This is a genomic window from Vibrio sp. 10N.261.51.F12 (assembly GCF_041471725.1).
In the GTDB taxonomy this organism is placed as follows: Bacteria; Pseudomonadota; Gammaproteobacteria; order Enterobacterales; family Vibrionaceae; genus Vibrio.
Genome location: NZ_JBFROV010000038.1, coordinates 1 through 56,395, shown reverse-complemented (window position 1 = coordinate 56,395; position 56,395 = coordinate 1). Strand labels below are relative to the sequence as shown.

General features: G+C 43.1%; 50 protein-coding genes and 1 pseudogene. 22 read left to right on the top strand and 29 right to left on the bottom strand.

Going from position 1 to position 56,395, the window contains the following annotated elements:
• Positions 1–93 precede the first annotated feature (93 nt).
• The 5 genes from AB4405_RS20125 to AB4405_RS20105 form a co-directional block, all read right to left on the bottom strand.
• Positions 94–573, bottom strand: coding sequence for a hypothetical protein (locus AB4405_RS20125; protein ID WP_372062559.1), 480 nt, complete (start codon positions 571–573; stop codon positions 94–96).
• A 6-nt stretch (positions 574–579) separates the two neighbouring features.
• On the bottom strand, positions 580–1,047 hold the full coding sequence (locus AB4405_RS20120; protein ID WP_372062558.1) for a hypothetical protein: 468 nt from the start codon (positions 1,045–1,047) through the stop codon (positions 580–582).
• 11 nt (positions 1,048–1,058) lie between these two features.
• The gene (locus AB4405_RS20115; protein ID WP_372062557.1) at positions 1,059–1,559 is read right to left on the bottom strand and encodes a hypothetical protein; all 501 of its coding nucleotides are present in this window, start codon (positions 1,557–1,559) and stop codon (positions 1,059–1,061) included.
• A 3-nt stretch (positions 1,560–1,562) separates the two neighbouring features.
• Positions 1,563–2,018 (bottom strand): hypothetical protein, encoded by a 456-nt coding sequence (locus tag AB4405_RS20110; RefSeq protein WP_372062556.1) that lies wholly within the window; start codon positions 2,016–2,018, stop codon positions 1,563–1,565.
• Positions 2,019–2,576: 558 nt separating this feature from the next.
• Positions 2,577–3,599, bottom strand: a complete 1,023-nt coding sequence (locus AB4405_RS20105; protein WP_372062555.1) for a helix-turn-helix domain-containing protein — start codon at positions 3,597–3,599, stop codon at positions 2,577–2,579.
• Between the two features lie 283 nt (positions 3,600–3,882).
• Here AB4405_RS20105 and AB4405_RS20100 point away from each other — a divergent pair, with 283 nt between their 5' ends.
• The 4 genes from AB4405_RS20100 (at position 3,883) to AB4405_RS20085 (ending at position 8,576) form a co-directional block, all read left to right on the top strand.
• Positions 3,883–5,031, top strand: coding sequence for an HlyD family secretion protein (locus tag AB4405_RS20100; protein WP_372062554.1), 1,149 nt, complete (start codon positions 3,883–3,885; stop codon positions 5,029–5,031).
• Positions 5,021–6,085 carry a DUF2955 domain-containing protein gene (locus tag AB4405_RS20095; RefSeq protein WP_372062553.1) on the top strand — a complete coding sequence of 355 codons (1,065 nt, stop codon included), beginning with the start codon at positions 5,021–5,023 and terminating at the stop codon, positions 6,083–6,085. Before AB4405_RS20100 ends, AB4405_RS20095 begins: the two co-directional genes overlap by 11 nt.
• Before the next feature lie 76 nt (positions 6,086–6,161).
• A complete protein-coding gene (locus tag AB4405_RS20090) occupies positions 6,162–7,925 on the top strand; it encodes a phospholipase D family protein (RefSeq protein ID WP_372062552.1) in 1,764 nt (587 codons plus the stop codon).
• A gap of 156 nt (positions 7,926–8,081) precedes the next feature.
• Complete coding sequence (locus AB4405_RS20085) at positions 8,082–8,576, top strand: hypothetical protein (protein WP_372062551.1); 495 nt, start codon at positions 8,082–8,084, stop codon at positions 8,574–8,576.
• Between the two features lie 124 nt (positions 8,577–8,700).
• Here AB4405_RS20085 and AB4405_RS20080 read toward each other — a convergent pair whose 3' ends face one another.
• The 3 genes from AB4405_RS20080 to AB4405_RS20070 all read right to left on the bottom strand — a co-directional run bounded on the left by AB4405_RS20080 (position 8,701) and on the right by AB4405_RS20070 (position 12,857).
• The gene (locus AB4405_RS20080) at positions 8,701–9,474 is read right to left on the bottom strand and encodes a hypothetical protein (protein ID WP_372062550.1); all 774 of its coding nucleotides are present in this window, start codon (positions 9,472–9,474) and stop codon (positions 8,701–8,703) included.
• Positions 9,475–9,586: 112 nt separating this feature from the next.
• Entirely contained in the window at positions 9,587–10,480 is an 894-nt protein-coding gene (locus AB4405_RS20075; protein ID WP_372062549.1) for a mechanosensitive ion channel family protein, read from the bottom strand.
• Positions 10,481–10,493: 13 nt separating this feature from the next.
• Positions 10,494–12,857, bottom strand: coding sequence for an ATP-binding protein (locus AB4405_RS20070; RefSeq protein WP_372062548.1), 2,364 nt, complete (start codon positions 12,855–12,857; stop codon positions 10,494–10,496).
• 250 nt (positions 12,858–13,107) lie between these two features.
• Between AB4405_RS20070 and AB4405_RS20065 the strand changes: the two genes are divergently transcribed.
• Positions 13,108–14,700: an ABC-F family ATPase gene (locus tag AB4405_RS20065; RefSeq protein WP_372062547.1), complete on the top strand. Its 1,593-nt coding sequence runs from the start codon at positions 13,108–13,110 to the stop codon at positions 14,698–14,700.
• A 101-nt stretch (positions 14,701–14,801) separates the two neighbouring features.
• Here the strand turns inward: AB4405_RS20065 and AB4405_RS20060 are convergent, their stop codons facing one another.
• On the bottom strand, positions 14,802–15,626 hold the full coding sequence (locus tag AB4405_RS20060) for a formate dehydrogenase accessory sulfurtransferase FdhD (RefSeq protein WP_372062546.1): 825 nt from the start codon (positions 15,624–15,626) through the stop codon (positions 14,802–14,804).
• A 154-nt stretch (positions 15,627–15,780) separates the two neighbouring features.
• Here AB4405_RS20060 and AB4405_RS20055 point away from each other — a divergent pair, with 154 nt between their 5' ends.
• From AB4405_RS20055 to cobB, 11 genes are all read left to right on the top strand, one after another.
• The gene (locus AB4405_RS20055; protein WP_102470120.1) at positions 15,781–16,290 is read left to right on the top strand and encodes a DUF3305 domain-containing protein; all 510 of its coding nucleotides are present in this window, start codon (positions 15,781–15,783) and stop codon (positions 16,288–16,290) included.
• Positions 16,280–16,990, top strand: coding sequence for a DUF3306 domain-containing protein (locus tag AB4405_RS20050; protein ID WP_372062545.1), 711 nt, complete (start codon positions 16,280–16,282; stop codon positions 16,988–16,990). Before AB4405_RS20055 ends, AB4405_RS20050 begins: the two co-directional genes overlap by 11 nt.
• A gap of 293 nt (positions 16,991–17,283) precedes the next feature.
• On the top strand, positions 17,284–18,948 hold the full coding sequence (locus AB4405_RS20045) for a 4Fe-4S dicluster domain-containing protein (protein ID WP_372062544.1): 1,665 nt from the start codon (positions 17,284–17,286) through the stop codon (positions 18,946–18,948).
• Positions 18,949–18,959: 11 nt separating this feature from the next.
• Positions 18,960–19,583, top strand: a complete 624-nt coding sequence (locus tag AB4405_RS20040) for a molecular chaperone (RefSeq protein WP_102470123.1) — start codon at positions 18,960–18,962, stop codon at positions 19,581–19,583.
• A gap of 91 nt (positions 19,584–19,674) precedes the next feature.
• Complete coding sequence (locus tag AB4405_RS20035; protein ID WP_102470124.1) at positions 19,675–19,890, top strand: twin-arginine translocation signal domain-containing protein; 216 nt, start codon at positions 19,675–19,677, stop codon at positions 19,888–19,890.
• Between the two features lie 10 nt (positions 19,891–19,900).
• Positions 19,901–22,756 carry a formate dehydrogenase subunit alpha gene (locus AB4405_RS20030; RefSeq protein WP_372062543.1) on the top strand — a complete coding sequence of 952 codons (2,856 nt, stop codon included), beginning with the start codon at positions 19,901–19,903 and terminating at the stop codon, positions 22,754–22,756.
• Positions 22,757–22,767: 11 nt separating this feature from the next.
• Positions 22,768–23,376, top strand: coding sequence for a formate dehydrogenase FDH3 subunit beta (fdh3B, locus tag AB4405_RS20025; protein ID WP_102470126.1), 609 nt, complete (start codon positions 22,768–22,770; stop codon positions 23,374–23,376).
• 12 nt (positions 23,377–23,388) lie between these two features.
• Complete coding sequence (locus AB4405_RS20020) at positions 23,389–24,447, top strand: formate dehydrogenase subunit gamma (RefSeq protein WP_372062542.1); 1,059 nt, start codon at positions 23,389–23,391, stop codon at positions 24,445–24,447.
• 16 nt (positions 24,448–24,463) lie between these two features.
• Entirely contained in the window at positions 24,464–24,895 is a 432-nt protein-coding gene (locus AB4405_RS20015) for a hypothetical protein (RefSeq protein WP_102470128.1), read from the top strand.
• A gap of 464 nt (positions 24,896–25,359) precedes the next feature.
• Positions 25,360–26,580 carry an ammonium transporter gene (locus tag AB4405_RS20010; protein WP_372062541.1) on the top strand — a complete coding sequence of 407 codons (1,221 nt, stop codon included), beginning with the start codon at positions 25,360–25,362 and terminating at the stop codon, positions 26,578–26,580.
• A 244-nt stretch (positions 26,581–26,824) separates the two neighbouring features.
• Positions 26,825–27,565: a Sir2 family NAD+-dependent deacetylase gene (gene cobB / locus AB4405_RS20005; RefSeq protein ID WP_102470131.1), complete on the top strand. Its 741-nt coding sequence runs from the start codon at positions 26,825–26,827 to the stop codon at positions 27,563–27,565.
• A 122-nt stretch (positions 27,566–27,687) separates the two neighbouring features.
• Here cobB and AB4405_RS20000 read toward each other — a convergent pair whose 3' ends face one another.
• From AB4405_RS20000 to potA, 5 genes are all read right to left on the bottom strand, one after another.
• Positions 27,688–28,725: an extracellular solute-binding protein gene (locus AB4405_RS20000; protein ID WP_372062540.1), complete on the bottom strand. Its 1,038-nt coding sequence runs from the start codon at positions 28,723–28,725 to the stop codon at positions 27,688–27,690.
• A gap of 248 nt (positions 28,726–28,973) precedes the next feature.
• Entirely contained in the window at positions 28,974–30,005 is a 1,032-nt protein-coding gene (locus tag AB4405_RS19995; RefSeq protein ID WP_372062539.1) for an extracellular solute-binding protein, read from the bottom strand.
• Between the two features lie 93 nt (positions 30,006–30,098).
• Positions 30,099–30,869 (bottom strand): spermidine/putrescine ABC transporter permease PotC, encoded by a 771-nt coding sequence (gene potC / locus AB4405_RS19990; RefSeq protein WP_372062538.1) that lies wholly within the window; start codon positions 30,867–30,869, stop codon positions 30,099–30,101.
• A complete protein-coding gene (gene potB / locus AB4405_RS19985; protein ID WP_372062537.1) occupies positions 30,869–31,726 on the bottom strand; it encodes a spermidine/putrescine ABC transporter permease PotB in 858 nt (285 codons plus the stop codon). The genes potC and potB overlap by 1 nt, the downstream gene beginning before the upstream one ends.
• A complete protein-coding gene (potA, locus tag AB4405_RS19980) occupies positions 31,710–32,825 on the bottom strand; it encodes a spermidine/putrescine ABC transporter ATP-binding protein PotA (protein WP_372062536.1) in 1,116 nt (371 codons plus the stop codon). The genes potB and potA overlap by 17 nt, the downstream gene beginning before the upstream one ends.
• Before the next feature lie 335 nt (positions 32,826–33,160).
• Here potA and AB4405_RS19975 point away from each other — a divergent pair, with 335 nt between their 5' ends.
• The 4 genes from AB4405_RS19975 (at position 33,161) to ttcA (ending at position 36,652) form a co-directional block, all read left to right on the top strand.
• Entirely contained in the window at positions 33,161–33,997 is an 837-nt protein-coding gene (locus tag AB4405_RS19975) for a hypothetical protein (protein WP_372062535.1), read from the top strand.
• Positions 33,990–34,790 carry a glucosaminidase domain-containing protein gene (locus AB4405_RS19970; protein WP_372062534.1) on the top strand — a complete coding sequence of 267 codons (801 nt, stop codon included), beginning with the start codon at positions 33,990–33,992 and terminating at the stop codon, positions 34,788–34,790. The genes AB4405_RS19975 and AB4405_RS19970 overlap by 8 nt, the downstream gene beginning before the upstream one ends.
• Before the next feature lie 5 nt (positions 34,791–34,795).
• A complete protein-coding gene (locus AB4405_RS19965; protein WP_372062533.1) occupies positions 34,796–35,455 on the top strand; it encodes a DUF2987 domain-containing protein in 660 nt (219 codons plus the stop codon).
• A 303-nt stretch (positions 35,456–35,758) separates the two neighbouring features.
• Positions 35,759–36,652: a tRNA 2-thiocytidine(32) synthetase TtcA gene (ttcA, locus tag AB4405_RS19960; protein ID WP_102470718.1), complete on the top strand. Its 894-nt coding sequence runs from the start codon at positions 35,759–35,761 to the stop codon at positions 36,650–36,652.
• Positions 36,653–36,776: 124 nt separating this feature from the next.
• On the opposite strand, the gene uspE is transcribed toward ttcA, so the two are convergent.
• The 10 genes from uspE to ccoN all read right to left on the bottom strand — a co-directional run bounded on the left by uspE (position 36,777) and on the right by ccoN (position 45,728).
• Entirely contained in the window at positions 36,777–37,721 is a 945-nt protein-coding gene (gene uspE / locus AB4405_RS19955) for a universal stress protein UspE (protein ID WP_372062532.1), read from the bottom strand.
• Positions 37,722–37,868: 147 nt separating this feature from the next.
• Positions 37,869–38,615, bottom strand: coding sequence for an FNR family transcription factor (locus AB4405_RS19950; protein ID WP_102470720.1), 747 nt, complete (start codon positions 38,613–38,615; stop codon positions 37,869–37,871).
• Between the two features lie 91 nt (positions 38,616–38,706).
• Positions 38,707–39,381, bottom strand: coding sequence for a sulfite exporter TauE/SafE family protein (locus tag AB4405_RS19945; protein WP_372062531.1), 675 nt, complete (start codon positions 39,379–39,381; stop codon positions 38,707–38,709).
• Complete coding sequence (ccoS, locus tag AB4405_RS19940) at positions 39,371–39,571, bottom strand: cbb3-type cytochrome oxidase assembly protein CcoS (RefSeq protein WP_102470722.1); 201 nt, start codon at positions 39,569–39,571, stop codon at positions 39,371–39,373. Before ccoS ends, AB4405_RS19945 begins: the two co-directional genes overlap by 11 nt.
• Position 39,572: 1 nt before the next feature.
• Positions 39,573–41,939, bottom strand: coding sequence for a heavy metal translocating P-type ATPase (locus AB4405_RS19935; protein WP_372062530.1), 2,367 nt, complete (start codon positions 41,937–41,939; stop codon positions 39,573–39,575).
• A 2-nt stretch (positions 41,940–41,941) separates the two neighbouring features.
• Positions 41,942–42,418 (bottom strand): FixH family protein, encoded by a 477-nt coding sequence (locus AB4405_RS19930; RefSeq protein ID WP_372062529.1) that lies wholly within the window; start codon positions 42,416–42,418, stop codon positions 41,942–41,944.
• Positions 42,419–42,508: 90 nt separating this feature from the next.
• Positions 42,509–43,483 carry a cytochrome-c oxidase, cbb3-type subunit III gene (ccoP, locus tag AB4405_RS19925; protein ID WP_102470725.1) on the bottom strand — a complete coding sequence of 325 codons (975 nt, stop codon included), beginning with the start codon at positions 43,481–43,483 and terminating at the stop codon, positions 42,509–42,511.
• A complete protein-coding gene (locus AB4405_RS19920; protein WP_102470726.1) occupies positions 43,483–43,656 on the bottom strand; it encodes a CcoQ/FixQ family Cbb3-type cytochrome c oxidase assembly chaperone in 174 nt (57 codons plus the stop codon). The genes ccoP and AB4405_RS19920 overlap by 1 nt, the downstream gene beginning before the upstream one ends.
• A gap of 11 nt (positions 43,657–43,667) precedes the next feature.
• On the bottom strand, positions 43,668–44,288 hold the full coding sequence (gene ccoO, locus AB4405_RS19915) for a cytochrome-c oxidase, cbb3-type subunit II (protein WP_102470727.1): 621 nt from the start codon (positions 44,286–44,288) through the stop codon (positions 43,668–43,670).
• A 12-nt stretch (positions 44,289–44,300) separates the two neighbouring features.
• The gene (gene ccoN / locus AB4405_RS19910) at positions 44,301–45,728 is read right to left on the bottom strand and encodes a cytochrome-c oxidase, cbb3-type subunit I (protein WP_198593088.1); all 1,428 of its coding nucleotides are present in this window, start codon (positions 45,726–45,728) and stop codon (positions 44,301–44,303) included.
• A gap of 258 nt (positions 45,729–45,986) precedes the next feature.
• Between ccoN and AB4405_RS19905 the strand changes: the two genes are divergently transcribed.
• A complete protein-coding gene (locus AB4405_RS19905; RefSeq protein ID WP_372062528.1) occupies positions 45,987–46,343 on the top strand; it encodes a hypothetical protein in 357 nt (118 codons plus the stop codon).
• A 91-nt stretch (positions 46,344–46,434) separates the two neighbouring features.
• Here the strand turns inward: AB4405_RS19905 and AB4405_RS19900 are convergent, their stop codons facing one another.
• Genes AB4405_RS19900 through AB4405_RS19880 form a run of 5 tightly spaced genes read right to left on the bottom strand, consistent with a single transcriptional unit; the run spans position 46,435 to position 55,324 of the window.
• A complete protein-coding gene (locus tag AB4405_RS19900; RefSeq protein ID WP_372062527.1) occupies positions 46,435–48,582 on the bottom strand; it encodes an ATP-binding cassette domain-containing protein in 2,148 nt (715 codons plus the stop codon).
• Positions 48,582–50,318, bottom strand: coding sequence for an ATP-binding cassette domain-containing protein (locus AB4405_RS19895; protein WP_372062526.1), 1,737 nt, complete (start codon positions 50,316–50,318; stop codon positions 48,582–48,584). The genes AB4405_RS19900 and AB4405_RS19895 overlap by 1 nt, the downstream gene beginning before the upstream one ends.
• A 48-nt stretch (positions 50,319–50,366) precedes the next feature.
• Positions 50,367–51,749 (bottom strand): TolC family protein, encoded by a 1,383-nt coding sequence (locus AB4405_RS19890; RefSeq protein WP_372062525.1) that lies wholly within the window; start codon positions 51,747–51,749, stop codon positions 50,367–50,369.
• On the bottom strand, positions 51,724–53,958 hold the full coding sequence (locus tag AB4405_RS19885; RefSeq protein ID WP_372062524.1) for a response regulator: 2,235 nt from the start codon (positions 53,956–53,958) through the stop codon (positions 51,724–51,726). Before AB4405_RS19885 ends, AB4405_RS19890 begins: the two co-directional genes overlap by 26 nt.
• A gap of 19 nt (positions 53,959–53,977) precedes the next feature.
• Entirely contained in the window at positions 53,978–55,324 is a 1,347-nt protein-coding gene (locus tag AB4405_RS19880) for an HlyD family type I secretion periplasmic adaptor subunit (protein WP_372062523.1), read from the bottom strand.
• Between the two features lie 883 nt (positions 55,325–56,207).
• On the opposite strand from AB4405_RS19880, the pseudogene AB4405_RS24415 reads away from it, so the two are divergent.
• Positions 56,208–56,395 (top strand): annotated as a pseudogene (locus AB4405_RS24415) (cadherin-like domain-containing protein); the annotation flags it as partial.

The window sequence follows — 56,395 nt, the reverse complement described above, 5'->3', positions numbered from 1 at the left end:
AGTGGTTAGTGGTTAGTGGTGGTTAATAGCGACGACAACCATCCGTGATACACCTCAATAGAGTCACACCGATAGCGCCACCGGACAACGTCGCTATCGGACACACTCTGTACTCCATTCCAGACGCATAACCAACTCGCCAGCAGGTATTAGCGACTCATCTATGTTAATACGCGCTTTGATGCGGACGATTTGGTCTTCATTTAGTTGTTGTTTTTCGATAACAACGCCGTCGCGCCAGTAGTCAATATCACCTTCTATGACCTGAGGAAATTCGACTTGAAATCGAATACGTGACGAGGGAATGCGAGAAGAAATGTCACCAAAGTCCGCATGCTTTAATTTCAAACGAATACGGCCTTGTTTGAGGTTGTTTTCGAGTCTCAATAGGCTCTCTTGTCCGGTATAATCTTGACCAAATGCCAACTCACCGCCACTCTCTAATACCTCGACACCACAATGCTCTCTAACGTGACCGCTAAAGCGCAAATCCCCGGATGGTGCGTTAGCATAGCTCAATGACGAGTAGGCCCACATCAGTGCAGTAAACAACATTATTATTGTGTCTCTCATTGTGTGTTACACCATAAGTTGAATAATGAAATCTCGAATCGCTCGATTAAGCGCATTAGTGTCACTCATGACTTGTTCATATTGAGGGGCAACGGTATAACCAGTTTTTATCGCGACTTGTTTACTGTCGTAGGTATATTCTATAACAGCGTCGCAGTGTACGATGTCCGCAGGAACCCCGTTTGCAGTGCGCGTATAATTGATCCGACTCGTTCTTGGCCCTGCTTCTATTAATGTCCAATCAATTACATCACTATGAGCTAGTGCATCAAACAGTCGTCGTTCATGTGAATAAAGGCCGCCTTCACAAATCAATTGGTAGTGAGCCACTTGCTCAGGAGGTAAAGCCTGAGTAAGTGTATTCGTCTGAGCAAGGGAATTAGCTGGAACGTAATCGTTGCTTTGAGCATTCGCATCTACTTGAGCGCAAACGGTGAAGGCAAGTGATGGGATGACAATATGTGAGATTTTCATCGTTCCATTCCTTACGAAATACAGAACGCTGTCCATTGTGTTTCAAGCACAATGTCATTCTTCGCTACAGCATCTGATTCATCAAGTGATACTTTGGCTCTGATATCAAGCTTATGACCACCACCCAAGTCGTCATGGTCAAACGTTTGTCCTATAAACCAGGTATCGGCGGAGCCTTCTTTTTCGGTCTTTCCAGATACTTTGAAATAGAATTGTTCATTACTCATGGTCGATAGGAAGTCATCATTGTCATAATCAAGATCAGTGAGTTGTAGGACGACTTGGCCGTCATGACTGTTGTTTATTATTTTTATTTTTGCTGCATCTTGGCCATAATCACCAAACCCTAACGTACCAGTATCTTCTTCTACTTCGATGCCACATTGAGATTCAACATTGGCTCTAAAAAAGACCTCACCCGTTTCGTCGTCGGCAGAAAAACAAGCACTGCTGGCAAATAATGAAGTTATTAATACAGTACTTTTTACATTAAATAGGTTGTTTCGTTTCATGTTCTACTCCGAGAATGATGTATTGGTTTGTTTCATTTTTAGCAATCGGTGCTTTTCCGCTTCAATTTGAAGAAGCTTGAGTTCGTGTTCTGCTTGAGCGAGTTGTTCTTCTCTTTTGCGTTGCAACATTTCATACTGATATAACTTGGTACAATCAATTCGATCCTCGCCACCAAATTGAATGGTAACGGCGGCATAAACGCCGCGATCATCTTCGTTGTAATAATTGTGGTAAGGATCATAGCCACTGCCGTCGTTATACTGATCGTCTACACCACTGCTGCCGTAAGTCCCAACTTGAAAGGTTTTTCCTGTTGAGACGGCTTGCTCGCACGTTGCTCCGCCCGTCGTCCTAATTCGGTCCGTTCCAGATGGGTTGGATACCGAAGGGATAGGGTTTGAAAACGCACTGTGTGAAAATATCAGCAGGCCCGCGCTAATTATGCGTCGAGTATTCATAATCAATACCTTTTAAAGGTGAGCTGAGTGCATACTTCATAGGTATTTGGCGAGTCCGATACCATTTTCGTGCACACGTATTTTCGTGATGTTTTACCCGCGGGAGTATTGACAGTGATATCCAGATCAATTTCTTCATTAGCTCTTAATGGAATCTTGCTTGGGAACTGTTTGTCGTCAATGCGCAAAAAATAATTGGCATTCTTACTTGAGCGATTAAGTAATGTGAACTTGACTTGTGTTTTATCCGAATATGATTCGAATGATGTATTTTTCCATTTATGTACATTTGCACTGGCTGCGAAGGATGCAGTTAAAACAAGCAAATAGAAAAATTTTAGGATTAAGCGCATTTTCATCACTCCCGTGGATAATAAAGAGGACGAATGTTAAAGCGATTGAATGGATTTTAATTACCATTTTATGCCAACGAAAGAGATTAGCGCTTTTGATCTAAGCTCGATACAAGGTGTTGAGACATTAAGTATTTCGATAGGCGTTAAGAGTAGAGTTGTGTCGACGACATACTGAGTGAAGAAATATATCGCCGCTACAAGGCTAAGGAGTACGATTAACTTTATTTAAACTAAGGATGGTTTTTTGATACATTTTTGGCGTTAAGCCACTGATTCGCTTGAACGAGCGAGAGAAATGAGAGATATCTGAATACCCTAATTGGCTGGAAACATGGGTGAGTGATAATTCTTCGCCCATCATCTCGACAGCAACGGTAAACAAAAGGTTGTCTTTTATTCGTCGAAAGCTTGTGCGCTCTTCATTTAACCTACGTTGCAGTGTTCGCGGACTCATTCCTAATAAAGCTGCAGATTGCTCAAGCGTGAGATTATGTTCGCGCACGTACGGGAGTAACGACGTGAACACTTTATCCGTAAAATTGGCGTGCCAAGTAATTAGCGGTTCTTGGCGTTTAATATCTTGGCTTGATATTACGACGGGTTTGGCGAGAATCTCGTCTTCTAACAACAAAGCCATTTTATCGTTACCAACAAAATATTGAATGTTGTCACCAATTGTTGCGTTAAATACATCGACGTTTGTCGACTGAAGTTTAACTTGTGATGGTGTCCAGTCTGTTTTTGTTAACGCTCGAATGAATTCGATGCCATACATCAATGCAAACACTTCTGACCAAGCATAAATGTCATCATCTTGAAACGGTTTGTGACGCCAATACCATGTACGTCCATAGGACGTCTCAATGCCTGTCTTAGTACCAATGGAGTCGTATTGATAGATTGCTTCTGATGATACTAGCGCATCATTCACGGTTGAAAAGTCTTTAAAGGCACCTAAGAGTTTTGGGATCAGCTTTTGCCTAATTGCAACCCGAAGGAGTTCGCCAAAATTTACCGTTCCCAACTGATTTGCCGATAGAAAAAGTAAACGACGTAAAGGCTCAACAGGTAAGAATTCATTGTCTAAGTCATGTAGATCGGGTGGTAACCCTGATTCTTTAATGAGCTGGTGGGGGTCATAATCGTGTTCGGCGAGCAGTTCAATGATAATTCTGGCATAACCAGATTTGATCATAGGGACCTGCTCGTCAGTCGAATCGTTCATATCAAATCCTTTACGAAAATATAATCTAATAATCGGCCGAGTGGCGGAAAATGGCAAATTTTTCATGTTAGTTCTTTTTAAAATTAAGCCATTAAGGTTTTTTTCGCTTTGTACGAACTAAAAAACAAAGCCTAATAAAAAGTCCCATTATTCAATCGATTAACTATCTAAGTTTCGTGTTTTGGTCTATATCTAATCTTAAATAGACAAACGATAACTGAGCAGTGAATGTGCTCACTGCACTATAGAGTGTTGTCTTTGATAGTGGTGACAAGGAAGGAAAATGAACGATAAAATCGATTCTGATAAAGAGACTCAAGCAAAGTCTATTGAAAATACAAATGATGGCGCTGGCCCAACCAAGGATAACAGCCAACAACGAGTCAAAAAGATCACCAATGTATTAGTGGTCGTCATTGTTTCGTCAGTGATTTTCAGTATTGTGTCAGATCGCATTATCCCATCGACAGACAATGCCCGAGTGAAAGGTTATGTTGTTCCGATAAAGCCTCAGGTGTCTGGTCAAGTGACGGATATCCTGGTAAGGCCAAACCAGCTCGTATCACAAGGTGATGTATTAATTACACTTAATCCCGTGGACTACGACATTGCCGTAAAAAAGGCAGAGCAAGAACTTGAGATTGCTGGACAGAACGTCGGTGCTCAGACTGCGTCGATTGCTTCTGCACAAGCAAGGCTAACCAGCGCCATTGTTGAAAAAGATAACGTTGAGTTGCAAACACGTCGAGTGCTAGCGATGGCGGAAAAAGGGGTGATATCCATCGCTGAAGCGGATAAGTCACGAGCAACCTTGGCCAGAGCACGCGCAAATGTCCAAAATGCGAAGGCAGACCTAGACAAGGAAAACAAACAACTGGGTACTTCGGGACAGGAAAATAGCCAAATAAAAGCAGCGTTATTAGCGCTTGAAACCGCGCAGTTAAACAGGGAGCGAACAGTCGTTCGAGCGCCCACTGATGGTGGCGTATCAAACTTTAGCCTATCTCAAGGATTTTATGCATCAGCGGGCCAACCTGTGATGACATTTGTCTCAACAGAGTCTATCTGGATAGAAGCGTATTTTAGAGAAAACAGCTTAGGCAATATTAACGCCGGTGATGAGGTAGAAATTGCGTTGGATTTTGCGCCTGGAAAAGTGATAAAGGGCACCATATCGAGTGTGGACTGGGGCATCGACTGGGGACAAGATAACCAAGCTGGAAAACTAGCACAAGCCAATAACCAAACTGGCTGGCTACGTCAGACTCAAATGTTACCGGTGATGATTGAATTCAATACCAACGATACGACCGGTCAGCTTCGGATTGGCGGGCAAGCTGATGTTATTGTGTACACGGGTGACAATACGATATTCAACACGTTGGGTCGATTGTGGATCCGGTTTGTTAGTTGGATGTCTTATGTCAGATAGTGAATCACTCTCCAAGCAACCTTGCGTATCAAAATATGATGCGCGAGAGGTTCGCATTATTCGATTCACATTGGGGGTGGGTATCGCCACTTTTTTAGCGGCGTGGATTGATTGGCCACTCGCGTTTATTGCACCAATATTTACGGCAAAATTCTTATTTGAAAAGAAGACCATGAACAGTGGCATTGTTTATGAGTTGTTGCTGGCTATGGTAGCAACTGTGGCTATTGGTATTACGTTAAGTTTGGGTTTTTCTCAATATCCTATTCCACTTTTAATAGGGGTAGGGGCGTTGATGATTGTTGGGTATTTTTTATTTCTCGATCCTAAGTGGAATTTATTTGCGACTATTTTATTAATGGCTATTTTAATGTTGCCATTTATGGCAATAGAGAACCCACCAGTGGCCATTTTTCTCGCTTTAGGTTTGAGCCTTTCAGGCGCAGTTTCCGTTGGGATTTTTGCTGTTATGCATATCTACTTACCTGAGCATAACGGTGAAGTAAAGGCGGATCCTAGCGTATCTATGACCGATCATTTTCGATGGTTTTCCGCACTTAGAGCCGCATTAATAGCGTTTCCTGTCGTGTCCATCTTCTTTGTTTTTCAGATATCAGAGGCCTTATTGTCGATGATTTTCATCGCGTTACTTTCGCTAATGATTACTGGAGAGAAATCGGTCAAACTTAGCGCTTTTTTACTAATGAGCAACGCGATTGGCGGCGTAATTGCACTCGTTGCATTTAGTGTGATGGCACTGGTACCAAATATTGTGTTTTATACTTTATTCATCACCTTATTGGCGGTTTTGGTCGGTAGCAAGATGATAAACGAACCCACAAAAGCACCCATTTATTCAACAGCGTTTAACACAGCATTAGTTCTTATCGGAACCACAATGATGAGTTCAGGTGTGATAGACGAAAAAATGTGGATTCGACTGACGTTGCTGGCGGTGGTCGCGGTTTATATGGTAATAGCGGCTTTCTTTGTAGAAACGAGACAGTGGCAATGGCTGAAGTTTAAAGGCGAAATGATGAAAGCAGCAAACTAAAAGCGATTACCAGAAGGGCATCGTGAACCAACGCTGTTGCTGGTGAGTGAACATAATCTAGTTGATAGGAACTAACATGTGGAAAGGAATCTCAGTCGTACTATTGTCAGGTGTCGTTCTTGGGTGCACCTCTAATGCGCACTTACCAACATCGTCTGGTGACAACTGGACGACTGAACATATGGAATCTAGACGTTGGCGAGAACCAAACGAACTTAATAGCGATTACCTCAAGTTAGCTTCTGATAAACTTTTACCCGTACAAAATGCCAATGTAAAAGTGGTCGGAACACAACCATCAGACGCGATTAATAGCCTAGCAAGCAAGATATATTTGATTGAACAAGCTAAACATACCATCGATTTAACCTATTACATTTTTTCGGATGATTTAGTAGGAAAAGCGACATTAGGGGCTTTGTGTGAAGCGGTCCAACGTGGGGTGGATGTTAGAGTGATGGTCGACAGTTTAGGCTCTTACAGCATGAACAATGGCCATTTAAAAGGCTTGATGCAATGTGAGAAAGAGGCGGGGTTTGTCACTGATCAACAAGGTGCACCAACGACACAAAAGGCACGTGTACAAGCGGTGGTGTTTAATGCGTTAACAAAAGGCGATTCTAAATGGAACCATCGTTCACATGACAAACTGTTTGTTGTCGATGGTGCATACAATGAAGAAGCGTATGCGATAACAGGTGGACGCAATATGTCCGTTCACTACTATGGCATTGATGAAAAAGGAGAACCTGATCCTACGGCGTTTCGTGACATTGAAATTATTGTTCGCCCAATGAGTAACGCCACTGAGCATCAATCGCCAACACTATTAAGTGAATACTACTTTACGGTGTTGTTTACCAAACCTGGCAATAAAAAACTCAATACCTGGACAAGTTATAATCGTGACAAGCAGATCATCTTAGAAGCGTTGGCCACGATAAAACAACTCCCTGATTTTAATAGAGCCTATCAAAATATTGACGCCTATCTTGCACACGGTTACTACCCTACGGAAACCAAATTTGCGCATGAACTTGATAACCTCAATGCCACCGACGTTGTAAGCAAATACTCGACAAATAAGAAAGCAAACGCAAATTCAATTAGTGGGATCTTAGCGAAAGTTGCGCACACTAAAGACGACGTCAAAACGGTCAAAATTGTGTCGCCGTATCTTTTCTTACAATCGGATTTGTTTAAAGACGAAGGAGTGATGGCACGAGATTTAAACACCACGATGGCTTGGTTGGATCAAGATCCTGAGCGGAATATTGAGGTGATTACTAACTCAGTTTTGACGAGTGATAATTTCTTTACACAAGCTGTTATTGATATGCATACGGCGCCAACAATGTTAATGATGGATGATGCGGCACAAGCAATTTGGCTTGATAGTGATATCAAAAAAAATGAACAAAGCCCCGCGTTTTTGGAATCAGAGGCATGGAAAACCATGATTTCTCACCCCCAAGTTACGTTTTATCAATTGGGTAAGCAAGACTCGGAGCTTCTTGGTGGCGAACAACATTATGGTAAGTTACATGCAAAATTTCTTATTGTCGATGAGAGTGCGTTTGTTGGCACCACGAATCTGGATTTCCGCTCACTCTTATATAACAACGAAATGGGGTTCTTTTTGAAAGGAGATGGCGTTGTCAAAGAGCTCAATCATCAGTTTGAACTTATCAAGGCAGACTCGCTAGAATGGGGCAGTGCTGAATGGCTTGAAATGAGGCGTAAGTTGCGAGAAACAAGCGGCGCCAAGGCCAATACATCAAGCAGTCAACGCGAAATTTATTCTTTGTTAGAGGCCACCGGGTTAACCTACCAATTTTAAAGTTTAAAGTTTAAAGTTTAAAGTTTATTTGCTAGTGCGGAGTGTAATAGAAAAACAATCCGTGTCGTAAAATGATAAGTAACAAGGATTGCCAACGAATAAGATACACCAAGCTTTTAATTAAGCTTGGTGTATTACTATTTAGAGGCAATAAATTTGAAAACCAAATTACTTTTTTTGACGACCGTATTAGCGTCGGGCACTGTTTTGGCAGCTGTTGACGGAAATAACAAGGTATATTTTGATACACAAATTGCTCGTCAATGTGGCGTATCGGTAACGGATGAATCTGGAACGATTGGCGACTACAATCAAGCAACAGGGTATAGCGCAGAAGATGATCCGGCCAGCGCCGATATCATCAATAACGCCAGAAAATCGGTGACAGTATCGACAACGGTTGATTACCAAGAGGGAAGTCTTACTGATGAAGATAAAAACCCATTGTTCAATTGGACGGTTGTGGATACCAAAAGTGGCCAAATGATCGATAGCGGTATTTTAGAAAGTGAACGCTTTGCTTTTGATGTTCCAAGAGTTAAGAACGCAACGAATATTGAAATCTATGTCAATCAAAATGGTGAAGACAAGCTAACCGCCGGTACTCATATTGTTCAGTTTTCAATGAATGTTGTCTGTGCAGGCTCATAAGCTAACGCTAAATTGTGAGGCATGATTATGATTATTAATTATCGAATACAAGATATCGAAGAGCTTTGGCTCCATATCGATCTGGCGACGTATCTCCAAACTAAATTAAGGTATATTTCGTCGGTTAAAAACTGAATGCCCAGCCTAGCATAGGGCCCTTTTGAGTCACATCGACCTCAACCGGGCCTTTATTACTATCGGTCGTATTTTGGATATTTAGGTAACGATAGCCAAACCAAATATTGTTCAATTTACTTAACCGGTAGGTACCCGCTAAGTTGATACCACGATTGACATCATTGTCACCAACAACACTGGTGTCTACCGTCAAACTAATCCCCCAATCTTCGTTGAAGCGATGCTGATATTTGAGACCAATCAGCCAATCAAATTGATGCCCTTTAGCGACAATCGTACCACTTTTGTCATTCCAAAACGGGCGATCGCTATTGGGGGCCACATCGACCTTGATATTGCTGTAGGTGTGGCGAACACCGGATAACAATACAAGTCCTTTGGTTACCTCATACCCACCGAACGCATCATTGAGCGACATCTGAGCATCTAACGCTATATTGAAGCTTGGTACAAGGATACCTGCTTGTGTAGATGAATCGTTTTTTACATGCAAATAGTTCGCCCTAATGCCAAACAACCATTTATTCTTTTGAGCGTAAAAGTCACCCATTAAACCAAAATGGAGATTATCCACGATATTATCAAAGGGAATATCAATATTGACCTTGTCACCTGCGGGCCCAGTTGTACCCGTAATGCTCGGTGCCCAAATCATCGGGAAAACTAACAAATACTGCCATTCGTCACTTTTGCTGTTAGAAAGAGCCATCTGGGACGTAAATAATAATGGCAAAATCAGGCCCCATTGAAGTATGCGCATGGTTAATCCTTTAATTATGCGTGATGTGAATACCGAATTTATGTCATATAGACATTAACCTCAGCGATAGCGTCCAGTTTCAACAACGTGAGTAATTCGTCGACGTTGCCCATTAATCTTGTATTCGATTGGTGCTATGCACGGCGATTTGTGGCGCATTAATGTTATGTTTACGAAACTCGTCAATCACTCTTAAGGTAATATCTGTTTCGAATAGCTTTTCATAGGCAGTATCAACAACATAGGCTTTGCAGGTTAGTTGAACCGCAAGGTAATTGTCCGTGATGGTTTGTTTCACTAGCACTGTCACTGGCTTGGGTAGGTGAATATAACGGCTTGAAGACGCCGCTTCTTGAATCAGGTTTCGAGCCTTTACGATGTCTTCATTCATTCCAACATAAAATGGAATCACCACTTGCATGTCGAGTGCACCATAGTTACCACTGACCGTCACCTCATTTAAAAACTTGTTGTTTGGGATCGTAATGATGTCATCATTCAGCGTTCGCATCCTCACTGAGCGCAATCCGATGGTGGTAATGTCACCGTAATTACCCTCAAACGTGACGCGGTCACCTACTTGAAAAGGGCGGTCAATCATTACGGTTAGCCCTGCGATAAACGAAGCCGCTAAGTCCTTCAAGGCAAACCCCACGGAGACCGCGAGCGTGCCGCCGATAAGCGCAAGAATGTGGTCATTAATGCGGAAACTGAGCATGAAGACTAATAAACCTGCAGTCATGTAGATAAAAAACTGCAGGAACGATTGGAATTTTTGCAACAGCATTCGATATTGAACAAACTGTCCACCAATGCTATCCACCATGGAGTTCATGAATTTTATTAAGATCCAAGTTCCCATCATGATGAGCACACTAAAAATCACACCGGACCAACGAATCAAATTGGTAAATTGTGTAATGTTTTCAACCGAGGCCATCGTATCTTCGCCGTATACGACACTTGGCGCTAACAGAAGGGCGATGACAGGAATACACTTTTTCATAAATATAACCCTTTTATTTAACCAGTAAGTGTTGACGATCAAGGACGTTGGTAATGTGTCTGAACCAATGGTCGGACACTCTCGCTTTGTCTTCCGTCCACTCAATGTATCCTCGGCTTTGAAAGTAACGCAGCGTCCCAATAACCTCAGAGAGGGTTAATTGGGTGCAGTCTGAAAGATCATCAGGCGACGCCGCTTCGAGTTGCACAATTGAACGTAATATTGCGAGCATAGGCTTCGGCATTTTTTCGAGCTCTTCTGATTCAGGGGCATGGAAGAGACGAACGACCACGCTGTTGTCCGTTTTATTTCTTCGAAGTGATAAGCGAAAGAAGCGTAGAGCAACGGTTGGGTTACCATCTGAATAGTGCCAAAGAATACGGTAGAAGCCTTGTCGAGCGCGTTCTTCTTCTGTCTCACTGTCGTTATCCCATTGCTTTGGGACGACCAGCCCGTCAAAGCTTAATGGATTGTTAATTTCTCGATTAATCCGCGTATCAAGTAATTGCTGAACTTGGGTTTCAGTCCAGCGAGGCAAAAATGCGACCCAATCAAAGAGCAAGCGCTCGCCACGAGCGCGATCGACAAATCGCCAACTGGCTTTTTCGATAGCAAACACAGCGCGATGATTTTTCTTTGAACGACGCAGTAAATTAGTAAACCTGATTAAATCATTCAATCCACCAACCTTGGGTTTAACAAGCCTTTGGCAATTATCAATCGCGATGAGGTAGGGGATCTCACTTTTGCGTAAGAGCGTCAGGATTTTCACCTCACTGGTATCAGGTTCTAAACCTAAGCTAACGGCGAGCTCGGTCAATAAATCGTTATATCCGGCGAGTGGGCAATTAATATAAATCGGTTCAGCGTTTTTCGTTCGATGAAGAAGTTGTTTCAGCAGACTTGTTGCGCCAACCCCTCGTTCTCCAGTGACAACGCAGATTGCTGGATTATCGGTGAGCAGGTATTGAGAGAGCTGTTTTATTTCGCTTTGGGCATAATCAATCAACGGGCTTGTTTCATTACCTGGCAAGATAAATTCGAACGCCTCATTACCTTTAATACGTACTAGATTTTGGTCACCGTTGGTACCTGTTTGCTTCGCGACTTCTATCTTAAATAAATAAGTAAGCGCCTGATTGAAAAACGCATTGCGCGATAGCAATCCTATCGTTCGATTCTTAAGGTTATGAAAAGTAAGCCAGACTGTCGCAATGGCTGTGGCGATGATTCCCAGTAAGAAAGCATCTTTTTTTCGAGATGCCCAAACGATGATCAATGGCTTCTCGGTGACTCGTTCAAGTGAACGGAATACGGTGGGTTTCCACATTGCTATGACGGTTAGCGTTATAAATGCGAACCAGAAAGAAAACGCGCTAACAATCCAATAGTAAATGGTACCTTTGCCGAGTGTTTCTGATGATATTTGCAGCACGACACCAGCTAAGATAAAGCTCCAAATATAACGACGAATGGTAGACAGACGCAAGGCAACAATTTCTGGACTCGACGCCAGGCTATTACGGTGAGCAAACTCAAGAATGAAGCTGATGGCAATCGATCCTCCTAACACCCACCACGTAAATATCTCTAAATAAATTAGGTGTTCTAAAGCCTCAATAGTGGTTAAAACTCGCAGTGACAGCGTGATTGCTATTAACCATGCGATGGCTCGGCTTGCACGGCCAATGTACCAAATAAGTCGGATCCAAATAAGTCGGATCCAAATAGGAGGATTCGAGATGTTAGAAGTGACATGATTTTTGAACTGCTCAAATAAACGTTTTTGATTGGCAAGCCACCACATCAATAATGAATAGATAAAAAAGACTTTTATCCCAGCCCAAATGACTGGGATAGGGGAAATAAAAATCTCTTTTATCAGCGTCTTTAAGCTGATGAATTGCAAAAATGCAAAATATTCAACATTGAGGGTGGTAAGTTTAAGCTCTTGTTTAAACTGAGTGACACCATCTGGACCAAAGCCGGTGAGTTGTTCTCGAGTTCGCTCGGACGCCAAATCAAGTAAACGTTGTTTGCTATGGCTGAGGCTTACTAACGAGAGGTAGCGGCTTTCTACAACAAGCCATCGTTCTTCTTTATTATCGGTGCTCTCACGGTAGGCATTCAGCGCGTTATCAAATGCGACTATTTCGTCATCCTGCAAGTCGAGCGCAACAGACAACAGTTGACGAATTTTATTTCTATCATTTGCAGTTAAAAATAACGAACTCGGAAAAGAAGCCACTTCTTTATCTAAGTCGATGGCGCTTTGTGAAAGTACGGGTGTGCTTTCATCTTGGTAATCCCATTTGGCAAATGCTGAAGCGCACCCAAGGGACAGGAATAACGAGAAAAGGAGGATGAGCTTTTTCATGATTCTGCACACTGCCTGTAACTGACTGTAAAAATTAGTATTGTCTAACGCTATATAGTGTAGTTAGCCTAAACGGACTCTGCTCGTCTTGGCTGTAGAAAATTGAAAATGCGTGAATGTTGCATTGGAAATGATGAGTTAATCGCCGGTTTGTCAGTAAAAGCTTTAGTGGTCATTACTTTGCTGCTTGCAACCAAGGCAAACTTTATGTACGGTTGCGCAGTTTTGTTCATTCTCAAAGGTAACGCTTGTGCTCTCAACCGCTAATATCACTCAACAGTTCGGTGCAAAACCACTGTTTGAAAATATTTCAATCAAATTTGGTGACGGTAACCGTTATGGCCTAATCGGTGCGAACGGCTGTGGTAAATCCACATTTATGAAAATTCTAAGTGGTGAGCTCGAGCAAACCAGCGGCACGGTTTCTTGCGATCCAAATGAGCGCGTTGCTAAATTGAACCAAGACCAGTTTGCTTATGAAGAGTTCTCTGTTGTTGACACGGTTATCATGGGTCACAAAGAGCTTTGGAACATCAAGAAAGAGCGCGACCGTATTTATTCTTTGCCAGAAATGAGCGAAGAAGACGGCATGAAAGTCGCGGATCTTGAGGTTGAGTTTGCAGAACTTGACGGTTACATGGCGGAGTCGAAAGCAGGCGAATTACTGCTAGCCGTGGGTATTCCACTTGAGCAGCACTACGGTTTAATGAGTGAGGTTGCACCAGGTTGGAAACTACGTGTTCTATTAGCTCAAGTCTTGTTTGCAGACCCGCATATCATGCTTCTTGATGAACCAACGAACAACTTGGATATGGACACCATTCGCTGGTTGGAGCAAACGCTTAACCAACGTAACTGTACGATGATCATCATCTCGCATGACCGTCATTTCCTAAATAGTGTTTGTACACACATGGCTGACTTGGATTACGGCGATCTTCGCGTGTATGCGGGTAACTATGACGAATACATGTTTGCGGCGACTCAAGCTCGTGAACGTCTACTGTCTGATAATGCCAAGAAGAAAGCGCAAATTGCTGAACTTCAAACGTTTGTCTCTCGTTTCTCTGCTAATGCGTCTAAAGCTAAGCAAGCTACGTCTCGAGCGAAGCAAATTGATAAGATTCAACTCGATGAAGTGAAGGCGTCAAGCCGTCAAAACCCATTCATTCGTTTTGAGCAAGAGAAAGAACTGTTCCGTAACGCGTTAATTATTGAAGATCTTTCTAACGGCTTTGACGAAGTACTATGGTCTGACTTTAATGCTATCTTCGAAGTGGGTGAGCGTGTTGCTATAATTGGTGAGAATGGCGTGGGTAAAACCACCTTGTTGAACACATTGTCAGGCGCGGTAGAGCCAAAATCAGGAACGTTTAAATGGTCTGAGAACTCAAACATTGGTTACTACGCACAAGACCATGCTCATGATTTTGCTGAAGATCTAAACCTAACTGATTGGATGGGACAATGGCGTCAAGAAGGCGACGATGAACAGGTTGTTCGTAGCTTCCTTGGCCGTATGTTGTTTAGCCAAGATGACATCAAAAAGTCAGTGAAAGTCCTGTCTGGTGGTGAGCAAGGTCGTATGCTGCTTGGTAAATTAATGATGCATAAACCAAACATGTTGTTGATGGATGAACCTACCAACCACATGGATATGGAATCTATCGAATCACTTAATTTAGCGCTTGAAAACTACAAGGGCACGTTGTTATTTGTTTCGCATGACAGACAATTTGTATCCTCATTGGCGACGCGTATCATTGAAATCAAAGACAACAAGATCATCGATTTTAAAGGTACGTACGAAGAATACTTAAAAATGCGTGGTGTAGACGCGTAAGCGTTGGAATGGAACTTAAGCACTAAGCACTAAGCACAAATACAAAAAGAGGCCGCCAATACCATTGGCCGCCTCTTTTTTAATCGATAAAGACTTGTCTGTTATTGATTGCCCTTCACATCAAAATCGAGCTTATCGCTGCCAGTAAATACTTGGAAGCGCATGCCTTTCGCTCTCGCGATGGTCGTAATGCCAAATTGTTGAGCTAAATCTAGGCCCATCTGTGTTACCCCAGACCGAGAGAGCAGAACGGGAATGCCCATCTGTGCGACTTTAATCACCATCTCAGAGGTGAGTCGCCCGGTCGTGTAGAAGATCTTATCATTACCGTTTTCCTCATTGACCCATAATTCACCCGCCAATGTATCGACGGCGTTATGTCGGCCCACATCTTCAACAAATGACAACACTTCATTGTTGTGACAAATCGCACAGCCGTGAACGGCCCCTGCTTTTTTATAGGTGTCGTTAAAGTGAGTCAGTGCCTCTAATGTGGCATAGATCTGTGACTGCTTTAGTGGTGTTTGCGGGACTTGATAGCCATCAAGTTGCTTCATCACATTGCCATACATTGTGCCTTGGCCACAGCCAGATGTGACGGTTTTCTTCTTAAGTGCTTCTTCTAAAAAATCGGTGTTTTCATTGGTTATCACAGCGGCAGAATGTGTTTCCCAATCGATGATTAAGGACTCAACAGAGTGCGGATCGGATAAAAACCCTTGGTTTTTTAAATAACCTAGTACCAATGAATCCGGCCGCGAACCGAGGGTCATGAGCGTAACGATTTCTTTCCAATTGAGCATGACGGTAAGGGGGCGTTCGCAGGCAATTTGTTTGACGAGTTTTTCACCATATTCGTCGACGACCTCGACTTCCATCGTTTGCAGAGGGTTTTCGCTTGTTCTAATGATATTTGGCTTAACCACGCATCGTGTCCTTTTTTCTAGGGTAACTTATCTAGTGTAGCGCCTTGTAGGATGAGCTTGTTAACTTCATCCTGTTGGCTTGATTATTGCTTCGTAATTAGGAATTAGCAAATGAAATGAATTAGCAATTTAAGTGCCAATGTGGGGACGCTGAATGAATACACGCAATGATGTAGAAGTGAATACAACCGGTGCCACTCCAAATAAAAACAGAGCGTTAGAGCAAGCATCGCGAGAAAAGAATGAAAATCAATGGCCGTTACAGATCCAGGTTGTTGCGGTAGAAAAACAAGTGGGAAGGTGGACGACCACCCAGCGTGAACTGAACGGATTTGGACTAACGAATGTCGATCTGAATAGCCCTCATGGTTTACTCGAACTCCATCGTGATGAACGGACTGATTATCGCTTTAATCTCAGTTCCAATAGCCCAATGATTTTTGTTGTGTTCGACAACAATGACGAATCTGATGTCACGCCAATCGTTGTGACGGCCTCGCAAGGTGTCGCGGGCTCCTTTATGGATGGCGACTATTTAGTCTTGTCTCATGCGATGCCATTGGCCATACAGGCGTGGATGGAAGCCTTTATTGGGCGCCATGGCGAACTGCTGGAGGTACGTCGCAAGAAGCGTAAGGGAGCGGGGCGTTCTAGTGAAAAATAGTTTTATTTCGCGTTGGTCGCAACGCAAACTCGACTCAGAGCAAGAAGAGAGCCTCTCATCTCATGACGTGGCTAATGAGGTGGTTGAAGCAGACGGTAGTATGCATGATGCTCCGGAATCATCTATCGAAACACAAGGCCCGGCTTCAAGCGCGACGGGTGTGGACGAGGAGGCGCTGAATAACAACATAGATTTAGACGATAATGCAGAGTCAGCACTCGATGATGATGTGGCCGTTGAATCTTTATCTATGTCAGAATTAATGTCAAAAACGGGACTGGATAAAGCCGCCAAAAAGGCGGCCCTAAGAAAGATGTTTTTGAGCCCAGAGTTTAATGTGGTTGACCGCCTTAATGATTATGATCATGACTATGCCTCGGTGAAGCCTTTAGCTGCGGGCGTTGCTGATACATTACGTCAATGGGTTAATAAGGTCGATGAGTTGGATGTTGATGAAGTAGTGGAGGAAACCGAGACTCAAGCTCCTGAGCTTTTAGACGATTCAGACGACAAGGATAACGCTTCATTTGAAGGTGATCACGCTGACGAAAGTCGTCCGTTAAAGGGTGATAACAGCAACGATAGTAACAGTAGCAACGATAACAACAGTGATGCGCATGCTACCGATACGGAAGGCAATGAAACCTTAATATCCGATGATCGGTCACCGTCAGTTGGTGCTGTTGAGCGTGAGCGTTAAACATTCATAAAGAGATGCGCTGGCACTATTAAGTGCTTGATTGAGACAATATTTACCACACAAAAAATAGGTACATTTTGTCTCAGTCGCTAAATGATATAACTAAGACAAAATGTCTCAATCTAGTTCCTGTCTCCACGTAAAGCTGCGCAAAGCGGTGTTCTCATACGATAATTATTCAAAATCATTGTGTTTTAAACATCAATCCGAGTTGGAACAAAAATTGCAATTTCTTACGGAATGGCGAAAAACGCCAAAGCTATGGGGCAAAGATCCCTGCACTGGAAGACGCAATGATAAAACAATTATTAAAAGAATCGACAACAGCAAATGGAACCGCTCGCCTCTATGCTTTTGAAAACACCGTAGAGCTTGCCAATCTCATCCCACCGACCGTGAGCTATGAAAGCCACGGTGATACTCTTATCGTTGGACCTACGGCAATTATCACCAGCACCGCCGAACAGCTTAGTAGCATGCATTCGTTGACCCTATTGTCGACAGATGGTGTGCCAGCACCAGAGCAATCCAACCTATACTTCGCTGACAGCGTGGAAATTTCAGGCTTTCTAGGTACGTTCACCGTCAATATTCAAAGTAATCAGCAAACCCTCAATCTCGCTGAAGTCTCAGTGGGAAGAGATTGTTTTGATATCGTTCTTGATCACACCTTGAATGGATGCATGTCGGAGCAAGTACCTGTCCCGGGCTTTTATCCAGTAGGGCGTGGTTATCCAACACTAGCCGAAGCGCTTGAGGCAATTCCAGACCTGATGGGCACGTTTGATAAGCCTAAATACTTTCGCTTGGATACGGATTTATGTGCGCACAGTTCGAGAGGCGTAAAAGGCTGTGAGCGCTGTGTGGATGCTTGCCCCGCGGGTGCGTTATCAAGTGAAGGCAATGACAAAATAGGGCATAAAATTGAAATCAACCCTTATCTTTGTCAAGGCGTGGGGACATGCGCGACAGCGTGTCCAACAGAGGCAATTCACTATGCTTTGCCAACGCCACAAGAGACACAAAAATTTATTGAACGAACACTGGCGAATTATCATAAAAAAGGCGGTAAGGATGCCATCATTCTTATCTGCAGCTCCCGCCATGAAACCTACAATGTAATGGCATTGAAAGTCTTACCAGATAACGTGATCCCCATTGTCGTTGAGGAGCTGCCATCGGTAGGCATGGATACTTGGTTTGCTGCCTTGGTTAACGGGGCTACACAAGTCATTTTCGCCGCCAGTCGTCACATGCCAGAGACGATTCAAACGGTATTAAACCGCGAAGTGGGTATGGCGCAGCTGTTGCTAGAAAATTTAGGGCTTGCGAGAGAAACAATCGATGTTTTATATCTGGAGTCACTCCGAGAAGGCCTACCTACGTTAGTCACTCAACCGCTGAATTTAATGTTGGGCGACATCAAAGGTGATAAACGCGAAAGGCTGTACTTTTCGTTAGACGCGTTATCAGCGCAACATGCTCCTGTCGAAACAATACAACCCCTTCCTTCTACTGCGCCATTTGGTTCTGTTATCTGTGAGACCAGCAAATGCACCCTATGCATGGGTTGTGTTGCGGTTTGTCCTACTAAGGCATTACACAATACCGGTGATAGACCTGCGCTCGATTTTATTGAACAAGATTGTGTGCAATGTGGCATGTGTGAAAAAGCGTGTCCGGAGTCTGCACTGTCATTAACACAGCAACTTAATTGGGACATGGAACAACGCCAATCGGTTGTCGCTCTTCACGAAGAAAAAGCAGCGGAGTGCTTGCGTTGTGGGAAAGCTTTTGCACCACAGTCTATGATTACCATGCTTCAAGAGAAGTTACGCGGTCACTCACATTTTTCTGACGAGATGTCATTACGCCGTATCGCGATGTGCGAAGACTGTAGAGTCGTGGATGTATTTGAAGCGATGGCCGAAAATCCAGAACAACAATTGAAAATCTAGGAGCCGAGATGATGGAAGAGCAACATCACGAAATACGCAGCGATATCTATCTTCTGCTTTCGACGTTATGTCGTCAGGCTCCAGATCGAGATCTATTGGAATTTTTAGCCAGTCTTGAAGTAGAGACTGGCATCAACGAAATGACCACTGCTTGGCTAGCGTTATCTCAGGCTGCCAAAAATGCGGAAGTCAGTAGTGTTGAAGATGAATACCAAGACATGTTTGTGGGTATTGGTAAAGGTGAAATTGTACCATTCGCTTCTTGGCATTTAACCGGTTCGTTAATGGAAAAGCCACTCGCATTAGTTCGTCAATCTTTGGCGGACTTGGGGCTTGAACGCGAAGACACAGTAAAAGAGCCAGAGGACCATATCGCAGCGTTGTTTGAGGTGATGGCGGTATTGATTGATCAAGATGACAACACCGAAGCAAAAATATTTTTTAATCAACACATTGCGACGTGGTACGACGCACTTTGTCGCCAAATGGAATCAGCCCCAAGCGCTCAATTTTACCAAGCTGTCGCTGTTTTGATGAATGCATTTCTTAATGTGGAGCAGGTCGCGTATGCCGTGAGCCCTACCTCGACTAAGACAAAAATGAAAATCGACGTAAAGAACATCACTACCAAATAATTGAATAACGTAAACATACTGGACTAAGTAATTCAGCTTACTAGAGATACACATACTCAAAGAGTAAAAGTATCCACTAAGGGAGCAATATATGAGCAAGCAAAAGAAACAAGATGAACAGGCTCTATGTAACGAGAGTCGTCGTAATCTACTTAAAGGATTTGCGACAGCCGCAGTTGCCGGTGCAGTGATAACTGGAACCGCGCACGCTGCCACTAATGATGCTGTAGAAGCGCCGTTAGATGAGAAAAAGAAAACAGGCTATCGCGAAACTCAACACATCAAAGACTACTACGACACACTTTAGGAGCGAACCGATGAAACTGACTAAACGCTCCAAAACTGTGAGCACACAAGAAAACAAATTAGGCATCAGCCGTCGTACTTTCATGCGCACTTCAACGATTGCTGCCGGTAGTGCTGCTGCGGGTGCCTATATGTTTGCACCAGGCATGATTAAAAAAGCAGAAGCAAAGTCTGTCGATGCCGACGCGAAAACGGAAATTAAGCGCACGATATGTTCTCACTGTTCTGTGGGCTGTGGTGTCTATGCAGAAGTACAAAATGGTGTTTGGACAGGGCAAGAACCTGCGTTTGATCATCCCTTCAATGCCGGTGGACATTGCGCAAAAGGTGCAGCACTGCGCGAGCATGGTCACGGTGAGCGCCGACTTAAGTACCCAATGAAGCTAGAAGGCGGAAAATGGAAAAAACTCACCTGGGATGAAGCCATTGAGGAAATTGGTAGCAAGGTACTTGAGATAAGGGAAGAATCAGGACCGGATTCTGTGTACTGGCTTGGAAGTGCGAAACATAACAACGAACAAGCCTACATGTTTAGAAAAATGGCATCACTGTGGGGCACAAATAACGTCGATCACCAGGCTCGTATTTGTCACTCTACAACCGTATCTGGGGTTGCAAATACCTGGGGTTACGGGGCGATGACGAACTCGTTCAATGACATGCATAACTGTAAATCCATGCTATTTATTGGCTCCAACCCTGCAGAAGCGCATCCTGTCGCTATGCAGCATATCTTGATCGCCAAAGAAAAGAATGGTTGTAAAATTGTCGTTGCCGACCCTCGTCGAACGAGAACCGCCGCAAAATCAGACCACTTCTGTGCATTAAGACCAGGTACAGACGTCGCCTTTATTTGGGGACTACTATGGCATATTTTTGCGAATAAATGGGAAGACCAGGAGTTTATTCGCCAACGTGTGTTTGGTATGGACGAGATTCGTAAAGAAGTCGCGAATTGGGGCCCAGAAGAGGTAGAGCGTGTTACGGGTGTCAGCGAAGCTGACGTCTATAAAGCGGCTAAACTGCTTTCTGACAACCGCCCGGGCAGTATTATTTGGTGTATGGGTGGTACTCAGCACACGACAGGAAACAATAATACTCGTGCTTACTGTGTGTTAGAACTGGCGCTTGGTAACTTGGGTAAATCTGGCGGCGGTGCCAATATCTTCCGTGGTCACGATAACGTTCAAGGCGCAACCGATTTAGGGGTGCTTTCACATACGTTACCTGGCTACTATGGCTTAGCGGATGGTTCTTGGAAGCATTGGGCTAAAGTGTGGGACGTGGATTACGAATGGGTCAAAGGACGTTTTGACCAGAATGAATACCGTGGTAAGAAACCAATGAATAATATGGGTATTCCCGTATCTCGTTGGATCGATGGCGTTTTGGAAAACAAAGACAACATCGAGCAAAATGATAACATTAGGGCAATGTTCTATTGGGGTCACGCGGTCAACTCACAAACTCGTGGCGTCGAAATGAAATCGGCCATGTCTAAACTCGACATGATGGTGATTGTGGATCCGTATCCAACGCACGCGGCAGTCATGAACGATAGAACCGACGGTGTTTATCTATTGCCCGCAACCACGCAGTTTGAAACCTATGGTTCAGTCACTGCATCGAATCGCTCGCTACAGTGGCGTGATAAGGTCATTGAACCACTATTCGATTCCAAGCCCGATCATGAAATCATGTATCTGCTAACGCAAAAACTTGGTTTTGCTGACCAATTGTTCAAGAACATTAAAGTCGAAAATAATCAGCCGTTAATAGAAGATATTACTCGAGAATTTAACAAGGGTATGTGGACTATAGGCTATACCGGACAAAGCCCGGAACGCTTAAAGGCACACCAACAGAACTGGCATATATTCAATAAAAACAATCTCGTTGCAGAAGGTGGTGTGGCAAACGGAGAAACCTACGGTTTACCTTGGCCATGTTGGGGTACTGCAGAAATGAAACACCCAGGTACCCATATTCTTTACGATACGTCGAAGCCTGTCGCAGAGGGCGGTGGTAACTTCCGTGCTCGATTTGGCGTGGAATTCGAAGGCGAAAGTTTACTGGCTGAAGACAGTTATTCGTTAGGGTGTGAAATTGAAGATGGTTACCCAGAATTCACCGATAAGCTGATTAAACAGTTGGGTTGGTGGGGTGATCTAACACCAGACGAACAAGCCGCAGCAGAAGGTAAAAACTGGAAGACTGACTTATCTGGTGGCATACAACGAGTCGCGATTAAACATGGCTGTATGCCTTTTGGTAATGCCAAAGCGCGTGCGATTGTTTGGACGTTCCCCGATCGAGTGCCGCTACACAGAGAGCCATTGTATACCCCACGCCGTGATTTGGTCGTTGACTATCCTACTTGGGATGATAGTGAGTCTATCTACCGACTACCGACACTTTACAAATCGATTCAAGATCAAGATAAGTCGAAGGAGTATCCGATTGTTCTGACGTCTGGTCGATTGGTTGAATATGAAGGGGGCGGAGAAGAAACGCGTTCCAACCCTTGGCTTGCAGAACTGCAACGTGAAATGTTCGTCGAAGTCAATCCGAAAGATGCGAATGATATCGGCTTTAAAGATGGCGATATGGTTTGGGTCGAAGGTGCAGAAAAAGGACGAATTAAAGTTAAAGCACTGGTTACACGTCGCGTGAAGCCCGGTTTAGCTTTCGTTCCATTCCACTTTGGCGGCAAATTCCAAGGTGAAGACCTACGTTCCAAATATCCAGAGGGTAGTGATCCTTATATTCTTGGTGAAGCTGCAAACACCGCCACAACCTATGGTTATGATCCGGTAACGCAGATGCAAGAAACTAAAGTCACCCTTTGTAACATCAAGAAAGCGTAAGGAGTCATAACATGGCTAGAATGAAATTCCTTTGTGACACCAAACGTTGTATTGACTGTAACGGCTGTGTCACAGCATGTAAAAACGAAAACGATGATGCACTTGAGTGGGGTATACAACGCCGCCGAGTCGTTACGTTAAACGATGGCGAACCAGGTGAGAATTCTATCTCGGTGGCATGTATGCACTGTACGGATGCGCCTTGTATGGCCGTTTGTCCTGCTGATTGTTTTGAGCATACCGAAGATGGCATCGTGCTGCATAACAAAGACTTATGCATTGGGTGTGGCTACTGTTTATTTGCGTGTCCGTTTGGTGCCCCTCAATTTCCTAAGCAAGCGTCATTTGGCGAGCGTGGGAAAATGGATAAGTGTACTTTCTGTGCTGGCGGCCCTGAAACTGAAGATAACTCAGAAGAAGAGCGCGCTAAGTACGGTGCAAACCGTATAGCGGAAGGCAAGTTGCCAATGTGTGCATCACTTTGTTCGACTAAAGCGTTGCTTGCAGGTGATGCAGAAACCGTGTCTGACATTTTCCGCCAACGTGTCGTTGAGCGTGGGGCAAAAAATGCGGGTTGGACCGATGGCAACGATCTTTCTTATGACGCAACAAAGAGCTAATGGAGAGCATGTATGCTAAGTACGCTTAGAAACCAAGCTCTTGCAATGCTGCCATTATTGGCAGCATTGATGCTGATGTTGTCGTTTGCAGTCAAAGCAGAAGAGAGCAAAAATGACAAGGTGGTCCAAAGTGAGATGATCCAGTTAGCTGGCGCTGATTATTGGCGTGCAGTTAAGGAAGGGGGAAAAGGTACAACAACCTCTGCGTCACCAGAACATGGAGTACTCATTAGTACTCCGGGTGAAACCTGGTTCATTTTAAAAGAGAAATGGATGTCGCCTGCAGCAGCTGTCGCCATTTTTGGCAGTATCGCAATGGTAGTGCTGATGTACTTTATTGTTGGTCCGCTTAAACTTAGTGCGGCGAGGACAGGTAAAAAAATAAGGCGATGGTCTCGGATGGACCGTGCACTTCATTGGAGCATGGCGTTTACGTTCTTAACCTTGGCTTTTAGTGGCTTGATGCTTGTTTACGGTAAGCATTTTATGAAGCCTTATGTTCCTACAGAGTTATGGGGTTGGACGATTTACATCGCTAAGCAATACCATAACTACGTGGGTCCGTTGTTCTTCATTTTATTGTTTGCTGTGCTGTTTAAATGGTGGAGGAAGTCCATTTTTAATAAGACAGACATGCAGTGGTTTATGAAACTCGGGGGCATGGTTGGTAAGCATAAAGGAAAGCACCCATCGGCTGGATTTTCTAATGGTGGCGAAAAAGCAATCTATTGGTTGTTGATTTGTTTTGGTGCCGTTGCCGCAGTGAGTGGACTCATTATGGATTTCCCAATATTTGGCCAAACTCGCCGTGATATGGAATTGTCGAACTTGGTTCACATGTTCTCTGCGCTAATTCTGATCTGTGGATTCGTATTTCATATTTACATTGGTTTATTCGGTATGGAAGGGGCCCTCGAAGGAATGGTCACGGGTGATGTCGATGAAACATGGGCAAAAGAACATCATGATTTGTGGTATGAGGAAGTGAAAGACAAACAAGGCCAAGAAACTGAGGCCATGGGTGATTCACGAGCAACCTCGGCAACGAAACCTGATGAGAAACTGACGTAAAGGAGTGTCTGTTATTATGGACCAACATCATAAAGGTATTTGGTATGCGTATATCTTGAGCCTGTTCACGCCATTTACACTGCTTCTTTCGGGTGTCATTGCGATTATTTATGCTGGATATCGGTTGGACAAAGGAGAAGATGGTGAGGTGGTCAATTCTCATTATTATGGTTTGATACGCACGTTTTTTCTTAATCTAACATTCTTTGTCGTTCTTATTGTGACAGTGGCAACCTCTAACGGATTGCTAAAAGGTGTTACGCATTATTGGTACCAAGCGACCTGGATAGATCAGTTAGCACACGTCATCCCGTATGTCGGGATGGTGTTTGCGGCGGTTGCTATTGTTGTTTGGATTATCAGAATGTTCAAAGGCATGAGTATGCTAAAGCAAAATATTCCTTTGACGTTTGACAAAGGACCGCAACTTATCGATACAACACAATAGATGTGATTGGATAAGATTTGCCGTTACGAAGGCTCCATTTAAATGGAGCCTTTTTCTTTTCTAAAAGTATGTAACGCTGAGTTGGAGCGTGGTGTTATTAGTAACATTTAATATGATGGTATTTGAGGTGGTGCATAGTAACGGCCGTCGATGCAGTACTAATACGTTTGAATTAGCAACATATAAAACAAAGTTGCAACAAATCGGTGCGCCCTATATTGGTGCTTTTCACCATCGAGGTGCAACCAGATGAGTTGGTGTCACTCTCGCGAGTCTGTTATTAAATAATAAATTCTTTAATAACAGAGCATTATGTTAATTTTGTCAGTGTGTGCTTTTTGGAATGGATTTTGCTCTACTAAATGAATGCTGATTGTGGTCACCATTATGGTGTGGTCACAATAAGATAGAGCACAATATTAGTGCTTATCAGGATATTTTTCGTTTAAAGGAGTAATTGATACATGACCCCTTCGGTAGAACAGGTACATGGCGCCGTACAAACCCTCACACAAAGTTCAGATACATTGTTCCTGTTACTTGGTGCCATCATGGTATTTCTGATGCACGCAGGATTTGCATTTCTTGAGGTTGGAACCGTAAGACACAAAAACCAGGTAAATGCTTTAGTCAAAATCCTTGCGGACTTTGGCGTGTCTGCCATCGCTTATTTCTTTATAGGTTATTGGGTCGCATACGGTGGAACCTTCTTCGCAGATGCGGAAACACTGTCGCAAGGTAATGGTTATGAACTGGTTAAATTCTTTTTCTTATTGACGTTTGCAGCGGCAATTCCCGCGATTGTTTCTGGGGGTATTGCAGAGCGCGCGAGGTTTTATCCAATATTATTGGCAACGTTCTTTACCGTAGGACTGGTTTACCCGTTCTTTGAAGGGATGATTTGGAACGGAAACTTTGGTTTTCAAGGCTGGCTCGAAACAACGTTTGGAGCAGGCTTTCATGATTTTGCTGGCTCCGTTGTTGTTCATGGTGTTGGTGGTTGGATAGCATTGGTTGCCGTCCTATTTTTGGGGATGCGAAGGGGCCGTGTACGTGCTGGTAAACATACCAACTTTGCACCGTCAAACATTCCCTTTCTTGCTTTAGGTGCTTGGATTCTAAGTGTGGGCTGGTTTGGTTTTAACGTTATGTCAGCGCAAGCGCTAGAAGGTATTAGTGGCTTAGTGGCGATGAATTCACTGATGGCAATGGTAGGTGGCATTTTAGCGGCACTCATTGTCGGCAAAAATGACCCAGGCTTTATTCATAATGGACCGTTAGCAGGTTTAGTAGCGATCTGTGCTGGTTCGGACTTAATGCACCCAATCGGCGCTCTTATTACCGGATCAATTGCCGGCGCAATGTTTGTGTGGGTATTTACCTATATTCAAAACAAAACGAAAATTGATGATGTGTTAGGTGTATGGCCACTGCACGGTTTATGTGGAGCATGGGGTGGTATCGCGGCAGGTATATTTGGTCAAAGTGCCTTAGGAGGCCTAGGTGGGGTGAGTTTAGCGGCTCAACTCGTTGGAACGCTTGCTGGTATTGCCGTTGCTTTGGTTGGTGCATTTATGGTTTATGGTATTTTGGACAAATTAACAGGCCTTAGATTGTCTGAAGAAGATGAATTTAATGGTGCAGATTTAGCGATTCATAAAATATCATCAACAAGTGAAGACTAATTGAATGTAAGCCTACTGCATTACTGTCACAAGCGAATTGAGTTCTACTTGTAAAAATAAGCATCTTAAGATGCTTATTTTTTTTGTCTCGGATTATGATTTTTACAAGAACAACGTGATTTAAAAGCCATTAACTTATTGAAATGTGGCACATTAGACTATGGTCTAAGGCGTAAATATAGGGCAGGTGTCTAATTCCATGTTAATCTTGTGGTATCACTCTACGTCAGAACAAGGAATGTTAATGAAGTTCCCCTACAAGAATATCGTAGTATTAACGGGCGCTGGTATCTCGGCTGAGTCAGGAATCCAAACCTTCCGAGCACAAGATGGTTTGTGGGAAAACCATCGAATTGAGGATGTGGCGACCCCAGAGGGTTTTGCACGAGACCCGGATTTAGTTCAGTCGTTCTACAATCAAAGGCGCCATAAGCTTCAGCAAACGAGTATTCTTCCGAATGCGGCACACCTGGCACTTGGTCAGTTAGAACGTGATCTAGAAGGCACTGTGACGATAATTACCCAAAACATCGATAACCTTCATGAACGTGGTGGCAGTGACAATGTGATTCACATGCATGGTGAACTACTAAAAGCTCGTTGTTCAGAGTCAGGGCAGGTCACGGAGATGAAAGGTGACATTGTCACTGGAGACTTATGTCATTGTTGTCAACTTCCAAGTCAAGTTCGCCCACACATTGTTTGGTTTGGTGAGATGCCCTTAAGAATGGGGGATATCTACTCCGCATTAGAGGCTGCAGATTTGTTCATTTCTATTGGGACGTCAGGCGTGGTGTATCCGGCAGCAGGATTTGTGCATGACGCTAAAATGCATGGCGCCCATACGATTGAGATAAATTTAGAGCCGAGTGCAGTTGAGAGTGAATTTGAAGAAAAGCGCTATGGTAAAGCAAGCATTGAAGTCCCTAAACTTGTAAAAGAAGTCCTTTCAATCCAAACACATAATAACGCCACTTCCTGCTGAGTCGAACTAAAACCATAAAGCGGTAATACCAAGATAATATTAAGCCCTCGATACGAGGGCTTAATAAATCAATGACACTTCGCTTAAATTGGCTTTCTTGCAATTAGCAAATTATTTGTGGCTTAGTTATCAACCTTGAGCCTTTGGAAATACTCTTCGTATAACGTGCCGGCTTCGCCTACTTCATCTTGCCATGTACCCGAATCCATGACTTCTTGTGGCGGGAATACATTTGGATCTTCCGCAAACTCTTTAGGAAGTAGCGGGTAAGCGGTTTTGACTGGTGTAGGGTAACCAATTTCAAGTGCGATTTTTGCTGCATTTTCAGGACGAAGAAGAAAATCAATCATCTTATGTGCCGCTTCAACATTTTTGGCACCTGAAGGAATCGCTAAACTATCCATCCAGAAAATTGTACCTTTGTCGGGCCAAACAATCTCAATAGAAGCGCCTTCTTGGCGAGCCATATACGCGGAACCATTCCACAACATACCCAATGACACTTCGCCTGCTAAATATGGGTTTGCGGGAAAATCAGAGTTGAAAACAAGTACGTTTGGAACCAGTTTTCTAAGTTCTTCGTAAGCGGCTTTTATTTCCTCCGGGTTAGTCGTATTTGGAGAGTAGCCTAACTTAGTTAGCGCGATGTGGAATACTTCACGAGAGTCATCCATCATCATTAATTGACCTTCCCACTGTTGATCCCAAAGGTCATCCCAGCTGGTAACGGTAGACTTATCGAGCATATCCGTGTTTACGCCGATGCCCGTTGCACCCCAAATGTAAGGAATAGAAAAGTTGTTGTCGGGATCAAAAGGTTTATCAAGGTAGTTACTATCCAAATCTTTGAAGTGTGATAGTTTTTCTTTATCAATTTTTTGAAGCATGCCTTCTTTACGCATTTTTGAAACAAAATACGTAGAAGGAACCACTAAATCATAACCTGAACCTTGAGTTTTTAACTTGGCATACATGCTTTCGTTAGATTCGTAGGTTGAGTAGTAGACTTTAATGCCTGTCTCCTTCGTAAAGTCTTCTAAGACTTCATTCGGGATGTATTCAGACCAGTTATAAAAATAGAGTTCTTCGTTGGCAGCAAACGCCGGTGTAGTGAAGAGAGTCGCCGCACAAAGTGCGCTAGCATACAGTTTGCTTTTCATTACTTTTCCGTTTGTATTGTTATAAACAAAGAGCCATAGCAGGCATGAAAATAGGTTGTTAGCCTTGATGCGAACAACTTATTACTTTGATCATCATAAATAATATGACGTGAGTCACAGGATTATACCAGTAATTGGAACATATCTCTATGTGGCTGTTTACAAAAAATAAACGTTTAGGTACTTATCGTGCTGTAAATATAAAAACAGGTGGCTAATGCCACCTGTTTTGTAAAACCCACTTTTAATTACTGGCCTGCTTTTAGTTTCATGAAATAATCTTCGTAAACCACGGTCTTTTCGCCTACAGAGTCTTGCCATTCAACCCGGTCTAAATCTTCTTGGGAAGGAAATAGGGCGGGTTCATGCTTAAACTTGTCGTTGGATGCTTTGACGCCAGTTAAGTAGCCAGTGTCGGTCGAGATTTGTTCAGCAATCTCGGGACGCAACAAAAAATCAATCATCTTGTGAGCGGCTTCTACGTTTTCAGCACCTGAGCTAATTGCAAAGTTATCGACCCAACCAATACCGCCTTCTTTTGGAAAGACTAGCTCAAGAGGTACACCTTCTTTCTGTGCGGCGGCGGCGGAGCCATTCCACAGCATACCTAGCCCGACTTCACCAGACATATAAGGCGAACCGGGATTATCAGAGTTAAAGACTAAAACATTCGGCATGAGTTTTTTAAGCTCCGCGTAGGCCTCATCGATTTCTTTTTGATCCGTGGTATTTCCTGAATATCCGAGCTTACGAAGAGCGATGTGAAAGACCTCACGAGTATCATCCATCATCATCAGCTGACCTTCGAGCTCCGGATTCCATAAGTCTGCCCAGCTGGTAAAGTCTTCTGGGTCATACATATCGGTATTAACCGCAAGCCCAGTGATGGCGACGACGTGAGGTATCGAATAATCGTTGTTAGGGTCATACGGTTTATTTAGATAATTTGGATCCAAATTATGGAAATTGTTTAATTTGGATTTATCAATTTTTTGCAACATGCCTTCATCACGCATTTTAGCCACGAAATAGGTGGAAGGAACAACCAAGTCATACCCTTTATTATGCGTTTTCAATTTAGCGTATAAGGTTTCGTTCGATTCATAGGTTGAATAGATAACCTTGATGCCTGTTTCTTTGGTAAATTGCTGAAGGATATTGCTGTTGATATATGGTCCCCAGTTCATGAAAACCAATTGTTGTTCTTTTGCACTCACCATGCCAGATGCAAGAGAAAGTGCACATGCACTACCAGCTAATAAAGTAGCCCATTTTTTCATTGACGTAAGCTCCAAACAAACGCTGCCTTAAAGGCATAGATAAAAAAAGAGCAGAGTGGCAGAGCCATTCTGCTCTCACTTAAAGTTGTGTGATTATTTAATTTTCTCTCGAGCAAGAAACTGCGATGTCATGACTAACGCTAGAGAAACAATGAGCATAATTGTTGCCAGCGCATTGACTTCAGGTGAGATACCAACTTTGACCATTGAATAAATCTTAAGTGGCAGTATCTCGTAAGTTGGTCCAGTAACAAACGAACTTACAATGACATCATCGAGTGATAAGGTGAAACTTAATAGCCACCCTCCAGCGATAGCGGGCTTAGCAAGAGGGAAGATAATCTGTTTGAGTATCGTCCATTCGCTGGCTCCTAAATCTTTTGCCGCTTCCAACATTTTAACGTCGAAACCTTTCAAACGGCTATAGACCGTTACAACAACGAAAGGTAAGCAGAAAGTAATATGCGCTACCAATAACGTTAGGAAACCGAGTTGTACGCCCATGACTAAGAAAATTGCGAGTAACGAAATGGCCATCACAATATCAGGGGACATCATCACGATAAACAACAACCCACTTACCGCTTTTTTGCCCTTAAACTGATATCGAAATAGGGCCACGGCCGTTAGACTGCCAACTAATGTGGCGGCGGTTGCTGAAAATACAGCGACATTAATAGAATGCCAGGCGGCTTGCATTAAGCTGTCATTGTTAAACAACGCGTGGTACCACTTTGTGGTCAATCCACCCCATTTCATACCAAACTTATTAGCATTGAATGAGTTAGCAATGAGTACAATAATCGGCAAATACAAAAACGCATAGACAAACGTCATGAAACCAAATTTAGCAGTGCGACCCATTATTCGAGCTCCACTTTACGATTTAATAATTTACCCGCTCGATAATAGGCGTATAACATGACCGCCATCGCGGCTGTTAGGGCGATACTGGTGGCAGCACCAAATGGCCAATCTCTTGCGTTTAGTATCTGACTTTTAATGACGTTACCGATCAATAGATTTTTAGCGCCGCCTAATAAATCAGCGATATAGAACATACCAAGTGCCGGCAATAGCACTAATAAGCAGCCACCAATGATTCCTGGCATTGTTAGTGGCAAGATGATCTTAGTAATGGTTTGCCATTTATTTGCGCCTAGATCTTTTGCTGCTTCAATATAAGTATTGTCGAGTTTCTCCAATGCTGAATACAAGGGTAGAATCATAAAAGGAAGCAAAATATAGACTAAGCCAATCATGACTGCTGTTTCTGTATACATAATCCTCAGCGGCTTATCGATGATATCAAGTGCGATTAACCCTTTATTTAAAATCCCTTGAGTACCAAGGACAATCTTTAGTCCATAGGTTCTGATTAGAGAATTCGTCCAAAATGGCACAATGACCAAAAAAAGCATGAACGGTCGCCATTTTTCCGGCATTTTTGCGACGATGTAAGCGAATGGATAGCCGACGACAAGGCAGATTAATGTTGCAATAATCGCCATGTAGAACGAGTGAAATACAACCTTGGCGTACAAAGGATCCAATAATCGAGCGTAGTTATCTAACGTAAAGGTCAACTCAATAAGATTGGCCTCATCTCGCGTTAAAAAACTGGTGCCGATGATCATCACATTGGGAATCAGTACAAAGAGTACTAACCAGCTCACAATTAAGGTGATGATGGCATTTTGTAAATTAAATTTCTTGCTCATCTTTTAATACCACTTCCCAGCTTTCAACCCAAGTGACGGCAACTTTTTGTCCCAGAGAGTGATCCACATCGGGATCGTCTTCGTTGAAAAACTCGCTGACCATTACTCGCATCCCAGATTCGAGTTCAACCACAGAATCCAGCGTCATTCCTTTATAGGTACGTTCAGCCACATGGCCAACAATGCCTTTAGTCTCAGATTCTTTGATTTCTTCAATACGCAAGTCTTCTGGGCGAAGTAGAACTTGCAACTGGTCACCTTCTAAACACGGGCTATCGTGATAAACAATACATTCATGATCTTCAATGGTCGCGTGGATACGCTTGTCATCAATACGATGATTAACCGTTGCATTAAACACATTGATTTCACCAATGAAGCGAGCAACAAACAAGTTCTTTGGTTCTTCGTATATTTCTCGAGGCGAACCATCTTGCTCAATCACACCATCGCGCATAACAATGATGCGGTCCGACATGGATAACGCTTCTTCTTGGTCATGCGTAACAAAAATGAAGGTAATACCAAGCTGTCTTTGTAATTGCTTCAATTCGATCTGCATCTGTTTACGTAACTTGTAGTCGAGCGCAGATAGTGATTCATCAAGAAGCAACACTTTAGGCTTATTGACGACCGCACGTGCAATAGCGATACGTTGTTGTTGGCCACCTGATAATTGATGAGGCTTACGTTGCGCCATTTTCTCCAATCGAACCATTTTGAGTGCTTCTAATACTCTTGGTTCAATGTCAGCACTTGGCACTTTTTGCATGCGCAATCCGAACGCCACATTTTCAAAAACAGTCATGTGGGGGAATAGGGCATAGCTTTGGAATACGGTGTTGACATGCCTTTGTTCAGCAGGAACTTCGGTGACGTCATGGTCTGCAAGCTTTATTGTACCGCCATCAACGGTTTCAAAACCTGCAATCATTCTAAGTACGGTTGTCTTACCGCAGCCAGAAGGGCCTAAAATAGTGAGGAATTCACCATGATTAACGTTCAAGTCTAGATTTGCGATGATTTCCTTACCATCGAAACTTTTACTTACACCAGAGAGTTGTACGACTGGTGTTCCTACTGATTGTTGAGCTTTCAATGTCTGTTTATCTCCACCTTGGCCATTTTTTGTTTATAGGCCGGTTGCTATACATGATTGAGGCGCGCATCATAATCACCAATTGAGTGAAATCAAAGCATTTTTTCATCTTGATACAGAAAAAAATTGCAGGTAAAACTAAACATTATTTACCATACTTGTATTACACAGCACCAAGATGAAAATTTTAACTTATCAAGTGGTTAATTATTATCCAAAAAGATAATAAAGCAAGCTTATAAGAGTGATAATGATCGCTTGATGTCGCTATAATGGCGCAGCCTTTTTAACGAAAAAATAGACGTTCACATTCGCGAGTGTGACATGGAAAAACTATGAAAAATGATTTTGAAAGAGACTTTAATCTGGGTGGGAGTATTGAACGTGCAGTCTCAGGTCAGTATGAACTGAAAGCTGGCGCGATTTTCCAAGAAGCTTGGAAACAAACCATGAAACACTTTATGTCGTTTTCACCCGCCATTATCGCACTCATCTTTGTTCAGCTCGGGATTTTTTATGTTGCACTAAAACTTCAACTCGGTGACCCCGGTGTGATTTTACAAGCATTTCAAGATCCGTCATTACTAGATGAGCGCATATTTCAGGCTATTTTTGTCGCGAACTTCAGTTATGAAGTTGTCAGTGCGCCTTTTTATGCCAGTGTTTCATTGATGGCGATGAGCCATGCATGCGGTCTATCGACAAAACCTCGTCATATAGCGAAAGGATTACAGTTTACGGTACCCATTATTATTGCGACCCTTGCCAGTTTGGTATTGCAAGGTGTGATAGGGATGTTGTTGCCTTTTATTTCGATGTATCTATCACTCGCGTTTAGCCAGTCTATTCTACTCATTTGTGAAAAACGCATACCACCGATGCAATCATTGTTGTTGTCACTAAGAGCCGTCAATAAAAAAATCTTCGTGCTCGCCGGTATTTACACGCTAATGATGTTGATGTTTGTTGTCGGGGCTATGTTTTATGGGTTGGGTTTGATCTTTGTTTTACCATTCTTCTTCCACGTCAAAGGTATTATTTACCGTGAAATGTTTGGAGTTAAATTGCAAGTGACTGCGTCTCAAGACAATGATTTTGATGACCATCAAGGGAATCCGCCAAACGGCGAAAATGATAGAACAAATAAAAATCCAGAGGTCTTCGATGCGTAAGTCTCATAAACTAATAGCGGCAGCCGTGTTGCTATCGGGTAGTACTTTTTTGTATCTCGGTCACGACCGCGAACGTTCTGAAGATGGTGACGTCTCGAAGCCAGCGTTGGTACCGATATCTGATTCACCCCCTGATATCGCCGCAATCACTGACACAAAAACGAAAAAACAGACGTTCTTTGATTATCTTAGACCCGGTATCGAGATTGAAAACGCTCGAATAGAGAAAGAGCGCCAGCGTATTTTGCGATTCAAGAATGCGTTAGACGAGCAATCTTTAACTCAAGAGCAAGTTGAAACAGCCAAACGGTTAGGTCGTTTATACAATCTAGAACCAACAGAGGTGACCTATCAGTGGATTGAGCAACTTCTACATAGAGTAGACGTACTACCAGAAGCACTGGTTCTAACTCAAGCGGCAAATGAATCCGCGTGGGGCACATCCCGCTTTGCTAAAGAAGCCAATAACTATTTTGGTCAGTGGTGTTACAGCAAAGGCTGTGGCGTCGTCCCTTTACAAAGAGGAACCGGAAAATCTCATGAGGTTGCTAAGTTTTCATCACCACAAGAATCCATTTATGGATATTTCATGAACGTAAATCGAAACAATGCTTACGCTGAACTACGGACTATTCGTAGTCAAATTAGAGACGAAGGGCAATCACCACTTACGGAAGCGTCGGCATTGAAACTCACCAACGGATTGTTACGCTACTCAGAGCGAGGTGAGGCATACGTCAAAGACTTACAAGCGATGATTCGCCATAATGAAGAATTCTGGATATCAAAATAAAAACTATGAAGAAAGCAGTCAGTTTTGCCTTAGTCAGCCTCCTGGTAGCGGCCGTATCGTTACCCGCAACCGCGCAAGAATATCGATTTACCTATTCTAAGCTTTATTCCCAAATGAAAAACAACGCTAAAGAAGGACATGAAGATGTCAAAGTTGGTTTTTTCTTTGTCGATGCGCAAACACAACAGCTTTGTAAAATAGACAAAGCATGGATGGAAAAAGAAAAAAAATATGAAGAGTTAATGTCGAGTGAATTTAACGAACTGTTAGTTCCACTAGACGATAATTTGAAAGCAGCAAATCCACTTGTGTATGTACAAACACCACAAACTCAGCAATGCGACTTCTCAATGGTCGTTATGACCAAGCAGCCACTTTCTGGGGAAGTATCGTATCAAGAAGTTGAGCATTTACTACCACAAATGCAAACAATGTTAGAAGATTTAGGCGGTATGTTCTCCGGATGGTTTACAGCCGACGTCATTGGCTTAACATTGGAGTTTTCCGATGTGTCTGACGGGAAGATAGAGTTATCTGATGGTCATTTTGTGCCGGTCGTCGACGGCAAAGCTCAAGTATCACTTGAACAGATAGGCACTAATGGTTTTATGCGCTTACCCGGCAAAACGAGTCGAGTGTTGCCGTATTTGCCAACAAGCAAATAAATCCAGTCATTGCTCGATGGTTAGTAGTTAGTAGTTAGTAAGTAATAGTCGCTTATTGCTCACTATTAATTGATAGTATTCGTGAGCAATAAGCAAAGAAAATGGTGACATGACAAGTGTCGCTATTTTCGTTGTACGCGAAACCGAGTATATCGATTCAATTTGTACACGTAATAAAACAAACTCTCACGTTTATCCTAGCTTTGCTAGTTTTCTCTTCCCATAAAACAAAGTATAATCCGCGCCCTATAACGCATCTGTCGGTACAATCCGTCAAACCAATCGGTAGTATGAGAACTCGTAATGAATCAAAAAGATACCAGAAAAGACACGCTTGAATTCAACAAACTCCAGAAACGCCTGAGGAGAAATGTTGGTAACGCAATTGTCGACTACAACATGATCGAAGAAAATGATGTAGTGATGGCGTGTATCAGTGGTGGAAAAGACTCGTTTGCGATGTTAGATATCCTGTTGAAGCTCAAGGAAGCCGCGCCGATTCGCTTTGATGTTGTCGCCGTAAACTTAGACCAAAAGCAGCCTGGCTTTCCTGAGCATATTTTACCCGACTATTTTGAAACACTTAACATTCCGTATTACATCGTCGATAAAGATACCTACTCAGTAGTAAAAGAAAAGATCCCAGAAGGTAAAACCACCTGTGGTCTTTGCTCTCGACTACGTCGTGGCACATTATATTCATTTGCTGAAAAGATTGGTGCTACGAAGATTGCTCTTGGTCACCACCTTGATGACATTGTAGAAACAATGTTTTTGAATATGTTTCACGGTGCACGCTTAAAAGCGATGCCGCCAAAGCTGCGCTCTGATGATGGTCGTAACGTGGTCATTCGCCCGTTAACCTATTGCCGCGAAACTGATTTGATCGCATACGCGGAACATAAGGCGTTTCCAATTATTCCTTGTAACCTATGTGGTTCACAAGAAAACCTGCAACGTCAGAGCATTAAAGCCATGCTGATTGACTGGGATAAAAAGACCCCAGGTCGTGTAGAAAAGATCTTTAAATCGATTCAAAACGTGAGCCCTAGTCAGTTAGCCGACAAGAATCTATTTGATTTTGAAAACCTACCACTTGATAGAGAAGGTGAGCGAGCAGAGTATGGGTTTAACGAAGCGGAGATTTCCTCTTCAAACATCGATGAATCCATGTTTATTAACGTTGCGAATATTTAAGCCATACTCGTTATAAGGTGCATGTAAATTTGCGTTACGTGTACGCAAAACTAACGGTATCTAACTGCTTAACCGAAAAAGCCCCAATTATTGGGGCTTTTTTTGTATGGAACGGCACAAATGTTTATTCTTGGTTAGGGTCTAACGGACTAACGTAACCGTCAGGTTTTAGGGCAAGAACATCACTGTTAATTTTGTCGATCACATGCTCGGCCGTATTACCGATAAAGACGGCTGAAAGACCAGTTCGTCCAGTGGTACCCAATATCACCATGGCAGCATCTAAGCGTTTTGCTACTTCAGGAATAATGTCTTCAGGTAGTCCTTGTTCTATGATCGTTTGTTCCTCAGCATAGCCATGCTTCTGCCTTAAGGCTTTCATCGCGGTTAAATGGTGGCCTCTGACCGCATCTGTATAGGTTGCAGGATCAAATTCAGGAAGCTCGATGGTGATATTAGCTGGGGTAACGGGGTATGAGTTCACTAGATATCCGGTAGCCCCTAATCTTTCAGTCAGGCTATCGAGCTGTTGGATCATGCTATCATTAAGCGCGATATGAGTTGGGTTTTCTGAACCAACATGAACCGATGCTACGATCGTGGCGTTATCTGGCCAATCTGAATTTTTCACAAGCAACACTGGAGCAGGGCATTTTCTTATTAAATGCCAGTCTGTAGGCGTGAAAATAACGGACTCTAAAATATCATGTTTTCGAGTCGCTTTAATCACGATGTTATGGTTGTCTTCAAACACTTTCTCAATAATGGCTACGTAAGGGCGATTATGCCAAACCACCTTAACGTCTAGATCAAAACTGTCATCAGCAAACGGCTCGGCGATTGTTCTCATCCATTCTTCACGTTGTTGGATAACGCCACGTCGCATCGCATCTCTTTCGTCATGAGATAGCATTGATGTCATGTCATAAGAAAAATCATAGATAGAGAGGAAAAATGAAATCCGGCTTCTTGAACGGCTTTTCTTTGCAAGCTGTACGGCACGAACAAGGGCAGGTTGTTCTTCGCTATTTAAATTAGCAACGACGAGAATATTGTTGTAGATGCTCATAGAGTCTCCTTACCAAAATGGTAATCTTGTTCACTTAACTTTAGCGCACTTCGGAGAATCTTTTTAGAGAAAGTAAGGGGTTAGAGAGAGAAATTTGAAGTGGCTCATTAAAGAGCCACTTATAAGAAGGGGGATGTACGTATAAGACTACTCTTTTGACACGCCAGCCATTTCCATTAAGGCATCATGATCGATGATGGTGATGTACTTACCTTTAACACTCAGTACTTCCGATTTTTGGAATCGACCAAGAAGTCGGCTAATAGTTTCGACGGTCAAGCCCAAGTAATTGCCAATGTCGCCTCGGGTCATAGTAAGGCGGAACTCTCTAGGGCTAAAGCCACGTTGAGAGAATCGAGTCGAGAGATTATACAAAAATGCGGCTAATCGCTCTTCGGCATTTTTCTTCGATAATAAGAGAATCATCTCTTGATCGCCTTTAATCTCATTCGACATTAAACGCATAATCTGTTGACGCAGTTTCGGCATTTTTCCGGAGAGGTCATCTAATATTTCGTAGGGTATTTCACATACCATCGAGGTCTCTAATGCTTGAGCGAAACTTGGGTGTTCATCGTCGGTGATGGCATCAAAACCAACCAAATCACCCGCTAAATGAAAAGCCGTGATCTGTTCATCACCTTGTTCTGTGATGGTATAGCTTTTAATTGTTCCAGAGCGAATTGCGTAAAGAGATTTCAATTCATCGCCAGCTTTAAACAACTCTTGACCCTTTTGAATGGGCTTTTTACGCTCAATAATTTGGTCTAGTTGATCTAACTCTGCTTCATTCAATGTGAATGGGATACACAGTTGGCTAATACTACAATCTTGGCAATGGATGGCACAGCCACCTGACTGAATTCGTTTTGCTGCAGGTTTTTCAGAAATCATAACAACCTATCACTATTTGATGTACATCAATATTTTAACACTCCTTACCTCTAAAGGGTAGCTAAAAAATCAATGATAAAACAATCATCTATTAGTTTGCATTAAAAATAATCACCGCATCGTAACCTGTATAAAGGCCGTAAATCAGTATTGAAAATGCGGCGATATGGCGAAATCTCGTCGAATTCTGCAGGGATTGTAATTTTTTAGCACTAGTGCCAACAAGTAACATAGAGGGTAAAGTCCCTAGACCAAATGCCAACATTGTTGCTGCACCGTTAACTGCGCTTCCAGATACGGCAGCCCACGTCAGAGTGGAATAAACGAGACCACAAGGAAGCCAACCCCAGAGAAAACCAAACGGAATTGCATAGCTAGAATGTTTGAGAGGAAGAAGATGATTGGCTAATGGCGAGATGCGCTTCCATAGCACTTGCCCTAGCTTCTCAACTTTGAGTAAACCATTCCACCATCGACCCACATACAGTGCTAACAAAATCATAAATACAGCTGCGAGGATTCTCAGAGCGGCTAACGCATGATTGAACTGCGACAACGTTGCAATCCCTGCGACCGTTCCACCAATGACACTGCCTATGAGAGTGTAGCTAAGCAGGCGCCCTAGGTTGTAATTTACGATGAGTAAAGTAGGGGTTTTATGAGGTTGCCCAATGGACAGTAAAGAAGCAATACCGCCGCACATTCCCATGCAATGACCTGCACCTAACAAACCGATGGTAAATGCACCCACTAAATCAAGCGTCACTATGGTCTTCTTTCTTGTTTGGCTTTGAGTCGGCGGTATTATCTGCAGTGACGTCTTCGTCAAAAAGAATGTTGTGACCCTGGCGTTCTAAATCTTCGAACTGCTCGCTTTTCACCGCCCACAGAAAAATACCAACGGCGACACAAACCAAAACGATGGCGATGGGGATGAGTATATAAAGACTTTCCATGCTATTTATCTTCTTTTAGTAAGCGCAGTGAATTGGAAACGACAATAATGGAGCTGGCCGACATTCCAACAACGGCAATGTAGGGCGCGACTAAACCAGCGACTGCGAGTGGCAATATGAGAAGATTATACCCCAATGACCATGCGAGATTCTCTCGAATAATTTTTCGGGTTTGAATCGCCAATTTACGCGCGGTCAATAAGCGATCTAGGCGGTCACTTAACAACACTAGATCAGCAGAGGCTTTTGCAACATCAGTACCGCCGCCCATTGCGACCGAAAGGTGCGCGCCAGCGAGGGTTGGGGCATCGTTGATACCATCGCCGATCATTAAGGTTATATCACTGTCATCAAGCCCTTTTAAATAGGCCAGCTTATCACTTGGCGATGCGCTTGCAACAATAGACTGGATGCCAATCTCTTGGGCAACAGGTTCAGCGTTGGTGAGCGTATCGCCTGTTAACAATGTAGTTTTAATACCGGCTAAGTGCATTTTTTCAATGAACTCTTTAGATTCCTTCCTGATCGGGTCATGGTAGGTAAAGCTGGCGATATGTGCGTCATTTAGAGAGAGATAAACAGTGTTTTTTTCTTGCGTCGCGGCTCCTAAAACAAAAAGCGCATTACCAATTTTTATCTGTGATTGTTTCCAAGTACCCGTTAAGCCTGAGCCAATGATGTTCTCCACGTTGGACACTTGGATATCAGAGTCCAAATATGGCTTAAAGGCTCGTGCTATTGGGTGGTTGGCATGACTCTCAAGCGATGCGGCAATAGCGAGCACGGTTTGCTCCGAATATTCAGCGTAGGATTTGGTTTTCGAAATCTCTATGTCGCCGTGTGTCAACGTTCCAGTTTTATCGACAATCAAATGATTCACTTTGCATAACGTTTCAAATACATGTCCTCTACGAGACAGTATGCCTAATGAACCCATTCGTGAGCTTGAACAAGTAATAGCGGTGGGTGTCGCGAGAGACAGTGCGCACGGGCAGGTGGCAACAAGGACCGACAACATAATCCAAAAAGCGTCTTCAGGTTTACTTTGGTGCCAATAAAACCACGTCAACGCAGCGATCACTAAAATGATGGCAACAAAGTAGCGAGCTACGATGTCGGCTATTTCAGCAATCTTGGGTTTACTCAATTGAGCTTCATCTTGCAAGCGCACAATACTGGAAATCATTGAATCTGCTTTAGTACTTCGTACTTCGAGGTCAAAAGCCTCATCGCCATTCAGCGTGCCGGCGTAAACCGTATCTTGCTGATGTTTGACGACAGGTAACGACTCTCCTGTAAGCATGGATTCGTCAACATGAATACGTCCATTAAGTACGATGCCGTCAGCAGGAATATGCTCTCCGGGCAGCACTCGTACTTGATCGCCAACTTGCAGAGACTTAACCGGTATTTGTTCTCCATCAAGGCGGTTTGCTATCGCTGGAATGAGCTTTAAGAGGTTACCACTCGCTGCTGCGGCTTTACGTCTAGCTCGCATTTCTAGATAACGCCCGACCAACAAGAAGAACGTAAACATGGAAATAGATTCAAAAAACACTTCGCCTTGTTCCGTTACGGTAGCGACTAAGCTTGCCACATAAGCGAATATCAACGCGATGGATACGGGAACATCCATTCCCAGCGTTCGGCCTTTTAGACTTCGCCATGCATTCAGATAAAAAGGAAGGGCAGAATACATTAGAACCGGCGTAGCAAAAATTAAGCTTACCCAACGGAAATAGTTCTTGAACTCGGTTTCTAAGCTGCCAAATACCTCAAGATACAAAGCGACGGCCAGCATCATCACTTGCATCGTTGCTAAACCAGCAATGCCCAAACGATACAAGTACTGCTTCATTGTGTTGTGGTAGTCGGCTTCTTGTTTATCGGCTTCAAATGGAGCAGCCTTGTAACCTAGTTCATGGATAGCAGACAAAAGTTGACTGAGCTTAGTTTGGCTGCTGTCCCATCTTAATAACGCTCGATTAGTTGTCGTATTGACCCGGATAGCAATAATGCCGGGCTCATTTGACATCCTTTTTTCGATTAACCAGGCGCAGGCTGCACAAGAAACCCCTTCAATTGAAAGTGTGACTTCTTTCTCGTCTTCATGACTGCGAACAAACTCACTTTGGATATCTTCGTTGTCGTAATGAATGAGTGCTTTGAGCTGCTCAGGCACTAAGTCCGCTTTCTCAGCTGGCGCCGTCCGATACTGATAATAAGACACTAAGCCACTATCGACGATTGTCTGAGCGACGCTTTCACAGCCTGGACAGCACATATCTCTATCTTCATCGAGTATATGTACGCAGTAGTTCGTGTCGACTGGTACTTCTTCACCGCAGTGATAACACGATTTACACATAATTAATTTATCAACACAGGGTCAGAAGAAGGGAAGGTGACTCTGCCTTGAATCATCCATGCTTTATCGTGTGGTTGCAGTTCTACGAACCACGGCCCCTGCATTTTATGATCGAGTGTTAAACGATAGGTCCCTTTAGCATCCGCCGTTAATAACTTTTCAAAATCTTGATCTGGCAGTGTGCGGTGAGTAAATGTTGTGGTAAGAGCCGGGTAGTTGGTTAGATCACCTTTATCAAAAGCGATGATAACGACATTGTCGATTGATGATACTTCGGCGTTTAACTTTAGCTCCCTAGCGACATTCACTTTGGTGATGTCGACATTTATTCCTTTTCCTTTTTTGTAGTAATCCTCGGCAACTAGATCCACAGAGTTCTGGGAAAATATCAGTACTACATACAATGTACCGACAACAACCGAAAGTGGCAGCGCGATCAGGAACCACGGCCAGAATTGTTTATACCAAGGCTTTACCATAAAAAAATTCTCAACAGCTAATATAAGAAGGAAGTTATAAATTATCTAGAAAAGACAGCCCCTTACAAGGGGCTGTTATTGAAATGTTACTTATTTGTCTGAATTGCTTAGGCTCCAGACATAGGCCGACACCAATTGGATTTTTTCTTCACCCAAAATGTCTTTCCATGCAGGCATCACACCAGAACGACCGTTCATCACTGTTTCTGTTACATCGGCACGTGAATCACCAAATAACCAGTCATGATCTGTCAAGTCAGGTGCGCCAACAGCAGGGTTGCCCTTACCATCCGTGCCATGACATGCTGCGCATACAACGAAACGAGATTTACCCGCTTCGGCTTCACGAGCATTCACTTTACGCCCAGATAAGCTCAACGTGTAGCTGACGACTTCACGAACACCATCTTCGCCTAGCGCATCTTTCCAACCTGGCATTTGACCAATACGACCATGCATAATCGTCGTAACGATTGCTTGAGGCTCACCGCCATATAGCCATGCATTGTCGGTTAGGTTAGGGAAGCCTTTCTGGCCACGAGCTGACGAACCATGACATTGAGAACAGTTTTGCAAAAAGAGTCGTTGTCCAACCTTGATTGCTTCGCTGTCGGCTGCAATCTCAGGAATAGGGCGTAAGCCGCCATCTGAGGTTTTCGCTAAGCGATTGAATGCTTCACCAAAATAGGTTTCTGCACTGTCTAGCTCTTTCGCATATTGGTCTAACTGCTTGTTTTTTGCAGATGCCGCTAATGAGGCTTTTGATTCTTCAAGAGTTTGTACGGATTGATCCGAACTTGTCCAGCCTAAAAGCCCTTGAAAGTTACCCAGACCAGGGTAGAGCGCAAGATATACCGCAGCAAATAGGAACGTACTAAAAAACAAATACGTCCACCATTTCGGCAGCGGGTTGTTCAGTTCACGAATACCATCGTACTCGTGTCCCATATCTTCCCCTTCTTCGACCCCCATATTGTCACGAAGACACCAGATCAAAATAGCAGCACAGCCAAGTAACGTACCGACAGTGATGACGATAATGAATAGACTCCAAAATGTAGTCATTACTTAGTCTCTCCTTCTTTTTCGGAGGTAGATGGTTGCTCATCAGCAAACACTAAATTAGCATCCTCATCAAAGCGGTCTTTACGTTTTTTACCGTAAGCCCACCAAACGATACCCATAAAGCAGCTAAATAAAACTACGGTCCAAATACTGTGGATAGTACTCATTTCCATAACTTTCCTCCTTATTTCATCGCATGGCCAAGAGACTGCAGGTAAGCAATGATGGCGTCCATCTCTGTCTTACCTTTTACGTCACTCTCAGCACTAGCGATCTGCTCGTCCGTGTACGGAACACCAAATTGATTACGGAAGATATTCAATTTCTTCTGCGTTAATTTGCCGTCCAATTCGTTTTCTGCCAACCAAGGGAAGCCTGGCATGTTTGACTCTGGAACTAATTCACGAGGATCTAACAAGTGAACACGGTGCCATTCATCGGAATAACGACCACCAACACGGGCAAGATCAGGTCCAGTACGCTTTGAACCCCAAAGGAAAGGGTGTTCCCATACACTTTCGCCAGCTACAGAATAGTGACCGTAACGCTCTGTCTCTGAACGGAAAGGACGAATCATTTGACTGTGACAAACATTACATCCTTCGCGGATATAAATGTCACGCCCTTCCATCTCGAGTGCAGTGTAGGCACGAAGATTTTTTACTGGCTCTGTTGTTTGTTTTTGAAACATCAGAGGGACAATCTCTACAAGAGCACCCAAACTGATGGCGAAAACAATTAAAATTGCCAGTAAGCCTACGTTGCGTTCAACGATTTCATGGCGATTGTTAGAATTTGAGCTCATTCTCTAATCTCCTTATGCCGGCTGAGGGATAGCTTTAAGGCTACCTTTCTCTGCAGTAACCGTTTTGTATGTGTTGTAAGCCAACAAGAACATACCTGAAAGGAAAATCAGACCGCCAATAAAACGTACCGTATAGAACGGGTAAGAGGCTTGAACTGACTCAACAAAGCTATAAGTCAACGTGCCGTCTGAGTTTACTGCACGCCACATTAGACCTTGCATCACACCTGAAATCCACATAGCGACGATGTAAAGAACCGTACCAATTGTTGCTAACCAAAAGTGTGTATTGATTAATCCAACAGAGTACATACGTTCTTGACCAAATAGCTTAGGGACTAAGTGGTAAACAGAGCCAATAGAAACCATTGCAACCCAACCAAGTGCACCAGAATGCACGTGACCAATGGTCCAATCGGTATAGTGAGATAGGGCATTAACTGTTTTGATTGCCATCATTGGGCCTTCGAAGGTAGACATACCGTAGAAAGACAATGAAACCACCAAGAAACGTAGAATCGGGTCATAGCGAAGCTTATGCCATGCACCAGATAGCGTCATAATACCGTTGATCATGCCCCCCCAAGAAGGAGCGAATAAAACCAATGACATCACCATGCCTAGTGACTGAGTCCAGTCAGGCAGAGCGGTATAATGGAGGTGGTGAGGGCCGGCCCAAATATACAAAGAAACTAGCGCCCAAAAGTGGACAATCGATAAACGGTAAGAGTAAACCGGACGCTCGGCTTGCTTAGGTACGAAGTAATACATCATCCCTAAGAAACCTGCTGTTAGCAGAAAACCTACAGCGTTATGTCCATACCACCACTGAACCATCGCATCGATGGCACCAGAGTAGGCCGAATACGACTTACCTAGTGAGACGGGTACGGCTAAGCTGTTCACAATGTGCAACACGGCTACGGTGATAATAAACGCACCGAAAAACCAGTTGGCCACATAAATATGTGAGGTTTTACGCTTAATCAGTGTTCCAAAGAAGACGATCGCGTAAGACACCCAGACGATTGCAATTGCAATATCGATTGGCCATTCTAGCTCTGCGTATTCTTTACCCGAGGTGTAACCCAAAGGTAGAGTAATAGCCGCAGCTAAAATAATGGCTTGCCACCCCCAAAAGGTGAATGGAACAAGAGGTCCTCCAAATAATCTCGTCTGACAGGTGCGCTGTACAACGTAGTAAGACGTTGCAAACAGAGCACTGGTACCAAATGCAAAAATTACCGCATTAGTATGTAACGGACGTAAACGGCTATACGTCAACCACGGCGTATCAAAGTTGAGCTGTGGCCAAACTAATTGAGCGGCAATTAAAACGCCTACCGCCATACCAACAATACCCCAGAGAATGGTCACTAAAGTGAACTGGCGTACTACGGTATAGTTGTAAACTTGTTCAAGCTGCTTTTCCTGGCTCATTAACATGCTTCCAATTTATAATTAACTATACTTTACTTCCAACACGACTCATGTCGTAATGCTACCCAAACGCCCAAGAGAATTAACGCTTTTTCAAAACGTTACTTCTCTTGTAAGTTTTAACAAAAAGTAGCATTTTCAAGCGACAATAATACTTCAATTAACAATTCAAGAACAGGGTAGTAACCTTACTGTTGGTTGGGTTTATGTCCATTTATTTCAAAACTTTGAAGTTTGTTACACGGAGAACACCCAATAATGGCAGCACAGAAATTAACAAAAGGTAGGCTTGGTCAAATTATCATCATGATGATGGTGTTAATTGCCGCTTTTACGTACAGAACCGTCACTCACGTTGGCTTGAGCGAAGTGGTTTGTAAAATTAACATCCCTTGTGAAGTGAAATTACAAGAAAAATCTATTGGTATTATGTATCAAGATTCAACAAATACGCTAACGCTCACAAATCCTGAAGAATTTACCGTTCACGCCACAATTAACGATGGAAGCAAGGTCGTCCTTGCAAATAAAACCCAGGTAAATCGAAGCTCACTACCAATAGATATTGTTATTAGTGATAACAATTCACATTCCGTAAATGTTCGAATTAAATAGTGGCCAAAAAATCCATGGCTATAGATGATATAGCGACGACAACTGTTTAGCGCTCGGTTTAAACAATTGATTACCGTGTCATGTCTATCGATTAACTCCCCATTGCATTCATTACCTTGTCGGGTGTACCAAAATATTTTTGTGAACCATCCTTTTCTAATAACAAGCAGTGCGTTGAGCTCGATATTAACGCAGGATCTACGGTGGTGAAGATGACCGTTTTGTGCCGAAGCACACCTGCAAAAAGCTGGTTGATATAGGTCGCAAGTTCGCGCTCAACACCGACTAACGGCTCGTCGATAATAATGACATTCTGGCTTATATCCGCCAACCCTATTGCCAGCCGTAACCTTTGCAATAATCCAGAAGGAAGATTGGCAAGAAAGTCGGCGTTGATCATGGTTTCTAACCCGTTCTCGAATACCTGTTCTAATCCTAAGAAAGAAAATGACTGTAACATTTGTTCCTGTGAAACAACGCCGTTATGTAGAATATAGTTGGATTCAATCGAACCTTCATAAAGGTGAAGATCAAATGGGATGTAGTTAATTCCTTTCCGATACCGAAAATTATTGAACTGTTTAATATTGTGCCCGTCGAAATACAGAGCCCCTTGATATCTGGGCTCCAACCCTGCGATTAACATTAACAATGTGGTTTTACCGCTGCCCGCAGCTCCAGAAATGGCGACCTTATTCCCTGGCTGGATACTAAAACCTAAATTAGTAAGACCCGTTGATGCACCTTGATAGCGATGGACAAGACCACTAGCGACTATTTCACCGTTAAACTGTCTAATTGGTGGGCTTTTTTCGATTGAAGATTTATCGTCATCAAGTGACATGAGGGCATTAATCTGGGCGGTAGAAGATTGGATAGTCTTAATTTTGGCAAGAGAGTTATAGATGCCCATGATCGGGCCAAGCGCTTTCCAGACTAAGATGACGGTTGCTAACATAGCCCCCGCACTTGCATCGCCTTCCATTACGCTCAAAACGGCGGTGACGATCGCTGCAGTACCTACCGCTTGAATCAAACCACCACCTATGGCTTGAATCTTACTGTTTGTTGTAGAAACAAAGGCCGCATCAGCCGAACTTTGTTCATGTGCGGCCTTGAAGCGAGATTGGATAATCCTGAGTAAAGGTAATCCTTGTAGGGTGGAGATGCCTCTCAATAGCTCATTCCATTGATATGACACCATAGCATTGGCTCGAGAGCTCTTTGATGTTGCTTGGGTGTAGATATAACGCGAATATAAACAGAACACGATCATCAGTAAAATCCCCGCTAACACTGTTAATGCGGCGTAACCCGATAATATCGTAATGGCGAGGATAAATAGCACAATAAACGGCAAATCAAAATAGCTCAATGTTGACTCAGCCGTCACCAGTTTACGAAATTGGTCAATGTCTTTAAGGCGGGCTAGTTGAGATGACACGCCAGCAGAGGAGGTCATTGAATAGGGAAGCCACAGCAGCTTCGCAATAACGTTACGTGAAATGTGTACAGCAAGATCTTGCCCGGATGTTGAGAGGACTTTCATCCTAACACGTCGAAAAAGGTACTCAGCGAAAGCAAGGAAAATCGCAAAAGACGTCAACCAATATAATGTAGGCAGTGAGCTTGATGAGAGCGCGAAGTTGTAAACGCCCATAATAAAGAAGGGTTGCAGAGCACCGAGAATGTTAATCATCAACGATAAAAATATAAGGCTTTTGAATTCGTTGTTGTAACGATAAAACGCGTATTTTACCCAGTTACTTCTATCTTGTGATTCAGGCGGTGGCTCTCTAAATAACTTTGAGTATTCAGAGACTACCGTCAGTGCAAATGTGCCGCCCACGAGAGGGATCGTAATGATGTTGTTGTTACGGTAATCAAATAATATACCTTCACCGTTCTTAGCTGACATCAAGATACCTGAAAGCTTATCTAGCTCAATAAAACAAGGGAGGTGGACATCATCGATTTCTGCAGCTTTCGAGTTTGAATACTGGGTTGTCCTGCATTGATAACCTAAACGTGACAGCGTAAGTTCAAAACCGTTTTGATCCATCTCTCCAGGTGTAAAGGCATCAGATAAAATCTCGGGGGTACCTTCCCACTCGAGAGAAATCAATGTGTAAGCTAAACCACGAAGTAGTGGCGAATGCCGGTAGCGATGTTCGAATCCTTCTGATTCAAAATCCTTTAGCCGTTGAGAGACATTATTAAAATCTACGAGAATAGTCATCAGCGTAAAAACTCCTTCGACAATTTGATCGATTTTACACCATGGGCATCACTGTTTATTTTGTTGCTAACAATGATTAAGAATTGCGCTGTCGCTTTGGGCACCAACATTGATACAACGCGATGGGCAAATTCTTGGTCGTACACACTATCTATGTCATCGAGAATCAACATTTTCTTTTGGCTGAGCATGGCACGTATGATGAATAATGCGTATTGAACCTGTCGAGATAACGGCAATGTATTGTGGCCCTTTATTTGAGTATAAAATCCCGCTTCTAGCGCATCGATTTCGCTTTTAACCAATAACCCTTTACACAAAGTAAACGCGGCACCATTCAACATAGGACGAAAACACGTAAGATTATCGATAATAGACCCTTCCACAAAGCTACTATTTTTGTCTATTCGATGAACTCGATCCCGCCAGGAGTGGTAATGCAATTGGTTGAGTTCAATATCATCGATTAAAATAGAGGTGCGCTCACATTGTGTGTCGCGTGTTAAGCAGCGGGTTAGATGGCTCTTACCACTACCAGAACGGCCTTTTAATATAATGGGCGTACCTTTTTGGAAAACCACTCGTTGATTGGTATCCAGTTTTACTTCTATTTTTGTCAAATCGGGGATAGTGAGTGGGTCAAGCCCTGTGGGGGTAGGGTTTGGTACCCATGGCATGAGTGAGGTTGAGCGGGTCTCAACGGTGGCCTCAATTTTCTGGGCTTTAGCATGATTGCCAAGCGCTGATTTTGGCCCCAGTTCTTGTTGGTTATACGTACCTTGGACCTGCTGTTGGCTATGTTCGAGTGAAAGTAACTCAGCAATATCTGAAATCTGCATTTTGTTTACTTTCCATCGGCCAATCGTACGCATTATCTGTTGGTAGGGGGCAAAGTAACGATTGGTCAGCATGATGATTGCAGCCATCACTCCTTGACTCGCATCCAAGTTTATTACTGAAATGGCCAATAAGACGACGACAACGGCGATAGAGAGCTGTTGTATGAGCGTCAGCGACAAATTCATTTGCGACTCTAGATTCTCGTAGGCAATGCTTTTCTTCTCACGAGTTTTCACCATCTCTGTCATTAAGCTTTCTAAGCGGTATTCCATTGTGCGACTTTTGTTGTCTAATGGGCTTGATACTATTTCGATGATTTTTGAATTGGTGAGTCCTTCTATCTCAGACTTTTCCTTCAAAGCAACGACCTTCTTCGAAGATATCGCGACTGCCGCGGCGAATAATATCAATGATGCAACCACGAGAGTAACGCCGGCCCAGGTGTTGATTAGGGTAATAATAACGATAGTAATGATACTGACCATCACGTTGATAGATGCACGTACAACTTCGCCTCCAAAAAAAATTTTAAGCTCAGGTATCGTGGCGATTCTTTCTAGATATTGACCAGATTCAAGTTGATTAAATTGTGGGATTTGTGCGAGGCAGATGGCTCGAAAAACTTTGTTTGTCAGGCGATTCTCAAAGTTTTTCATCAATGATGTAGTAATGACTTCTTCTTGCATTTTTAGTAGGTAGTCAAGGTAGATAGCAACAAGAATAATAACGAACAACACAAACAATGTGTCGGTAGCTTGGTTAGGAAGCACTCTGTCAAATATAATGAGAATCGAGAATGGCAAAACAAGGGCAAATAACGTCGACATAATGGTAGAAAAAACCAGATACAGCTTGTCCATCCAAGTGATTTTTTGTGAAAAATATTCAGTTTTCATTCTTATTTCCCATTCGTTCAACGGCCGTCAATTATCATCAGATGAGTGCTAGTTTTTTAGATGTTCAGGAATAATGTCCTGATGCCTAATTGTTGACTCGTTGGCCATCAATAACATGATTTTCTCGATGCTGAGTGGTGATAAGTTACCGACTAATCTATCCAGTTTTATAGACTCAATGACATAGTCATACTTAGCACTTTCGTAATCTCTAATACTGCTAAACAGTTTGCTTTCGGCAGAGAGTAGGTCAGTGATAGTACGGGTCCCTAAGCTGTGTGCGCGTTTGATACCTTTGTAAGATGAGTAATTGGCTTTGATAATCGTTTCGTAGGTAAACACTGATTGTGAAAAGTCGTTGATATTAAGAATCGAAGTCTCGACATCATTCTTGACCGTATTTTGGCTATCCGTCAGCAGTAGGTCATTCCGTTCAATGGTCTTTTTGTTTTTCTGATAGGCATAGTAATCTGAACCGCCCGTGGTGATCGGAACAGATAAGACAAGGCCGAGTGAACGGTCATCGCTAATCCCCGTCGCATTTGGATTTGAGGAAAGATCATAGTTATTGGTATCTTCGTGCCGATAACTGGCATTGGCCGACAAGTTAGGCGCAAAATTAGAACCCGTTTCTTTCAAGGTGCGAAAGCTACGCTCTAATGTCTTTTGCGACAAAATAATGTCGTTATTGAACTTCATCGCTTGTCCAAGCAAGTCGGTTTGCTTGTCGATTGGTATCTCCGCTAGAAGCAGTTCTGTTTGTAGGTCTTGAGTTGGAATGACTGGGTACTGCGTCAACAGTGCTAAACGATTTAATATGACTTCTTTGTCTTTATGTAAGCTTCTTAATCGGTTAGCTATCCCTTCTTTTTGTGCAATGACCTCGTAGAGCTCACTCGCCGCCACATTGCCGAGTGATACATTCCGATTCATTTGCTTTAGTCGACTCATAGAGGACTCAAGCTCTGCCTTTGTTGCTCTGGTCTTCGCCCCGTTTTTTAGATATTCAAAATACTGAGCCGTGATCTGCTCAATTACTTCTTGAGTCTTGGCTTCATTTTTAATTTCTTCGATCGTGAAATCGAGCTTACTGGTGCCGTATTCGTAAATATCAGATAGATTGAACAAACTTTGGCTCAACGAGACACCATAGCCATGATCGTTGTATGAATTTTCACTATCGCTAATACCACCTAGACGAGTAGTCGAGGTGTTCCATGTTGTTTTCACATCGGCTGAAATAGTCGGTAGAAAGCTAGAACGACTCACATCAATATCATAAGCACTTTCTTCGACGCCCTTACGACTGGCAATGAGTGAGACATTATTATTCAAGCCGACTTGTACAGCCTCCAAGACTGTGGAAGGCAGTACAGGGGCCGAAAATAATAAGCCGCACGATACGCTAATTAAGCTTTTGAAATGCAACATACTTCTTAATCACCTTGATAATTTCATCGCTTTTGTAGGGCTTGCTAATAACGTAGTCCATACCTGCTTCAATACAGGCCTTATGTTCCGCGACACTCGTTAGCGCTGTTGCACCGATGATCGTTGCAGGGGAACGATGACCGCTGTCCATTTCGTGTTTGCGGATAAGTTTAGTGGCTTCAATGCCTCCCATTCCGGGCATGATGCAATCCATAAATATAATGTCGGCTCGTTGGGCTTTGATCCAATCGATGGCCTCTGAGCCGTCTCCAACCGTATCGGCTTTATATTCTTGTTTCATCAGAATACGTTTGAGCAGGAACTGCTGTACCTTGTCATCTTCCACAATCAGGAATGAACTTTTTTCGAGCGTTTCTTCTACGGATTCTGCGTTTAAAGCATCCGTTAAATTAGGAATAAACTCATAAGGCAAGGCTGGTGTGAAAAACACTTTGTCCACGTACTCAAAGGCACTATGTACATCCTCGGCATGGCTCGCTAATAAAAAGAGCTTGGTGTGGCTTGTTTTCATACGTGAGCTAAGCGTTTTGCTAAAGGAATCGATTTGAATGCCTTCAATTAAATCTGAGATGATGATGGCATCGATGTTTGTTTGGCTACCTGCCATGCGGAATAATTCATTAGGGTCGTTACACAACGTAACCGAACCGCCATGTGAAGTCAGTTGTTTACTCAGCAGGTCTAATGCCAACTTGCCTTGGCTACAAATGACAATATGACGGTCTTTAAGTTGTTGCGAATTGAAGGTATAAAAATTTTGCGCCTCAACATCGAGCTCTAATACATAGCGGCGCTGCTGGCCAGATTCATACCAATGAGAGTCAAAGTAGCTAGTATTGCTTAAAATCGAAAGGGTCCACTCATCATTAGCGGTAGTGGTTTCATTTCGTTCAGACCAATGCAAAGAATCGATTTTTGAGCGGTCGACATTCAAGTGCGTTAAGAACGTAATAGAAAGTGATACTCTTGTTTTATCAACGTCACTTGAACTTTGTGTCGAGACTTGAAATAAGACATGTTTGTCGTGTTGTATTTGAATTGCACTGGATAGCTTTAAAAATAAAATCCAAAACAAGCTGGTCTGGTGCCCGACAACACTATTCGGTAGATTTGCATTGAAGTCACATTCAATCAATCGGTTCTCGCGATGAAGTTTACTCTTTAAATGTACGGTTAATTCTGACAACACCTCGAGAAAAGAAAAGTTACTGCTACTTTTGTCTCGGCCTTGAGATAATAGCCTGTTGTAGTTCTCTGCTAATTCAGACAGGGTATTAGCCGCCGATGTGATGTCTTGAGCAAGGACAGCGCGGCTATCTTCTGAGTCTTGAACAAGGTACTGGATTCCACCTTTGATTGTGCTGGTGATCCCGCGAATTTCATAACCGATTAACCCATAGAGCTGTTGGTTCAAATCGGCATCTTGTTGTTGTCTATCCACTTTTTCAAAGACGGTTTTTAACTTTGAGTAAATATTCCGTTCAACTGGGTCAAGATGCGCATTATTCAAAAGGCTATCAATTTGGCCAGAGTCTAATGTATCTAGACGGGTGGATAGCGATCGAAAGCTGTTGTTGATCGCGTGTCTGCTTCGAGCGGTTTTTTTCAAGCGATACCAACCACCGAGCACAACAAAAATAGCAATTAATGCCATGAGTGGGAACAAGAGAAACATTTTATCAATGCTGGATCTTAGTTCAGTAATCACTCTTTGATGTTCAACATAGAAGAGGTCGTCAAATCGATTACGAATTTCAACGTAGTCACGGCTTAATGCTTCTCTTAGTTGTTGATAGTCGCCCATGGTTCGCTGGTTAATGGCTAAGAATCGCAAAGTGGCTAACTCTAAGTGACTGTATTCAATCGCACCCACTAAGCTAACTTGCGATTTATCCGACGATGCCAATGCTTTGAACTCATTTAACGCGCTCATTAATCCTGCTAACCCAACGTGTGCATCATCACAAGGCGAGCCTTCAATGCAAACATCTAAAGACACAATCGTTGATTCCAACTGTTGTGTTAATACCTGACTCTGTCGAATAAGAGGCGTGTCGAAGTCTTGTTGATTAGGTGTCGCCAAATAAAAACGTACGCCAAGCCAAACGCCAATGATGGTTAATACCATCAATGCACTGATGCCCAGTTTAATCACAGGAAATGTATATATTTGGTGTTTCGGCTTCATGCTTCATTTCTCATATGTATTATCTCTCATCAAACGCATCATCTATGGCGGACATGACAGGTTTCGCTGCGTATTCTATTACTCGACGATCGCCGGTTTTGATATCAGCGGTAAATTCCATGTAAGGGGATAGGCTGTATTTTGTTCCTGAGCGTTCTAAAAAGTCATCGTCGATAATGATTGTTGCGAGGTAGTATTCGGCGTCTTCTTCTTCATAAGACGAGCGACTGATTGATGCAATTTTTCCTGACATAAAGCCATATTTTGAAAAGTTGTAGGTATCAAATTTAAGCTTAACTTCCTGACCAACCTCAACAAACCCCATCTCTTTTCGCGGAATTTTTGCTTCTCCGTGTAATTGGTTATTCAAAGGAGAGATGTCAGCAATACTTTCACCAGGAGGAATAACAGCAGAGCGGAAATTAAAGTGAATTTTGTCAACGACACCGTCAACGGGGGCGTAAACAATAAGCCGATCCACTTTGTCTGATAGCTGTGGTCGTTGAATCTGTTTAATGCTCAGTTCTTTGCCAGCTTGTATGATTTGAGCTTGATATTCTGCGTTTCGATTAACAATAAGATCGTTCAATTGTTTATCTAATCGAGTAAGTTGAAAGTCCTCATTCATGATTGACTCGTCAAGATTTTCGATCTCTCGGATCATATTCGATTCCTGCACTTGCATGTTAAGTACATCGACATATGATCCCATTTCTTCTTTGTAGAGTGTTTGCTTAATCCCAAGTTGTTTACGAATAAGTTTCAGTTGGTTATAAGAACTCTGCTTACGACGCTTCATTGATTTAACTAAATTTTGTTTGTGTTCAATGTCATGCTTGATGAGCGTTTCACTCGATAAATTTTTGTTGTGTTCTTGGACCCAACTCTGTTTATTAAGGGAAGCGAGCTGAGGAAAGTTAGTGTAATTAGAGAAGTCAGGCTCAGTACTTGTCATCAGCCCTTGATAGCGAAGGCGATCCATCTCCAATTGTGTTATTTCAGAATCGGTCGTAGAGAGTAGTGAATTCCTATCTAGTGATTTTAATTTGGCGATCGGCTGTCCTTCATAAACGACATCTCCAGGCTTTACTAACAGCTCTTCTAGGATGCCACCCTCCAGATGCTGCACGCGCTCTATGTCAGAATCAAGAAGCAACTCGCCACGAGAAGAGACAACAATATCAATCTTAGCCTGTGATGCGATAACTAGCAGGACAATAGCCACAATGAAGGTTAGCAATAACGTCTTATGCACAGACGTCATTGCACTTTTGATTTTAATTTCGTCAACATACTGGTCATCTGATACCGATGCGTTTTGAATCAACGCATTACGGATATGTTTTTCGATGCTATTCCGACTCACGAGTCCCACCTTGCTTCAGCGCTAAACTAAAGAGTTACATCCTATGTAACAAAAATTTGTGCTAATTAAATTCGTAATACTAGCTAAGGACATAACTGCGTAATTTTCAAAGATAAATGTCGAATTTGTGTGGTGTGTGAATGATGGAGTGTGTAAGAGGACAAAACACGTCACTAAATGAAAATAAACTAATCTACTATTTGTGGTTATTTTTACTAACCTAATAGACATAGTTGATATTTAAAGGTTTTGCTTGGAGGCAAAGATGGCAGGGAATAACTCAAATAGTCCACTTAATGATGCAGTTGAACAGATCGATAATCCTGATGAAAATGTCAGTCAGCAACAAAGCCAGCAAAACCAACAAAGTACGATTGCGACCACGATCGCAACAGGTGCCGACCAAGCTGATTCTACTGATGAGATCAATCAAGCAATGGAAGATGGGCCTAGTGGGGCTGGTGTTGAACGTGAAAGAGAGACCGATCCTGCCCCTCGAGCTGTGGATGAAGAGGATGGAAATACTGACCAAGAACAAGCCGCCCAATCAAATGTAATCGAAAACGAAGACGTAAATGAAGGTCGGGATTCAGACGGTGGTAGCAATACCACGCCTTCAGGTGCAGGTGCACAATCCGTCGGTGGTGATCAATCACAAAGCGCGGGATCGGCTGGTGGCCGAGGTGCATCCGCTCAGAATCCATCTACCGAACCCTCCAATGTCGACTCGTCACCTTCATCATTCTCAGCAGATTCACAACCTAGCACCCAAACATCAAGTGAAGCGTTTGAAGTCAACGTCGTTGATCAACAGGCGTTCGCACAATCTCAACAAGATGATAATTTTGATTCTAGAACGACAGAGTCAGTCTTTGAAGTACAAGTAGATAATGTTAACGACGCTGCTGTTGTCGAAGATGTCAATTACGTCATCCAAGAAGACGGTTCAATCACCTTCAGTGACGCTCAATTGTTAACTAACGCATCAGATATTGATGGAGATGACTTGTCCATCGCCCATGTGACTTATGAAGGCAGCGAAGGCGTCTTCACGGATCATGGTGATGGCAA

Bases quoted from the DNA above. Each gene is read 5' to 3' on its own strand.
- AB4405_RS19895 (WP_372062526.1), bottom strand. From the start codon at position 50,318: ATGAAAACTGAATATTTTTCACAAAAAATCACTTGGATGGACAAGCTG.
- AB4405_RS20100 (WP_372062554.1), top strand. From the start codon at position 3,883: ATGAACGATAAAATCGATTCTGATAAAGAGACTCAAGCAAAGTCTATT.
- AB4405_RS20055 (WP_102470120.1), top strand. From the start codon at position 15,781: ATGAATACACGCAATGATGTAGAAGTGAATACAACCGGTGCCACTCCA.
- ccoO (WP_102470727.1), bottom strand. From the start codon at position 44,288: ATGAGCTCAAATTCTAACAATCGCCATGAAATCGTTGAACGCAACGTA.
- AB4405_RS19930 (WP_372062529.1), bottom strand. From the start codon at position 42,418: ATGGTAAAGCCTTGGTATAAACAATTCTGGCCGTGGTTCCTGATCGCG.
- AB4405_RS19900 (WP_372062527.1), bottom strand. From the start codon at position 48,582: ATGACTATTCTCGTAGATTTTAATAATGTCTCTCAACGGCTAAAGGAT.
- AB4405_RS19970 (WP_372062534.1), top strand. From the start codon at position 33,990: ATGCGTAAGTCTCATAAACTAATAGCGGCAGCCGTGTTGCTATCGGGT.
- AB4405_RS19885 (WP_372062524.1), bottom strand. From the start codon at position 53,958: ATGAAGCCGAAACACCAAATATATACATTTCCTGTGATTAAACTGGGC.
- AB4405_RS20115 (WP_372062557.1), bottom strand. From the start codon at position 1,559: ATGAAACGAAACAACCTATTTAATGTAAAAAGTACTGTATTAATAACT.
- cobB (WP_102470131.1), top strand. From the start codon at position 26,825: ATGAAGTTCCCCTACAAGAATATCGTAGTATTAACGGGCGCTGGTATC.
- ccoN (WP_198593088.1), bottom strand. From the start codon at position 45,728: ATGAGCCAGGAAAAGCAGCTTGAACAAGTTTACAACTATACCGTAGTA.
- AB4405_RS19995 (WP_372062539.1), bottom strand. From the start codon at position 30,005: ATGAAAAAATGGGCTACTTTATTAGCTGGTAGTGCATGTGCACTTTCT.
- AB4405_RS20095 (WP_372062553.1), top strand. From the start codon at position 5,021: ATGTCAGATAGTGAATCACTCTCCAAGCAACCTTGCGTATCAAAATAT.
- AB4405_RS20070 (WP_372062548.1), bottom strand. From the start codon at position 12,857: ATGAAAAAGCTCATCCTCCTTTTCTCGTTATTCCTGTCCCTTGGGTGC.
- AB4405_RS19950 (WP_102470720.1), bottom strand. From the start codon at position 38,615: ATGATTTCTGAAAAACCTGCAGCAAAACGAATTCAGTCAGGTGGCTGT.
- AB4405_RS20000 (WP_372062540.1), bottom strand. From the start codon at position 28,725: ATGAAAAGCAAACTGTATGCTAGCGCACTTTGTGCGGCGACTCTCTTC.
- ccoP (WP_102470725.1), bottom strand. From the start codon at position 43,483: ATGACTACATTTTGGAGTCTATTCATTATCGTCATCACTGTCGGTACG.
- AB4405_RS20090 (WP_372062552.1), top strand. From the start codon at position 6,162: ATGTGGAAAGGAATCTCAGTCGTACTATTGTCAGGTGTCGTTCTTGGG.
- AB4405_RS19935 (WP_372062530.1), bottom strand. From the start codon at position 41,939: ATGTGTAAATCGTGTTATCACTGCGGTGAAGAAGTACCAGTCGACACG.
- AB4405_RS20080 (WP_372062550.1), bottom strand. From the start codon at position 9,474: ATGCGCATACTTCAATGGGGCCTGATTTTGCCATTATTATTTACGTCC.
- AB4405_RS19975 (WP_372062535.1), top strand. From the start codon at position 33,161: ATGAAAAATGATTTTGAAAGAGACTTTAATCTGGGTGGGAGTATTGAA.
- ttcA (WP_102470718.1), top strand. From the start codon at position 35,759: ATGAATCAAAAAGATACCAGAAAAGACACGCTTGAATTCAACAAACTC.
- AB4405_RS20120 (WP_372062558.1), bottom strand. From the start codon at position 1,047: ATGAAAATCTCACATATTGTCATCCCATCACTTGCCTTCACCGTTTGC.
- potB (WP_372062537.1), bottom strand. From the start codon at position 31,726: ATGAGCAAGAAATTTAATTTACAAAATGCCATCATCACCTTAATTGTG.
- AB4405_RS20030 (WP_372062543.1), top strand. From the start codon at position 19,901: ATGAAACTGACTAAACGCTCCAAAACTGTGAGCACACAAGAAAACAAA.
- AB4405_RS20110 (WP_372062556.1), bottom strand. From the start codon at position 2,018: ATGAATACTCGACGCATAATTAGCGCGGGCCTGCTGATATTTTCACAC.
- ccoS (WP_102470722.1), bottom strand. From the start codon at position 39,571: ATGGAAAGTCTTTATATACTCATCCCCATCGCCATCGTTTTGGTTTGT.
- fdh3B (WP_102470126.1), top strand. From the start codon at position 22,768: ATGGCTAGAATGAAATTCCTTTGTGACACCAAACGTTGTATTGACTGT.
- potC (WP_372062538.1), bottom strand. From the start codon at position 30,869: ATGGGTCGCACTGCTAAATTTGGTTTCATGACGTTTGTCTATGCGTTT.
- AB4405_RS20075 (WP_372062549.1), bottom strand. From the start codon at position 10,480: ATGAAAAAGTGTATTCCTGTCATCGCCCTTCTGTTAGCGCCAAGTGTC.
- AB4405_RS20020 (WP_372062542.1), top strand. From the start codon at position 23,389: ATGCTAAGTACGCTTAGAAACCAAGCTCTTGCAATGCTGCCATTATTG.
- AB4405_RS20015 (WP_102470128.1), top strand. From the start codon at position 24,464: ATGGACCAACATCATAAAGGTATTTGGTATGCGTATATCTTGAGCCTG.
- uspE (WP_372062532.1), bottom strand. From the start codon at position 37,721: ATGAGCATCTACAACAATATTCTCGTCGTTGCTAATTTAAATAGCGAA.
- AB4405_RS20010 (WP_372062541.1), top strand. From the start codon at position 25,360: ATGACCCCTTCGGTAGAACAGGTACATGGCGCCGTACAAACCCTCACA.
- AB4405_RS20040 (WP_102470123.1), top strand. From the start codon at position 18,960: ATGGAAGAGCAACATCACGAAATACGCAGCGATATCTATCTTCTGCTT.
- AB4405_RS20105 (WP_372062555.1), bottom strand. From the start codon at position 3,599: ATGAACGATTCGACTGACGAGCAGGTCCCTATGATCAAATCTGGTTAT.
- AB4405_RS19965 (WP_372062533.1), top strand. From the start codon at position 34,796: ATGAAGAAAGCAGTCAGTTTTGCCTTAGTCAGCCTCCTGGTAGCGGCC.
- AB4405_RS20125 (WP_372062559.1), bottom strand. From the start codon at position 573: ATGAGAGACACAATAATAATGTTGTTTACTGCACTGATGTGGGCCTAC.
- AB4405_RS19890 (WP_372062525.1), bottom strand. From the start codon at position 51,749: ATGTTGCATTTCAAAAGCTTAATTAGCGTATCGTGCGGCTTATTATTT.
- AB4405_RS19920 (WP_102470726.1), bottom strand. From the start codon at position 43,656: ATGGAAATGAGTACTATCCACAGTATTTGGACCGTAGTTTTATTTAGC.
- AB4405_RS19905 (WP_372062528.1), top strand. From the start codon at position 45,987: ATGGCAGCACAGAAATTAACAAAAGGTAGGCTTGGTCAAATTATCATC.
- AB4405_RS20045 (WP_372062544.1), top strand. From the start codon at position 17,284: ATGATAAAACAATTATTAAAAGAATCGACAACAGCAAATGGAACCGCT.
- AB4405_RS20035 (WP_102470124.1), top strand. From the start codon at position 19,675: ATGAGCAAGCAAAAGAAACAAGATGAACAGGCTCTATGTAACGAGAGT.